This is a genomic window from Achromobacter sp. T5-5 (assembly GCF_055397965.1).
In genome coordinates this window covers 2,882,044-2,939,714 of record NZ_AP027919.1, presented here as the reverse complement: position 1 = coordinate 2,939,714, position 57,671 = coordinate 2,882,044, and the positions used below count along the sequence as shown (strand labels likewise).

The window sequence follows — 57,671 nt, the reverse complement described above, 5'->3', positions numbered from 1 at the left end:
AGGCTTCGTCCTGCGGCCCCAATCCAATGACGGCCCGGCACTGCGCGCCGACCAGGTCGTCCCCGGTAATGCCCACGGTCCAGCCCAGCCGCGCCGCCATGCCGACGATCTGGTCGGTGGTGTGGGTGGCGCTGGGCCGCCGCAGGCCCTTCACGCCCGCCATGTCCGCCTCGTGCTCGTAGAGCTTCATGCCGATGACCGTGGTCTTCAGCCGCAACAGCCGGTTCAGATCGTCGACCAGCGCCGCCCAGTTCAGCGGGGTTTCCTGCCTTGTCTCTTCCATGATCGTCCTTTGGACTGTTGTACGCGGTCGGGCCGGCTCGATCCCGGCGCTGCCGCAAGCGGATAAGACTACAACGAATGGCCGCCGCGTCGCTGGCGAGGCGCAGGCGACGGGCGGCGCCGTCGCGCCTTTCAGGCAGATTCATGCGAAATATCGTGCGGCGCGCGCCCTGAAAGGCGCAACATGACTGTTCCTCTCGCCTCCCCTGCAAAAAGGAACCCGACATGAACCGCTTCGAAGACAAAACCGTGCTGGTCACCGGCGGCACCAGCGGCATCGGCCTGGCCGCCGCCCAGGCCTTCGCCGCCGAGGGCGCCCGCGTCATCGTGACCGGGCGCGACAGCGCCGCGCTGGAGAAGACACGCGCCCTCCTCGGCCCCAAGGCGCTTGCCATCCAGAACGTCGTGGGCGCGCCCGAGGCGCCGGTCGCGCTGGCCGCGGCCCTGGCCTTCGCGGGGGTGCGCCTGGACGCCGCCTTCATGAACGCCGGCACCGCCCGCTTCGCCCCGCTGGCCGATGCCACCGAGGAAATGTGGGACGACATGTTCGGCACCAACGTGAAGGGCGTGTATTTCCAGCTCCAGGCGCTGGATCCGCTGCTCAACGACGGCGCGTCCATCGTGCTCAATGGTTCCATCAACGCCCGCATCGGCATGCCGGCCACGTCGATCTACGCCGCCACCAAGGCCGCGCTCATTTCACTGGCCAAGACCTTGTCCGCCGAACTGCTGCCGCGCGGAATCCGGGTCAACGTCGTCAGCCCCGGCCCTGTCGCCACGCCAATCTATGACAAACTGGGCCTGGACCGCGCCGCGCTGGAGAAGACCGCCGCCGGCATCAAGGCGCAGATCCCGCTGGGCCGCTTCGGCACCCCCCAGGAAATCGCGGCGACCGTATTGCACTTGGCCGCGCGCGAGTCCGCCTTCATCGTCGGCACGGAAATCATCGCGGACGGTGGAATGAGCCAGCTTTGAAACCCCACCCTTCTGATGCGGATTTCCATGCCCCACTCCCCGACCGTCACACTGCGCCGCCTCCAGATCGCCGACATTCCCATGATGCTGTCCATGGAATCCGACCCGGAAGTCATGCGCCACAGCACGGGCGTAAAGGCGGCCGATGAAGCGAGACGCCAGGAGCTGCTGGCATGGCTGGATGAACCGGTGACGGACATAGGCCATTGGGCGGTCGTGGCGGATGGCATGGCCGTCGGGTGGGTCAGTCTGACGCAGCTCGGCACAACGGGCAGGCTCCAACTTGCGTACCGCCTTTGCCAAGCTGCGTGGGGCCGGGGCATCGCCACGCGAGCGGGCGCGCAGCTTTGCGACTATGCGTGGCAAAGGCTGGTCGTCCCGGAGCTTGTCGCCGTGGTCTGGCCAGGCAATGAAGCGTCCATGCGCGTGCTGGAGAAGCTCGGATTTGCGTTCGTTGGGCGCGAGTGCCATTACGGTCGCGAGACCAAGGTGTATGTGCTGTGCAGGCCTGGCTTGGCGTCTGGATGAGGCCGAGGATGTGCAGTGGGTTCTGGCCTTTGGCGGCTCACGAGCGTGAAAACGAGAGATAAAGTCGGTCGCGCTTCGGTCACCGTGCTTGGCCGGCGCCGCAGTTTTAAATCTCGGCCATGTGCCTGCTCGCGCGTCGACGCTCGTTACAGGAAGCCGATAGGCTGAGTTCCGGTCTCTGAGCCGTATGGCAAATGCCCGCTTGTGACCCTGAGCAGCCACTCAGGCCATCGCGACTTCAACGACTGCTTCAGCGGTGCTTCGGACTTCTTGCCGGACTACCTAATCTTGGTACTTCGGCGATTAGTCCAGGACACGGGGGAATCCTGCGTATCATGTTTTACCGGACTTTTGCGACTATGTGAGCCTAATGACCAGGATAGGAACTGTATGATAGATTGCGGGCGCGAATAGGACAGCCATAGGAAGGGCTAAAGATAATGGCACGTGACAGCGTGGTCTCCAAATCAATTTACAAACGGCATATCCGACTTTTCCGTTCTCTGAATGATGCTTGGATTTTCAGCGAATTGCTCCGACCACATCTTCATGCACAAGCCAAATCGCTCCGTGCGTCGAAGAGCCTAGTAAAGAGGTCGTATTCGGTTCCAGTGGAAGACGGTAAGAGTAAGGGCAACGCTAATATTTCCAGCATGCGATTGGATAGTGACGTGGGCGGCATGTTCTTCGCGCAGCATGATCGTGGCGTATTCGAGACGAATATTATCTCGTTGGTATCGCGCACTGAGGCCTTCATTCAAGATTGCATCGCAATCGCTACGGTCGCATTCCCCGGTAAGCTGAGCCTCCTGACCGAAAAAAGCGGGATTCCGCTGGACCTTTTCCTGGAAAACGAAAGCCGCGAGGATGTGATCAACCGCTTCGTGGCATTGAAATGTGAAGCGCTGATGTTCGCGAAGCCGTCCGAATACATCGAAAAGCTCACGAAAGTACTTGCCATACCGCTAGACGTGGGCCTAGTGTCGGACTTCCTCGAGATCAAGGCCTCACGGGACATCATCATTCACAACAACGGCCGGATTAACAAACTGTATGTCGAAAAGGCCGGCGAAAAGGCGAGAGGCACGATCGGACATGAATTAACGGTTGACCACGCGTATTTCAGGCACGTCATCGTCAAGCTGAAGCGGCTATCCGGAACAATCCAGCGGGAAACAGAGAAGGTCTATAAGTAATGGCATTTATCTTTTCCATTGAAAAAGAGAGCCTTAAGCGCAAGTTTGCGGTGTACGTTGTAATTGCAAAAGCGGACATGGACGTGCGGCTTTACGTAGGCAAGACGGGAGACAATCGCGAAGGCTGCAATCCGTTGATCTCCCGATGTGGCAACCACTTTTCGTACAACGAGGTACACAGCCAGATACGCAACAAGCTTGAAGGTCACGAAGAGCGAGACTATACGTATGTTTTCGACCACTTCGACGAGTACACAGCGGACAAGGCTTTGCGCCTAGAGAGCGTCGCTTGTATAAACGAGATGGAGCGCTGGTTAAATGAGGAAATTCAGGCCATGTGCAGTGAGTTCGATAGCGTCCGTCTACTGAATCCATACACCGGTGTCGGCTTTGTCCGGCAAGAGGAGCGAACGAAACGCAGAACCTTTCGGACCGATGAAAATCGAGAGAAGATTAACGGAATCGTTTCTGCGGTCCGCACGACGATTTCTGTAAGGTCAAGCAATGGCATTTATTCAAGCACGGCGCTTCGTAATCCGGACGTTCGCGTCCAAACATAAACCCTCCTCGCCCCTTTGTAGGCACTCCCTCCTCCCTCGTCTCGATGACCGCTCTCAAGGTTAGACCGCCTTTTGTTGTCGGACCGATGACGCCGTTGAAGGACTGCTTCTGGCCGATAGGCGTCTCACAATAGCGCCATCGTGCGCAGCGCCGGCTTCCAATTCCACCCGGCATCCATGAAGGCGCGCTGTGTCACCTGGCACGAACGCTGCATGGGCCAAGCGGCAGGCAGCCCTTTACGTAGCTCAGCCGCCTGTACTTTCCAACACCCCTTCCCTGCGACCGACTTTTGTTCAGTCATCTTTCGTCGAAGGCGGGAAGACCTGGGGCGCGACCGACTTTATTTCTCTTGCATGTGGCTGTCGTTCGGTGTCGCTGTCGACAGCGACACAATGAGCCGCAACTCCCTGAGCGCCCGGCCCCGGCCGCCTCCAAGGCGGCCGGCCCCCCCCATCAACGGTACAGCACCGTCGGTAGCCACATCCCAATCCCCGGGAACACATACAGCAGAAAGATCGCAACGATCTGAATCCCCATGAACGGAAGCATCCCCAGGAAAATCTGGTTCAGCGTCACGTGCGGCGGCGACACGCCCTTCAGGTAGAAGGCCGACATGGCGACCGGCGGCGACAGGAACGCGGTCTGCAGGTTCAGCGCCACGAGCAGCCCGAAGAACAGCGGATCGATGCCGAACGTGTTGAGCAGCGGCACGAAGATCGGCATGAAGATCACGATGATCTCGGTCCATTCCAGCGGCCAGCCCAGCAGGAAGATGATGACCTGCGCCAGCAGCAAAAACTGGATCTGCGTCAGGCCTAGCGACAGCACCCATTCCTCGATGATGCGCTGTCCGCCCAGCAGCGCGAACGCCGCCGAGAAGATGGACGACCCCACGAACAGCCAGCAGACCATCGCGCTGGTCTTGGCCGTCAGGAACACGGATTCGCGCAGCACCGGCAGGTTCAGCCTGCGGTACGCCAACGCCAGCAGCGCCCCGCCCATGGCGCCCATGGCGGCGGCCTCGCTGGGCGTGGCCAGGCCGAAGCCGATCGATCCCAGCACGGCCGCGATCATCACCGCCAGCGGGAAGAACGACCCCATGAGCATCTTGAAGATTTCCAGCCGCGCCCAGGTCAGCGCCGCGTAAAACACCGCCAGCATCACCGCGCAGATACCCGCGAAGATCCAGAAGCCGGTGGGCGTGGGGAGACGGCCGTCAGCCTCGGCGGGCGCCGCCTGCGCGGGCGCGGGCGCGGCTGCCGGCGGTTGCGCGGCTGGCGTTCCCGGGGGTTCGCTCAGGCCGGACGCGGCGGGCGTGCCCGGCGGCTCGGCCAGATCATTGGACGGCGGCTCGGGCAGGTCGTTGGACGGTGGCTCGGCCAGCCCGTCCACGGGCGGCTCGCTCAGGCCGGAATCGAAACCGCTGGAACCCAGCCGCAGTTCCGCGGGAATCTCGTACACCACGGGCGGCTTGGTCAGCGCGTGATGCACCACCCCCAGCATCAAGACCGTGACCGCCAGCGGGGTCAGCGCGATTGCCATGTTGCGCGTCAGATAGCCGAACGGCACCGCGGCGTTGCGCCTGCCCTTGAACATGGCGGCCAGCATGCCCGAGACCGCGCGCGTGTAGCGTCCCGCGGCCATCGCCGCGGAGGGCGGCGGCAAGGGCACGCCGCGCTCTTCCTTGGGCAGAGGCGGCGCCAGATCGGGCCGGATCTTCGCCACGACAATCACGTACAGCATGTACAGGAAGGCAAGCAGCACACCGGGGAACAGCGCGCCGGCATAGAGCTGGACCACTGACACGCCGGTGGTGGCGCCATAGACGATCAGCATGACGGACGGCGGCAGCAGGATCCCCAGGCAGCCGCCCGCGGTGATGGACCCGGCCGTCAGGCGCACGCTGTAGCCCGCTTTCAGCATGGCCGGCATCGCCAACAGGCCCATCAGCGTGACCACCGCGCCGACGATGCCCGTCGCCGTCGCGAAGATCGCGCAGGTGGCCAGCGTGGCGACCGCCAACGCGCCCGGCAGGCGCGCCAGCGCCAGGTGCAAGGACTTGAAGAGCTTTTCGATCAGGTTGGCGCGTTCGACCAGATACCCCATGAACACGAAGAGCGGTATCGAGATCAGCGAATCGTTCGTCATGGTGGCGTACGTGCGCTGCACCATCAGGTCCAGCGTCTGGCCGAGGGACCGTCCGGGGTCCGAGCTCTGCATGTAATACGCCAGGAACGTAAAGAGCACGCCCATGCCCATCAGCGTGAACGCCGTCGGAAAGCCCAGCATGATGGCCACGACGATCAGCGCCAGCATGAGCAGCCCGATGTGGCCCGTGGTGAGGTTGTCCCACGGCGTCAGGAACGCGATCATCAGGAGCACCAGCGCAATACACGACAGGCCGAACCACAAAGCCTTGTGGATTTTCATCGCTGGGACTCCCCGTGGTTGACGTAGCGATCGAGCTTGGCGATATCTTCGTCCTTCACGTGCACCATCTCCTTGAGCTTGTCGACGTCCACTTCCTCGACGTCCTCTTCACGCGATGGCCACGCCCCCTGCTTCAGGCACAGGATGCAGCGCATGACTTCGGCCACGCCCTGCAGCAGCAGGATGGCGCCGGCGGCCGGTATGAAGGCCTTGAAGGGATAGATCGGCGGCCCGTTGGCCATGAGCGACGAATGCTCGCGGATCGCGATGGAATAGCCCGCGTAGTACCAGCCTGCCCAGACCAGGGCGATCACGCCGGGAAAGAAGAAGACGATGAAAAGCAGCAGGTCCAGGCCTGCCTGCACGCGCGGCGCCAGGAACCCGTACAGGATGTCGCCCCGCACATGACCATTCTTGGCCAGCGTGTACGCGCCCGCCATCATGAAGAGGATGCCGTAGTACATCATCTGCAGGTCGAACGCCCACGCGCTGGGCTGGTTCAGGATGTAGCGTGCCGCGACCTCCCAGCACACATGCAGCGTCAGCACCACGATCAACCAGGCGAAGGTCTTGCCGACAAAGGTGGAAAGGCGGTCTATGAAACGTACGATTCGGATCATCGAAGGTCCTGGATTCGGGCCCGCTTACGCCGCGGCAAGCCTGCCGTAGGCGCGCGCGGACCCGGGACGCATGGTGAGGCGCCGCGCGCCGGCCAGGCGGCGCGCGGGAGTGGCGCAGGACTGCGTCAGGCCTGCTTGGTGCTGCGCGAGAAGTAGTGGTTGTAGGCCATGCGGAAATTGACCGTCGTGTCGCCCTGCCAGCGCCCCACCCGCTCCGCAAACGCGCGCTGCGATTCCAGCACCTTCTTGAACAGCGGATTCTCGGCCGACCGCTTGGCGATCATGTCGTCCCAGATCTTGAGCTGTTGCTGCAGGATCGCGTCCGGCGTCTTGTAGAACTTGACGTTGTGATCCTTCTGCAGCTTGATGTAGTCCTGCGAGTAGCGGTTAGCCGCCTTCCAGGACATGTCGGCGCTGGATGCCTGGGCCGCATAGCTCAGGATGTGCTTCAGGTGTTCCGGCAAGGCGTCGTACTTCGCCTTGTTGAACAGGATCTCGAACTGTTCCGCGCTCTGGTGAAAGCTCTGCAGCATGCAGATCTTGGAGACGTCCTGGAAGCCAAGCGCCAGGTCGGACGAGGCGTTGTTGAATTCCGCGCCGTCCAGCAGGCCGCGGTCCAGCGCGGGCACGATCTCGCCGCCGGGCAGCGCGTTCACCGCCGCGCCCATGGCCGTGTACATATCGATGGCCAGGCCCACGGTGCGGAACTTCACGCCCTTGACGTCCTCGACCTTGGTGACCGGCCGCTTGAACCAGCCGAAGGGCTGCGTCGGCATCGGCCCGTACATCAGGGACTGCACGTTCACGCCCATGGCCTTCTGGATCTCGACCAGCAGTTCCTTGCCGCCGCCGTACTCGTGCCAGGCCAGCAGCGTGTTGGCGTCCATCCCGAACGAGGGACCCGAGCCCCACAGCGCCACGGCGGTGTTCTTGCCGTACCAGTAGGCCACCACGCCGTGGCCGCCATCCAGCGTCCCGGCCGACACGGCATCCAGCAGGTCGAAGGCCTTGACCACGGCGCCCGCGGGCAGGACCTCGATCTTCAACTGGCCGCCGGCCATCTCGTTGACCTTGTTGGCGTAGTCGCGCGCGAATTCGTGGAAGATGTCGTTCGCGGGCCAGGTGCTCTGGAACCGGAAGGAGATGGGTGCGTTCTGCGCCTTGACGACGGCGGGAAATCCTAGCGCCGCGGCGCCGGCGGCGGCTGCGCCGGAGATGAATTTGCGGCGGCGGGGCTTTGTAACGTGTTGCATGGCTTGTTGTCTCCTGGGGTGGACTACATGGACCAGCGTGTAGTTACTACTCCTGCATGGGCGCGGGATGGAAACGCCTGCTGCGGGCTTCCCGGTTCCGGACGATGCGTCTGATGCGTCTGATGCGCAACTTTGGAGTGATTAAACCTGCCTGACTAACGGCTGACAATCCGCTTTTGGTCAGGAGTTACCCTAGCAGATGAACTAGCCCAAAAATGCGAAAGGCCAGCGGCCGCATTGCGCGGCGCTGGCCCGATGGCCGACGCGGACGATGTCCGCGATCGCTACACCGCCGACACCTCCCCCACGTCGCCACCGCCCTGCAACAGCGGCGGCGCGGTCACGATGGAGGTCAGCGCCGGCTCGGCCGGACGCAACGTGGCAAGGTCCGGACGCGGACGCCGCAAGGCTTCCATGCCCGCGAACGCCTGCTCCATCGCCTGCGCCGCGGCCAGCACCTCGCGGTCGCCGCGAAAGCGCCCGACGATCTGCAGCCCGAACGGCATGCCCGCCTTATCGCGTCCGCACGGCAGCGTCAGCGCCGGATGCGTGGTCAGCGTGACGACGTAGGTCAGCGCAAGCCAGCGGTAGTAGTTCTCCTGGGCGACGCCGTTGATCTTGTCCGCATACAGCTGCGTCCACGGAAACGGCGAGACCGGCGTGGTGGGCGACAGGATGAGATCGTAGTCGTCGTAGGCGCGCTGGAAGCGCTTGATCAGGCGCGTCTGCTCGGCCTGTGCCCAGGCGCAATCCTTCAGGCTCATCGCCGCGCCCATCTCGAAGTTGGCGCGGGTGTTCGGACCCAGGCTGGACGGGTCTTTTTCGTAGGCGTCGCGCATGCCGGCCACGAAGGCCTCGGCGCGCAGCACGTCGAAACAGCGATGGGCTTCGCCCACGTCCAGTTCGATGGGATCGCAGGCGGCGAACAGATGCCGCATGGCCGCGATCTTTTCCCGGAAGGCGGCGCGTATGCCGTCATCCACGTCGCACGCGCCGAAGTCTTCCGTATACGCCACCCGCAGCGAGCCCAGGTCCGCAACGCCTGGGTTCAGGAATTGCAGCGGGTCCAGCGGATAACTGAGCGGATCGCCCGCGTGCGGCCCCGCGCTGGCGGCCAGTTGCAGGCAGGCGTCGGCGACGGTGCGGCCCATCGGCCCCACCACGGAGATCGGCGTCCAGCCCAGCGGCTTGCGCACGCTGGGCACGATGCCGGGCGACGGCCGGAAGCCGACGACCCCGCACTTGGACGCGGGAATGCGCAGCGAGCCGCCGGTATCCGAGCCCGTGCACACCGGCAGCATGTCGCTGGCCAGCGCGGCCGCGGAACCGCCCGACGAGCCGCCCGCGTTCAGGTTGGGGTTGAAGGGATTGCCGGTCGCGCCCCACACGGTGTTGCGCGAATTGGCGCCCGCGCCCATTTCGGGCACGTTGGTCTTGGCGGCGACGATGGCGCCTGCGCGGCGCAGGCGGGCGACCAGCTCGATGTCCTCGTCGGGCACGTAGCCGCGATAGAGCGGCGAGCCGTAGGTGGTCAGGACGCCCGCGGTGGGTTCCAGGTCCTTGACCCCCATCGGCAGGCCGTGCAGCAGGCCCAGGGGCTCGCCTGCCATCACCGCGCGCTCCGCCTCGCGCGCCTCCGCCCTCGCCCGCTCATAGGCGGTGGCGGTGACGGCGTTCACGTACGGATTGACGGCCTGGATGCGCGCGATGCAGGCCTCCAGCAATTCCACCGGCGAAAGCTGCCGCGCGCCGATCATGCGCCGCAGTTCAACCGCGGTCAGCGATACCAGGGTGTCGTCCAATGCCATCGTCGTGTTCCTTCAATCGACCTTGATGTTGGCCCGCTGCGCGACTTCACGCATGATGGGCAGTTCCTTCTGGATCAGCGCCTCGCCCTCGGCGGCGCTGGAGTAGGCGGCTTCGAAGCCCTGCGCCTCCAGGCTCTTGACCACCTCGGGCGATTCGACCGTGGCCTTGAGCGCCTTTTCCAGGCGGGTCTTCACGTCCGCCGGCAGGCCGCGCGGCGCGGCGAGCATCAGCCACGTATCCATCGCCACCGACGGATAGCCCTGTTCGGCGAACGTGGGCACGTCCGGCAGGAACGACGAGCGCTTGGGGCTGGAGACGGCCAGCACCCGCACCTTGCCCTGCTTGCTTTGCGGCAGGGCCGCGGCCACGGTGTCGACCGAGAACGGAATCTGTCCGCCGATCAGGTCGGTCATGGCGGGCGCGCTGCCCTTGTACGGCACGTGCGTCATCTTCACATTGGCGGCCGCCATGAAGGCTTCGCCCACGAAATGCGACGTGGTGCCGGTGCCGAACGAGCCGTAAGGCGGCTGGTCATGGGCCGGATCCTTCACATACGCCACGAACTCCTTCAGGTCCTTGACCGGGACCTTGGGATTGGCCAGGAGGGCCAGGCCCGTGCGGCCGACGATGCCGATGGGCTCGAAGCTCTTGACGGGGTCGTACGGCAGCTTGCTCTGGATGGCCGGGTTCACCGTGAAGGTCGTGCCCGAGCTGACCAGCAGCGTGTAGCCGTCCGGCGCAGCCTTGGCGACGTACCCGGCGCCGATCACCGTGCCGGCGCCCGCGCGGTTTTCCACCACGATGGTTTGGCCCAATTCCTGGCCCAGCTTCTGCGCCACCACGCGGCCCAGCACATCCGTGGCGCCTCCTGGCGGAAAGGGCACGACCAGCGTGATCGGGCGGCTGGGATAGGCATCCTGGGCCGCGGCGGGGGCAACGGCGCCGAAGGCGCTGGCGACGGCGAGACTGACTGCAAGAAACGAGGTTTTCATGGCGGTGCTCGAAGGGAGGTGGTGGAAAGGCGGCGCGTCTGTCGGCGCCTAGGTACCGGCCGCGAGCGATCGCCCGCGGCTCAGGAAACGGTCATATTCTTCGTCGGGCACGAACAGGCCGCCCGTGGTCCAGGCCAGGTGCGTGGCGCGCGGCAGGTGCGGCAGGAGCCCCTGCGCCTCCAGCCACGCCCGGCCGGCGTCGGTGCCGCACAGGTGACGCGGCCCGCTGAATCCGGCCGCGGCCGACGGTTCGATGCGCAGGCCCTCGCTGTCCTTGAGCCGGGCCAGGTCGGCGTAGAGCGTGTCGTCCTGCACGGTGTAGACCCCGCGCAGGTGGGCGCCCACCGCCGCATACGCCAGCTCCGAGGCGGTCGGCACGGCCAGCCCGTCGGCTTCGGTCACATTGGTGAGCCCCACGTCGTAGACCGACGCGCTGGCCGGCGCGCCGGGCAATTCGCCGTGGCCGGCCATCATGCGCACCATGAAGCACGGCGACTGCACCGGCTCGGCGAAAAAGCAATGGACGTGCGGGCCATAGAGCTGCGTCAGTCCGAAGGCGATGCCGCCCGGCGCGCCGCCCACGCCGCACGGCAGGTAGACAAAAAGGGGATGCTCGGCGTCGACGCGCACGCCGGATTCGCCAAGCTGGATGCGCAGGTGCAGCGCCGCGGCGGCGTAGCCCATGAACAGGGACGCGGAGCGCTCGTCGTCCACGAAATAGCCATACGGATCGGCCTCAACCTGCGCCCGGCCGGCGGCCACGGCCTTTTCGTAGTCGCCCGCGTGCTCGACGACCTCGACCCCGCGTGCGCGCAGCCGCGCCTTCTTCCAGGCCTTGGCGTCGGCCGACATGTGCACGGCCGACCTGAAACCCAGCGCCGATGCGATCACGCCGATGGACAAACCCAGGTTGCCCGTCGAGCCCACGGCCACCTGGTAGCGGCCGAAGCAGGCGCGCGCCAAGGGGCCCGCCAGCTTGCGGTAGTCTTCGCCCGGACGCAGCAGGCCCTCGCGCAGCGCCAGCGATTCGGCAAATTCCAGCACTTCGTGGATGCCGCCCCGGGCCTTGATGGACCCGGCGACGGGCAATGCATGGTCGGCCTTGATCCACAGGCGTCCCGCGCTGTGCGGCAGGCCGATGGCCGCCTGCATGGCGGCGGCGGGCAGCAGCGGCGACTCGATCACGCCGTTCGTCTCGGCCAGTTCGGGAAAAAGCTCGGCCAGCAGCGGCGCGAATCGCGCAAACCGCTCCTGGGCCGACAGCACCTGATCCATCAGGAAATGCGCGCCGGGGCCCCCGGCCGAACCGGAGGCGACAGGCCCGGTCCACAGCACCGGCCTTGCCTGCCGGAGCGATTCCAGAACGGGGGACGGGGAAGAAACGTCGGATTGAAACATTGCGGTGATACCCGGTTGTCGGCACGATCGATGCCCACATCCTAGAGTCGCTCCGCGGTTTGCAGCAATATCAATGGTTAGAATTCTTCTTTGCGCTTTCCGCAAACCTTGGATCCCGCCATGAACCCTCGCGTCCTGCAGGAAATCTCCCTGCGCTATTTTTTGGAAGTGGTGCGCACCGGCTCGGTCAGCGAAGCCGCCGCACGCCTGGATGTCGCGCCCTCGGCCGTCAGCCGCCAGATCGCCCGCGTCGAACGCGAACTGGGCACCCTGCTGTTCGAGCGCCGCGCGCGCGGCATGGTGCCCAACGCCGCCGGCGAACTGCTGGCCGCGCACGCCAAGCGCATGCAACAGGACGTGGAACGGGTGGCGGGCGACATCCTGGCGCTACGCGGCCTGCGGCAGGGCCACGTGCGCATCGTCAGCACGGAAGGCTATGCGTCGGAGTTCGTGCCTGCGGCGATCGCCGCGTTCCGCCAGCACTATGCGGGGATCCGGTTCTCGCTCGACGTCTGCTCGCAGCAGGAGATCCCCCAACGCATCCGGGACGGCTCGGCCGACATCGGCGTCACGCTCAGCCTGACCTCGCAGCGGGACATCCGGGTGGAAATGCGCGTGCCCGCCCCGGTCCGGGCGATCCTGGCCGCCGACCATCCGCTGGCCGGGCGTCGCGAGTTGGCGCTGGCGCAACTGGTCCCCTACCCGCTGGCGCTGCCAACGCCGGATTCCACGCTGCGCCAATTGATCGACATCAGTTGCAGCCGCCAGCAACTGCGTTGCGAGCCGGCGTTCACCAGCCGCAGCATCGACGCGCTGGTCGGCTTTGCCAGCGCGGGCGGCGGCATCGCCTTCTGCGGCGAGCTGGCGATCCGCAATCGCCTGCAGTGGGGCAGGATCGTCGCCCTGCCATTGCGCGACCGCGAAATGAACGAACGCCATTTCGAGGTGCAGACGCTGGCCGGGCGCATCCTGCCCGAAGCCGCCAAGGCCTTCATCGCCAGCATCGCGGACGCGGCGCGGGCGCCGTCCGGCCAGGACGGGCCCGCGTGACGCGCTGAACGGCCAGTTCGGCCAGGGCGGTCGGGACGGTCAGTACTGGTAGCGCATCGTCAGCATCGCGCTGCGGCCCGCGGCCCATGCCCCCTGGCTGTAGAAGCCGATCTGGCTGTAGTACTTGCGGTCGAACACGTTGTTCACGTTGAGCTGCGCCGACAGGCTGCGGTTGAAGCGGTAGCGGGCCATCAGGTTGGTGATTGCGTAGCTGCCCTGCCCCACGCGTTCATCGCCGTTGGGACCGCTGGCGATGGTGTAGACGTGGCTTTGCCAGTTCACGCCGCCGCCCACGGTCAGGCGATGCCAGTCGCCCGGCAGTTGATAGGTCGTGAACACGCGCACCAGGCTGCGCGGCTGGTCGGTCTGGATCGCGTTGCCTTCGCCATCGCTCGCGGTCCAGTGCGACCAGCCGGCCGCCACGTTCCACCCCGGCGTCACTTCACCCGACAGCTCCAGGTCGAAGCCGCGGCTGCGCGTTCCCTGCGCGGCCGTGTAGGCCTGGTTCGTCGTGCCGGGCACGATCTGGCCCGGATCCACCTGCGCCACGTTGTCCTGGTCGATCTGGAAGATCGCCGCGCTGCCGTTCAGGCGGCCGTCCAGCCACTCGCCCTTGATGCCGGCTTCGTAGGACTTGCCCTCCAGCGGGTCGAGCCAGTTGGCGTCGCGGTCCTGATAGGTTTGCGGATTGAAGATGCCCGTGTAGCTGACGTAGGCGGTGTAGGTGTCGTTGATGTCGTAAAGCAGGCCCGCGTAGGGCGTGAAGGCATTCTTGTCGAATTCGGTGCGGCCTTCGCCGCCGAAGCCGACCGAGTTCGTCTTCCAGGTGCTGTAGCGTCCGCCCACGATGAGCTTGAGCGGGTCGGCCAGGTTCAGGCGCAGGGCGCCGTACCAGCCGGTCTGCGTGGTGGTGTAGCGGCTGGCGATGATGGAATCGTTCCAGTCGGGCTCGGGATACGAACCGTTCCAGTTCAGGAAGTTGCCCACGCCGGCCGCGTCGATCGGGGAGCGGTAGTCGAAGTCGCCCTTCTGGCGGCTGAAGCTGGCGCCCACCACCGCCTCGTGGCGTCGGCCGAACAGCGTGAACGGCCCGTTGGCCTTCAGGTCCAGCGAATTCTGCTTGCGGTCGCCCAGGTACCACGCGGGCGACGCACCCATGCCCTCGCCGGTCTCGCGGTCGGGCCAGCCATACAGGTACAGCAGCTTGCCGTCCATTTCATTCTTGGAATAGGACGCCGTGGCCTGCACGCGCCAGTCGTTGTCGAAGCGATGGTCCAGGGTGGCGAAGGCGCCCTGCGTGGTGCTGCCCCACGAGGTCCAACGCGCGCCGGTGTTCAGCGAACGGCGCCAGTCGGTGCGGCCGCCGTCCGCGTACCAGAGCGGGAATCCGCCCCAGCTGCTGCCTTGCGGGTCGTTGTCCTGGTAGTTGTAGCCGACGCTCAGGGTGGTGCGCGAGCTCAGGTCGGCGTCCACCACGCCGTAGAACACCTTCTTCTGGTTCTGGTAGTAGTCCAGGTACGAGTGGTTGTCCTGGTATGCGGAAACGATGCGCCCGCGCACGCTGCCGCTGGCGTTGAGCGGTGAGGACAGGTCGGCCGTCACGCGATAGGTGTCCCAATTGCCCACCCCCGCGCTCAGGTCTGCCTTGAACTCGCGGCTGTCGGCATGCTTGCGCACCAGGTTGATGGAGGCCGACGGATTGCCCGCGCCCGTCATGAGGCCCGTGGCGCCGCGCACGATTTCCACGCGGTCGTAGATGATGGGGTCGACGGACGACTCGCCCGCCGCGTAGCCCACGTCAAAGGCCGTGGGCACGCCGTCGTACATGTAGTTGGTAATGCTGAAGCCGCGCGAATTGAAGGTGTAGCGCTCGCTGTCGAAGTTCTGCACCGAGATGCCCGGCGTGCTGGACATCACGTCCACGAGCGACCGCATATCCTCGTCTTCCATGCGCTGGCGCGTCATGACGGTGACCGATTGCGGCGTCTCGCGCAGCGACAGGGACAGGCCCGTGCTGGCCGCGGTGGCGCGGGGCGTGTAGGAACCCGTTCCTTCCGTGGTCGCGGGATTGGCGTCGTCGCCCACCACCTGCACCGAAGGCAGCGTGGCCACGCCGGCGTCCTGGGCCGTGGCGGCGGCCGAGGCCAGCGCCAGCACGACAAGCGCAGGCGTGCGGCGCAGTGCGAAACGAGGGTGAACGACGGGGCGTCGGCCGACGGGCCTTTCTGCTTGCATAGTGACTTCCTACCAGGTTGGTCTGCGATGACAAATCGGCACGAAGTGTAAATGCAACTCCTTCTCATATCTATGTATTGTTGTTTTTTCCCATTGCTGCGACACCCCCGCCCCTGTATCAGTCCCCGCCCTCGCGGGACAGCGCGTGCGCAAGATGCGCGCGCATCGCCGACCAGGATCGCGCATCGGCCAGGGGGTCATACACCAGCCCGCGTTCCGGAAACCGGGCGCCCGGAAAGGTGAACGCGTGGCGCGCGTGGCCATAGGCGTGAAGCTGCCAGTCCGCGCCGGCTTCGGTCAGTTCACGGGCGATCGCCAGCACATCGGCGGGCGGCGCCACCGGATCTTCCCAGCCGTGCAGCAGCAGGACGCGGGCATCGATCCGCCCCGCCGGGAGGCCCGCTGGCGGATGCAGCACGCCGTGAAAGCTGACGGCGGCGGCCAGATCGGCAGGCGCCGCGCGGGCCAGATCCAGGGCGCACAGTCCGCCGAAGCAATATCCCGCCACGGCCATCCGCGCCGGGTCCACGCCGGGCAGGCGGCGCGCCGCCGCGTACCCGGTCAGCAGGCGGCGCCGCAGCAGCATCCGGTCCGCCAGCAGCGGGCTCATCAGCGAGGTGTTGTCGCCCAGCGGGTCGCCGCGAACGCCCTTGCCATAGACATCCAGTGCGAAGCAGACGTAGCCCAATCCCGCATAGCGCTCAGCCAGCCGCCGCGTCGGATCGTTCAGGCCGCTCCATTCGTGCGCCAATACGACGCAGGCACGCAAGCGCGCGGATGGGCCGGGATCGACCGCATACCCTTCAAAGGTGAGGTCGCCGTCGGTGTAGTCGATGGCCTGCGCGCGCAGGACGGGCGGGGGTTCAGGCAGCATGGCCGGCTCTCCAGAAAAAAAGGAAGGCCGATCGTAGGCGGCCGCCGCGGCGCCGTATTGAACGAATGGGACAGGGGGAGCGCGACGCTTGCCTAGAGGTAGAACGCGGGCCCCGGCGTTCCCGCATCCGGGCGGAACTGCGCTGCCAGCGCCGAGCCGCCGCCGCGCGCATAGCTGCCGGGCGTCACGCCCAGCCTGCGCCGCCAGTTCCTGATCTGGTGCGCCTGGTCGCTAAAGCCGGCCAGCGGATCGCCGCGTCCGGACTGCACGTCGCGCAGACTGCGATGCAGGCGCTCCAGATCGGCCATTTCCTTGGGCCCGACGCCCAGATGGCGGTGGAACCACCGTTGCAGCTGGCGCCGGTCGGTCTGCGCAGCCTGGGCGGCCTGTTCGACCCGGCCTCCGGCGCGCAGCACCGCGTGCGCCGCCGCGACGCGCATGCCTTCCGGCACGCACCGGGCGCGGTCCAGCCGGGCCAGGAGCCATCGGTCGATCTGGGCGGCGATGCGCACGGGTCCGGCCTGCGCGTCCACGCAGTCGGCCAGCGATGCCGCGGCTGCGTCGCCGGCAAGCGCGCCCAGGTCGGCGAGGCAGTCCGCGCCGCCGGCCTGCACATGCGGAAACAGGCGCAGGACGCCCGGGACGGTCAGCATCGCCATCATGAAGCAGGTCTCGGACCAGGAACGCCATTCCCGCACGCGGGACTGCAGCCCCAGCATCGAGACGCGCGGCACCAGCGCGCCGTCGCGCGTGGCGTTCGGCCGCCCCATATTGACGGACAGCACCGCCAGCGGAATCGGACTGGTGCGGATAGCCTGCCCCGCGAAGACTCCCGGCAGGTCCTGGACGAACCAATAGGCCTGCACAAGGCCGGCAAGCGGCGGGGCGGGAGGCAGGGACAGGAACATGCGCGGCAATCTATCACAGGGCCGGGCGCGGCGGGCAGGTCTGGAACGCGGTTGAACCCGCCGCCCGGCCCTTCGCCTCGGCCTTCGTCATGGGGCAGCTTCGCCGCGGCCTCAACCCGGATCCGGCCTTCTCAACCCTCCCTGCCCGGACGCTGGACGGCGCGCACCTTGCCGCTTTCTCCGCCGCCGCAGTAGAACCGGGCGCCGCCGTCGGATTCCAGCCCCGACACGCCGATGCCCGCCGGCAGCTCCACCGCCTCCAGCACTTCGCCGGTGCGCGGCTCCACGCGCCGCAACTCGCTTTCATCCGCTTCCCAGGTGCCGTGCCACAGTTCGCCATCCACCCAGGTCACGCCGGTGACGTAGCGGTTGGACTCGATGGTGCGCAGCACCTGGCCGGTGGCCGGATCGACCTGGTGGATCTTGCGGTCGCGATAGGCGCCTACCCACAGGCTGCCTTCCGCCCAGGCCATGCCCGACACGCCCTCGCCGCCGGGCGCGGGGATGGTGGACAGGACCTTGCCGGTCTGCGGATCGACCTTCTGGATGCGGCCGTCGGCAATCTGGTAGAGATGCGTGCCGTCAAAGGCCGTGCCCGCGTTGGCGGTCAAGTCGAGCGTGCGCGAGGTCTGGCCCGTGGCGGGGTCAAGGGCGACCAGGCTGGCGCCGGTGGCGAACCACACCTGTGCGCCGTCGTACGTCAGTCCATGCACGGCATCGACGCCCGGGAACGGGCCATATTCGCGCAGGATTCGGGCTTGCGATCGTTTCATGGTGGCTTCCTTTTGTAGGGGTCCGTCCATGCTACTGGCCCGGCAGGATGGCCGGGAGTAACAAGCTTGTCGTGAATCCGGGCACGGGCGGCAGCATCCAGCGCCGGGCGCGCCCCTGGCCGTAGGCCTGCACCCGGCCGGCCGCGGCCAGCGCGTCCAGCGCCCGCTGCACGGTGCGCTGGCTGGTTCCCATGACGAGCGCCAGCGCCGAACTCGACCACCCCTCGCCATCGGCCAGGAAGGCGAGCAGCGCGCCCTGCTCCGGGTCCACGTCCCCGGCGGCGGGCGCCAGCACCGCCACGTCGCGCCCGCCGCCGGGCGTGAGCAGGTAGCCATGACGGGTGGCGCTGACGCTGGCGAGTCCGCGGACCGCCGCGCGCAGGCGGCCCATTTCCACGCGCAGGCGCGCGCGGTGCGTGTCGTCGAAATAGCGGGTGCGAAACGCCTGCACGATGAGCGTCTCGCGGTCCACGTCGTGCGGCCAGCCCTGCGCCAGCGCCCGGACCAGCGCAAACAGCACCGGCCGGCCGGCGAGCGCGACGCACGCGTCCGCGCGGCGCAAGGCATGCCGGCAGCCGTCCACGACCAGCGCGCCGGACGCCAGCAGCGCCTCGACCTCGTCCAGCAGCAAGGGCCGCTCGCCGTCGCGTCCCATGCGCCGCGCGACCGGCGTTTCCATGGCCTGCGCCGCGCTGCGCACTTCCGTCACCAGCGCCGCAATGCCCGCCTCGCCCGCCGCGCGCTCGGCACGCGACAGCGCGGCCCTCGCCAACCCGGCCTCCTGGCGGCGCATGGCAATGCCGGCCACGATCAGGTCGTGGATGGCGCGCGAAGCCCAGGGCAAGGAGGCAGCCTCGATGCCTGCGAGCGTGCGGTCCGCGTCGTCCAGCCGCCCCAGCAGCAATTGCCGGCGCGCCGCCAGATGCAGCGCGTGCGCCGCGTTGACGAGGTCGCCGTGCGCCTGCAGGGTGGCTCGGGCGGCATCCAGACTCTTGTCGGGGCTGCCCAGATCGCGTGCGGCTAGCGCGATCTCCGCTTCCGCGACGACGCAGCGGGCCCGGGGAACGGCCGCCTGCGGGCCGAAGGCGCGGGCGGCGCCGCGCAGCAGCGTGCGGGCGCGCGCCAGATCGCCCAGTTGCGCCATGGCGATGCCGCGCAGAGCCAGCGCAGGGGCATCGTCCCGCAAGGCCACGTGGTTCAGCGCGGCCAGGGGATCGCCGGCCGCCAGCGCGCGCGCCGCGGATGCGATCAGAAAGTCCATGAGGAATCCGCCAATGCCCACCCCGTTGCCCGGTCCGGCATCCAATCTACACCAAGCGCCCGCGGGCGCGGCGGCGCGCCCGGCCGCCCCCCGCCGCGCGCTTCAGGCCGGCGGGAACGCCACCGTCAGTCCGACGCCGGCGCCGTCCAGCCCTTCGCTCACCGTCACGGACGCGCCGTGCTGGCGCGCGATCTGCGCCACCAGCGACAGGCCGATGCCGCTGCCCCCGGCCGGCGCGCCGGCGGCGCGATAGAACCGATCGAACACCCTGCGGCGCTCCGCGGGCGCGATGCCCGGGCCGTCGTCCGCCACGCGCAGGAAAGCCCCGCCGTCCGGCACGGGACCGCAGGACACCGTGATCCGGCCACCGCCCGGCGTATAGCGGACCGCGTTATCCAGCAGGTTGCCCAGCAGCACGCCCAGCGCGTCCAGATTGCCCATGACCGCGCAAGGCCGCACGTCCAGGGTCAGCCGCTGCCCCGCCCGGCCGGCGCAGGCTTCCCAATCGCGCGCCAGCAAGGCGACCAGCCCGTCCAGTCCGACCTTTTCCGGCGCCTGCGCGCTATCGACCAGGGCGTCCATGCGGGCCTGGTCCAGCAACTGCTCTGCGATGCGCGTGGTCCGCTGCGCGACCAGGCGCAGTTTTTCGGCCGCCTGCGTGGATTCGGCCGAGCCCGCGCTGCGCGCGACCAGTTCGGCGTGCGCGCTCAGCGCCGCCAGCGGCGTGCGCAGTTCATGCGCGGCGTTTTCGAGGAAGCGCCGTTCGCGGTCCAGCGCCCCCTTCACGCGCAGGAGCAACTGGTTGATCGACCGGATGAACGGACGCAGTTCGCCCGGCATGCCCGCCAGCGGCAGCGCGGCCAGGTCGAACGGACCGCGCCGCTCGATGGCCGCGCCCGCGCGGTCGACCTTTCGGAACGCCCGCCCGATCACCACGCAGGTCACCGCGGCCAACAGCAGGAACAGGATGGAAACGATGACCAGGCCGCGCGTCGCATTGGCCAGCATCTTGGCGCGCAGCTCGCTCTGCGAATACGCCAGTTGCACCTGCACCTTGCCGCTCGCGTCGGTGACCGAATACACGCGCCAATTCACGCCGCCCGCGGCGCTGTCCGTGTAGCCGTCTTGAAACGACGGATTCAAGGGCTGCGCGGGCGACTCCCTGGATTGCAGCAACGGCCGCCTTTCGGGCAGGGACCAGACCTGGAAGCTCGCCCGGTCGCCGTTGAACTGGACGGTCGGCGGCAACGCGAAGCGCTCGGCCGGGGCCACGTTGCCCAGCAGGCTGACGGGCATGGCCGTCAGGAGCTGGTTCGCCCCGTCGTAAAGCCCCTGATCTTGCAGGCCTGTTTGCGCGCGCCGCGTCTCGAACTGCTGGAACGCGAACACGAAGATCCAGGCCAGCAACAGCGTCAGCAGCAGCGTGACGGTCAATTGCCGTTGCAGGTTTTTCATTGGTCCGACTCGATGCGGTAGCCCATGCCATGCACGGTCGTGATCAGCTTGTCGCCCAGCTTGCGGCGCAGTTGATGGATGTACACGGCCACCGTGTTGCTTTCCAGCGCGGCGCTGTGACCGTAGACGGCGGTTTCGAGCTGCTCGCGGTTGACGGTGTGGCCGATGCGCTCCATCAGCGCCAGCAGCGTCCGGTACTCATGCGCGCTCAGGCTGACCTCGACCCCGTCGCGCGTCACGCAGCGCCGGGCCGGGTCGAGCGCAATGTCGCGGCAGCGCAGCGCGGAAACGACGGCATTGCTGCTGCGCCTGACCACCGCGCGCAGCCGCGCGTGCAGCTCATCGAGCTGAAAGGGCTTGACGATGTAGTCGTCGGCGCCCGCATCCAGTCCCTGCACCCGTTCGCTCAGGCGGTCGCGCGCGGTAATGATGAGAACCGGGGTGGCGTCATAGCGCGACCGCAGGTGCTTGAGCACCGCCAGGCCGCTCCCGTCGGGCAGGCCCAGGTCCAGCAGCACGGCGTGAAATCCATGCTCCACCAGCGCCAGGCGCGCCTCGGACACGCTGCGGACCCAATGCGCGTCGGCGCCCGATTGATTCAGGCTGGTGTGCAAGGCGTCGCCCAGCATGGCGTCGTCTTCAACTAGCAGGACACGCAAGACAGCTCCAGAAAAGCATAACGGCGCAAGCATGCCCGCGCCGCTTTAAAAACTTTTTAAAACCCGGCGCCCACAATGCGCACCGTTCGCGGCGGGCATGACGCCCCTCGCGCATCCCTGTAGAAAGGAATGGAATGAAGCTGGGTATCTTAACAAGCGCTCCCCTGGCTGCCGCCGCCGTGCTGGCCGCGGCCGCCGGCAGCGCGCGCGCCGACGAAGGCGGCAACAACTTCATCGGACTGGGGGTAGCCGCCCTGCCCGTCTACGAAGGCTCGCGCGAGTACCGCGCGCTGCCGGTGCCCCTGATCAACTACCAATCGGGCAGCTTCTTCATCTCGCCCCGCGCCGGCCTGCCCGCGATGGGCTTGAAAGCCGATCTGGCGCCAGATTGGAACGCCGGTGTCTTTGTCGGCATGGAGCTTGGCCGCGACGCGTCCGACGCCGACCGCACGCGCGGCCTGGACGATATCGATTTCCACGGCGCCTACGGGGCATTCGTCGAATGGTCGCCGGGCCCTTATTCCTTGATGGCCGCCTACCGCCAGGCCGCGCACAGCGGCTACGGCGGAACGCTGGAGTTGCGGGCCACCTACGCCGCCTGGCACGACGCGAACAACCGGCTCTCGGTGGGCGCCAGCACGCAATGGGCCAACGGCGACGCGATGCAGACCTGGTTCGGCGTCACGCCGTCACAGGCCGCGCGTAGCCGCGAAGGCCTGGACGCGTACTCGCCGTCGGCGGGCTTCAAGTCCGTCGCGCTCTTCGGCACGTGGGCCCACCGCTTCGACGCGAAGTGGAGCGCGATCACCACGCTGGGCGTCAACACGCTCGTGGGCGACGCCCGCGACAGTCCCCTGACCGAAAAGAAGACAAACGTCTTTGCCAACGTGGGCGTGGTCTACGCCTTCTGATGCCCGGCTGCTGCCCGCCAAGACGCGCCGGTTCATCGACGTCCCGGCGGACTATCTGGACGGCGCCGCATCCTGCGCCCGGCCGGAGACCGCGGTCGCCAACGCCGGCGCGGGCGCACGCAGTAACGGATAGGGGTTGAGCGCCCCGCCGGCCGCATAGATGCCGTAGTGCAGATGCGGCGGCGTCCCCTTGGCGTTCCCGGTATTGCCGACGAAGCCCAACACGTCGCCCGGCGCGACGAGCTGGCCGCGGCGGATGTCCGCGTAGCCGTCCAGGTGCGCGTAGTAATGCATCTGCCGGCCCGGCCCCATCACCCAGACCACCTGGCCGCCCAGGGTGTTCTCGCCGATGCGCGTGACCACGCCCTGCGTGGCGGACAGCACGGGCGTGCCGCGCTTGGCGAAGATGTCGATGCCTTCATGGCTGCGGCCGCCCGAGCGCGCCGCGCCCCACGTATCGGTCAGTTGGCGCGGGGCGATGCCCTGGACCGGCACGGGCAGCGAGCTGGGCGCGTCCAGCCAGGACAGCCGCGCCATGTGCCACGGCGCGCGCGCCGCGTCGGGCAGGCGCGGCCAGGCCCAGACCGCAAGCCCGGCCAGCGCGGCAAGCAGGAGGAGGCGTCGGGCAAGTCGCAAGGGCGTACGGGCGTCCATGAAAGGTTCGACGACGGCACCCGCGAGGGGTTCCCCGGGGTCCGCGCGCGTCACAGTGTTACACACGGCCGCAATCCGGCCCCAATTTGCGCCCTGGACTTGCCCTGGCGCGTCCCGGAGCGGCCCTCCCGCCCCGCCCCAGCGTGTAAACTCCCCCCTTTTTGACTCTGGTGGTATGTTGCAAGCCCCCCAGCGCACAGGTTTAAGCGGCCCGACGCTCATTCGCTTGCTGACTCGCCTGACGGACGCGGATGTCCAGCAGTCCAGGCAGTCGCTATCCGACCATCTGAGCCAATGGCTTGGCTGGACGGACGCGATCGCCCTGTCGGCGGCGCTGAACACGAGTCCGCCCGTGATTGCGCCCGGCGCCCGCCTGTTCAGCAGTGCCGAAGAGCGCGAGTGCGTGCGCGTGCGCACCACCTTGGCGGACGCCATTGCCAGCGACACGGCGGCCACGGCCGCCAGGCGCGTCACGCCCGGGACCGCCCCCGCGCGGGCGCCGTCAAAGAAGCTGGCTGCCGTCCTGGCCGAGGACGAGTTCGATTATTCAAGTTTCCGCCAGCGATATCTGTCGCTGCAGCACACGATGGAAACCAGCATCGGCAACCTGCGCAGCCGCCTGCGCGGGATGGTGGCGGCGCGCAACGGGGAATGGACGCGGCTGGCGGTGGTCGACGCGATCATGGACCGCGCGCTGCTGCCCAAGGAGCGGGCCCTGCTGGGCGCGATTCCGAAGCTGCTGCAAACGCATTTCGACAGGCTGCGCAAGGCCGACGAAGCCGCGCGGGCCGGGGCCACGGCCCAGGCCGAGGCGGCGGAACTGGCGGATCCGGCGGACGCCGCCGCGCAGGCCGATGCCGACCCGGGCGCGCCCGCCAGCGATGCCGCGCCGGCCAGCCCGGAACCGGCGGCCCCGCCGCCGCCCCCAGGGGCGTGGCTGGACACGTTTCGCGCCGACATGCGCGCCGTCCTGCTTGCCGAGCTGGATGTTCGTTTACAACCGGTCGAAGGGCTGCTCGCCGCCCTTCGCACCAGCTAATTAGGACACCATGTCCAAGACTCTGATCAATATCGTGGTTTTCCTGGCCGGACTGGCCGTTGTGGGCTGGATCGGCGCAGGCTATGCGGGAACGAACCCGCTGGCCCTGGCCGTGACGCTGCTGATCGCCGTCTGCTACCTGGCCGGCGCGCTGGAGCTGCTGCGTTACCAGCAGGCAACGTCATCCCTCGCGCGCGCCGTGTCGGACCTGGACGAGGCGCCCGGCAGCCTGGGCGCCTGGCTCGACAAGGTGCCCGCCGGCCTGCGCAACGCGGTGCGCCTGCGCATCGAAGGCGAACGCGTGGGCCTGCCCGGACCGTCGCTGACCCCCTATCTGGTCGGTCTGCTGGTGCTGCTGGGCATGCTGGGCACGTTCCTCGGGATGGTCGTGACGCTGCGCGGCACCGGCCTCGCGCTGGAAAGCTCGACCGACCTGGCCGCGATCCGCGCGTCGCTGGCCGCCCCCGTCAAGGGCCTGGGCTTTGCCTTCGGCACGTCGATCGCCGGCGTCGCCGCCTCCGCCATGCTGGGCCTGCTGGCCGCGCTGTGCCGGCGCGATCGCGTCCAAGCGGCGCAGCATCTGGACACCAAGGCCGCGACCACGCTGCGCGTGTACTCGCAGAGCTACCAGCGCGAGGAATCCTTCAAGCTGCTCCAGCGCCAGGCCGAGGTCATGCAACGACAGGCCGAAGCCATGCCCGCCATCGTCGGCCAGCTCGAAGCCATGATGAAGGGCATGGAACAGCAGAACCAGGCGCTCAATGAGCGCCAGCTCGCCAGCCAGACCGCCTTCCAGGGCAAGGCCGAAGCGGCATACGCCCGCCTCGCGTCCATCATGGAACAGTCCATGAAGGACAGCGTGGCGCAGAGCGCCCGCTCGGCGGGCGAAGCGCTGCAGCCCGTGGTGCAAGCCACCATGGACAGCCTGTCGCGCGAAACGGCGACGCTGCAGGAAACGGTCGCCCAGGCGGTCCACCAGCAGTTGCAAGGCATGACGGCGGGCCTGCAGGCCGCGACCACGGACGTGGCCGGCATCTGGAGCCAGGCGGTGGCTGGCCAGCAGCGCGCCAGCGAAGCCATGGCGCAGGACTTGCGCGCCTCGCTGGACCGCTTTGCCCAGACCTTCGAACAACGCTCGGCCGACCTCCTGGACAGCGTATCGGCGCGCCTGGAGGCGTCGTCGGGCCATATGTCGCTGGCCTGGACCGAGGCGCTGTCGCGCCAGCAGCAGGCCGGCGAAAAGCTGGCCGGCGACAATCTGCAGGCCCTCACAGCCGCGGCGGCCAGCTTTGAACAGCATTCCGCCTCGCTCCTGCGCACGCTGAACGCGTCGCACACCGCCCTGCAATCGGAACTTGCCTCGCGCGACCAGCAGCGCCTGTCCGCCTGGACCGAGACGCTGGGCGCGATGGGCGCCACGCTGCGCCAGGAATGGGAACAATCGGGCGCGCAGGCGGCCGCCCGCCAACAGGAAATCAACGACTCGCTCGCGCAGACTGTGCGCGACGTCGCCGCGCAGGCAACGGCGCAGGCCGCCCTGCTCGATGGCGTGTCGGCCCGCCTGGAAGCCGCCGCCAACGGCGTGTCGGACCAATGGACCCGCGCCCTCGCCCGCCAGGAAGAAACCAGCGGCAAGCTTGCCGCCGGCAACCAGGCCGCGCTGGAGGCCGCCACGGCGGCCTTCGAACGCCATGCCACCTCGCTGCTGCACACGCTGGACCAGTCGCACGCCGAACTGCAGACGGCCCTGGCCGAACGCGACGAAGCCCGCCTGGCCGCCTGGAGCGGCACGCTGGCCGCGATGACCGCCAAGCTCGGCCAGCAATGGGAACAGGCCGGCGCCAGCACCGTGGCCCGCCAGCAGGAAATCAACGACGCGCTGGCCCAGACCGCGCGCGGCATCGCCAGCCAGACCGAGGCGCAGGCCGAACGGCTGCAGAACATGTCCGCCCGCCTGGAAGCCGCCGCGGGCAGCGTCACGCAAGCCTGGACCGATGCGCAGGCCCGCCAGGAAGACGTCGGCAGGCAGCTTGCCGCCGACAACCAGCGCGCCCTGGAAACGGCCGCGGCCGCCTTCGGCCAGCACGCCGACGCGCTCCTGCGCACGCTGGACCAGTCGCACGCCGACCTGCAGGCCGCGCTGGCCTCGCGCGACCAGGAGCGCCTTGCCGCCTGGACCGGGTCGCTGACCGCGATGGCCGCCAAGCTGGGCGAGGAATGGGAACAGGCCGGCACTCAGGCCGCCCTGCGCCAGCTCGAAATCAGCGACGCGCTCACCCAGACCGCGCGCGACATCTCCGCCCAGACGCAACAGCAGGCCGCCCTGCTGGACGGCGTGTCGGCGCGACTGGAAACCGCGGCCGGCCACGTCACGCAGGCCTGGACCGACACACAGACCCGCCAGGAAGAAGTTGGCAGGCAGCTCGCCGCCGACAACCGCCAGGCGCTGGAAGCGGCATCGGCCGCGTTCGGCGCGCACTCGGCCGAATTGCTGGAGACGCTGGCGCAATCGCACACCGCCCTGCAGACGGCGCTGGCTGCCAACGACGAGGACCGGCTGGCCGCCTGGACCGGTAAGCTGGCCGCCATGGCCGACGCGCTGCGTTCGGAATGGGAACAGGCGGGCGCGCGGGCCGCCCGCCTGCAGCAGGATATCTGCGACACCCTGGGCCTGACCGCGCAGGACATCACGGCGCAGACGCAGGCCCATGCCAGCGAAACCATCGCCGAGATCGGCCGCCTGGTGCAGGCGGCGTCCGAAGCGCCGCGCGCCGCCGCCGACGTCATCGGCGAACTGCGCCAGAAGCTCTCGGACAGCATGGTCCGCGACAACGACATGCTGCAGGAGCGCAACCGCCTGCTGGAAACGCTGGGCACCCTGCTGGACGCCGTCAACCACACCGCCGCGGAGCAACGCACGGCCGTGGACGCGCTGGTCGCCTCGTCGGCCGACATGCTCGAGCGCGTGGGCGCGCAATTCACCGACAAGGTCGACGCCGAGACCGGCAAGCTGACCGAGGTAGCGTCGCTGGTCACCAGCAGCGCCGTCGAAGTGGCCAGCCTGGGCGAAGCCTTTGGCGTTGCGGTGCAGGCCTTCGGCGAATCGAACGACAAGCTGACGGCGCACCTGCAACGCATCGAGGCGGCGCTGGACAAGTCCATCGCGCGCGGCGACGAGCAGCTCTCGTACTACGTCGCGCAGGCCCGTGAGGTCGTGGACCTGAGCCTGATGTCGCAGAAGCAGATCATCGAAAACCTGCAGCAGCTGGCCGCCCAGCGCGCCACGGCGGGAGCGGAAAGCGCATGAGCGACGATATCGACGGCGGCGTGGAGCCCACGGCGCCCGCCTGGGCCGTCTTCGGCGACCTGATGTCGGTGCTGCTGGGCGCCTTCGTCCTGATCCTGGTGAGCGTCGTCGCGGTGCAGCTGCAACTGTCGACGCGGCTGGAAGAAGCGGTCAAGCAGCGCCAGGAAGAGACGCAGCGCCGCGAAACCCTGGAGCAGGCGCTGGCCGGCCCGCTGGCCGCCGGCCGCGTGACGTTGATCAACGGGCGCATCGGCATCAGCGGCAGCGTGCTGTTCGCGCTGAACTCCGACCAGCTCCAGCCCGAAGGCCGCGAGATCCTCAAGAGCCTGATCGAACCGCTGTCCGCCTACCTGACGACCCACAACGAGATCCTCATGGTCAGCGGTTTCACCGACGACCAGCAGGTGCGCGAAGGCAACCGGCGCTTTGCCGACAACTGGGACCTTTCCGCCCAGCGCGCGCTCACCGTCACCCGCGCCCTGATCGACGAGGGCGTGCCGTCCTCGATGGTGTTCGCGGCCGCCTTCGGCGCCGAGCAGCCCGTGGCGTCCAACGCCGACGAGGAAGGCCGCGCGAAGAACCGCCGCGTCGAAATCACGCCTATCCCCAAACCGTCCAACGAAGCGGGTAAGCCCGGTGAGCAGTGACGGCAGCCGCCCGGGCCTCGTGGACGCGCGCGCGGCGCTGGACGCCTGGCGCGCAAGCGGCGCGGACCGCGTCAATCCCCTGCGCTTTCACCTGATCGACGCGCTGGACCGCCGCGCGGCGGCCTACGGCGGGCAGGCTCGCCAGCGGCTGGACGAACGGCTGGCCGGTTTGATCCAGGCCTATGAGGCGGAACTGACCGGCGCGGCCGGGCCGGATGCCTTGCCGGCGCCCGCCCAGCCCGGACCGCTCGCCAGCCTGGTCTCCTACATCGACCGGCCCGCGCCTGCGGATCGCCCGGACACCGCCCCCGGCGCCGCCCCGGCCGAGGCCGAGCTGCCCGGTCCCGCCGACCACCTCGCGCGCGACGCGCTCGGGTTACGCGCCGCCTACCCGGAGTTGCCGCTGCTCGACGAATTCCGGGCGCTCTGGTCCCGCTTCAGCGCCGACCGCCAGGTCCGCCAGTCGCAGGAGCAGGTGCACAAGAACGCCGGGCCGCTCAATTCCAACCAACTGGTGCACCGCGCGCTGTCCCTGATGCGCGAACTGTCGCCCGGCTACCTGCAGCAGTTCCTGTCGTACACCGACGCGCTGATGTGGATGGAACAGATGACGGCCGCCTCCGCCCCCGCCGCCAAGGAAGCGCCCCGCGCCAGCGCCGCCCGCAAATCCCCGCGCGGCAAGTCCCGCAAGGAAAGCAAGCCAGCCAAGGAAAGCAAGGACGGCGCCTGAAGGCGATTTGCGCGCGCCCCCCGCGCCGCAGTACCATACGTTCCATATACAAACCATATACGGAACATCCACTATGGGCATCGTCAAGATTTCCGAGCAAATGCACGAGAACCTGCGCGTGGCCAGCGGCGCTCTCAGCCGCTCCATCAATTCCCAGGCCGAACACTGGATGCGCATCGGCATGCTGTCCGAGCTCTATCCCGAACTGCGCCACGCCGACATCTGCCAATTGCTGATCCGCATCGAACAGGCCGACGGCTTCACCATCGCCGCGCTCTCGCAAGGGCGGCCGCAACCCGCGCAGCAGGAGGCCGCGTAAATGGCCAAGAAGGTTTCCATCAAATCGGCCGCCGACATCGAAATGGCCCGCAAGGCGGGCGCCATGGCGGCCGAAGTGCTGCACATGATCGGCGAACACGTCCGCCCCGGCGTCACCACCGATGAACTCGACAAGGTCTGTCACGACTACATCGTCAACGTGCTCAAGGCCACGCCCGCCAACGTCGGCTACCACGGCTTTCCCAAGACCATCTGCGCCTCGGTCAACCACGTCATCTGCCACGGCATCCCGTCGGCCAAGGTGCTCAAGAACGGCGACATCCTGAACATCGACGTGGCCGTCATCAAGGACGGCTGGTTCGGCGACACCAGCCGCATGTACTACGTCGGGCAGCCCAGCCCGCTGGCGCGCCGGCTGGTCAACACCACCTATGAAGCCATGCGCGCCGGCATCATGGCCGTCAAGCCGGGCGCCACGCTGGGCGACATCGGCCACGCCATCCAGACGGTCGCGCACCGCGAGCACTTCAGCATCGTCCGGGAATACTGCGGCCACGGCATCGGCCAGATCTACCACGACGACCCGCAGGTGCTGCACTACGGCCGCCCGGGCGAAGGCATGGTGCTGCAGCCCGGCATGATGTTCACCATCGAACCCATGATCAACGCAGGCAAGCCCCAGACCAAGCAGTTGCCCGACGGTTGGACCGTCGTCACCAAGGACCGGTCCCTGTCGGCGCAATGGGAACACATGGTCGTCGTCACCGAGACCGGCTACGATGTGCTGACCACCTGGCCGGACGGCTTCGGCGACTACCCGCCGATACCCTGACCGGGCCGGTCCCTGCCGCAGCGCAAGGATCGGAGTGCAAGACAGCAAGGGCGCGATCAAGATCGTGCCCTTGTCGTTTGCGCGACGCTTGCCCCCTTTCCCTCGCTACGCTCACCTGGCTGCGTTCATCATGCCCGCCTATTCCCCGTCCGCCCCGTCCGCCCCGGCTGGCGCCTTCCGGCGCCTGGCCGCCTCGAACCTGGCCGCGCAGTTCTCCGAGCAGATCGCCCTTGCCGCCGCGCCGCTGTACGCCGTGCTGGCCCTGGGCGCCGATGCCGCGCAGACCGGCTATCTGCAGACGGCGCAGACGCTGCCGTTCCTGCTGCTGTCCCTGCCCGCGGGCGTGCTGGCCGACCGCATGTCGCGCCGCGCGCTGATGACCGCCGCCGAAGCGGCCCGCGCGCTCAGCCTGATCGGCCTGCTGGCGCTGCTGTGGATGGGCGGTCTCAGCCTTGCGTGGCTGGCGGCGCTGGGCTTCGTGGGCGCGGTGGGCACGGTGGCCTACAACGTCGCCGCGCCCGCCCTGGTGCCCAGGCTGGTCCCGCCGACCGAGCTGGCCAGCGCCAACCGCTGGCTGGAACTGGCCCGCAGCGCCGCCTTCTCTGCCGGCCCCGCGGCCGGCGGCGCGCTGGTGGGCTGGATGGGCGCTTCCACGGCTTATGTGCTGGCCACCACCCTGTCGCTGCTGGCCGCCGTGCTTCTTGCCGGCCTGCCGCATGACACGCCCAAGCCCGCCCAGCGCCGCCATCCGCTGGCCGAATTGCGCGAAGGCGCGGCCTTCGTCGCCACGCATCCGCTCCTGCGCCCGGTGCTGCTGACCGCGCTCTTTTTCAACGCCGCCTGGTTCATCCTGCTGGCGATCTACGTCGCCTACGCCGTCGATCGCCTGGGCCTGACTGCCGCCGGCGTCGGCATCACCCTGGGCGTGTACGGCGCGGGCATGCTGGCCGGCGCCCTGGCCGCCCCGTGGCTCGCCCGCCGCCTGCCATTCGGCGCCATGATCGGCGCCGGACCGCTGTCGGCGCTGCTGGCCAGCCTCATTCTGCTGTCGACGCTGGCGTTTCCGTCGGGGCCGTGGGCCGCGGTGGGATTCTTCCTGTTCGGCGCGGGGCCGATCCTCTGGACCATCACCACCACCACGCTGCGCCAGTCGGTCACGCCCAACGCCTTGCTGGGCCGGGTGTCGTCCGTGATCGTGACGGCGAACTTCGGCGCGCGGCCCGTGGGCGCCTTGATCGGCGCGACGCTGGCGGCCCGGTTCGGCGTGGACGCCTGCCTTTGGGTGTCGACGGCGGGTTTCTTCATCCAGTTCGCCGTGCTGTTCACGTCGCCCGTGCTGCGGCTGCGCAGCCAACCGCAGGCCGTGGCGTCCGGATAGACGCCCATGCGGGTCAAGACGATTGCACAGGCAAGCATTCAAGACCCGGATCGCCCCCAATGATCTACCCGCAATCCTGAAGAAGTCTCCTGCAAAAACCGCAGCACCGGCGCATCGCCAATGTCCATGCCCACGTCCGTGATTGCGTCGGTTCGCGCAGTTCTGATCTGCGGTTTCAGCTATAGCCAATCCGGGCGCGCTACCTAGAATTTGAAGATTCCAATAATTCAAAAATTCTGGAGACGCAGACATGACCCACCCTCTTCCCACCCGCCGCGCCCTGCTGCTCGGCGCCCTGCTGATGAGCCTGGGCGCCAACGCCTTTGGCGCGCCAGGCGATTGGCCCGAACGCCCCATCCGGCTGGTTGTCGCCGGCTCGCCCGGCGCGGGCGGCGACATCTTCGCGCGCCTGATCGCCGCGCCGCTGTCCAAGGCGCTGAACCAGCCGGTGGTGGTCGAAACAAAGCCCGGGGCCAACGGCATGATCGCCTGCGACACCGTGGCCAAGGCCGCGCCCGACGGCTACACCTTGCTGTTCGCGCCGTCCTCCGCCATTCTCCTGAATCCCGTCGTGCTTCCCTCGCTGCCCTACGATCCGGAAAAGGACCTGCTTCCGATCGCTCAGGTCGGCGCGGCGGGCATATTGCTCGTCGCCAATCCCAGCACCGGCTTCAAGAACCTGGCGGACATGGTCGCGTATGCCAAGGCCAACCCCGGCAAGCTCGCCTACGGCTCCTGGGGCACCGGCTCGTCCGGCAACCTTGCCATGGAAGGCATCAAGGCCCACTACGGGCTGGACATGCCCCACGTGCCCTACAAACTGCTGGTCACCGAAAGCACCGACCTGATCGCCAACAACATCAGCGTCGGGTTCATGGACATCGCCTCGCCCATTCCCCACATGCGCAGCGGCAAACTGGTCGCCCTGGGCCAGACGGGTTCGCGGCGCTGGCCCGCCTCGATGGACGTTCCCACGCTGGCCGAGCAAGGCTACAAATTCGAAGCCGACGGCTGGTACGGCGTCTTTGCCCCCGCGGGAACGCCGCCCGGGATCATCGACCGCCTCAACGCGGAAATCTACCGCGCCCAGCACACGCCGGACGTGCGGGAAAAAATCGAAGGACAGAACATGATCGTTCCCGCAGACATGTCCGCCAGCGACTTCGCGGCATCGATCAAGCGCGACGCCGACATCTGGCAGGGCCTGGCGAAAGTCGCCGACCTGAAGAACAAATAGGCCGCGCACATGGACATGTCTTCCAAACCCGCTTACGCGCCCGACGCCCTGCAAGGGCGCGTGGCCGTGGTGACCGGCGCGACCGGCGGCATAGGCCTGGCCATTTGCCAGCACCTGCGTTCGATGGGCGCCGCGGTGGCCCAGGTGGATATCAACATGGCTGACGCGGGCGCTGAGACCGACGGCCTGCTTAGCGTGCGCTGCGACATCGCCGATCCGGACTCGGTCGCCGACATGGCCGACCAGGTGCGCAGGCGCTTCGGACGGTGCGACGTGCTGGTCAACAATGCGGCGGTCAGCGCGGCGCCCGTGGGCCTGGAGCAATTCCCGCTCGAACTCTGGGACCGCATCTTCCGCATCAACCTGCGCGGCGCCCTGCTCTGCGCGCAGGCCGTGTTTCCCCTGATGCAGGCGCAACAGGCGGGCAGCATCGTCAATGTGGCGTCGATCTCGGCGCGAACCCCGACCCGGGTCGGCGCCTACGGCACGACCAAGGCCGCCCTGCAGGCCCTCACGCGCCAGATGGCCGTCGAATGGGGACCGCTCGGCATCCGCGCGAACGCCATCAGCCCGGGGATGATCCGCACCCCCTTGTCCGAGCCGCACTATCGCGACGAATCCGTGCTGCAACAGCGCATTGCCCATATCCCCGCCAGGCGGATCGGCTTGCCGTCGGACATCGCGGACGCCGTGGCGTTTCTTGCCAGCGATGCCTCCCGCTACGTCAATGGGCAGGACATCGTGGTCGATGGCGGGTTTGTCAACGCGTCGCTGGCCAATCTCCAATCGCTTCCCTCGCGCCGCCAAGGCCCGCCACCGTGACCGCAAGCACCGTATAGCCCTGCCCGTGCTGCAGCCGGCTTTCTTCGAGTACAGTGCCGTGTCCCCATCAATCGACCAAGGATTGGGCATGTCCGAAGAAAGCACGATTCTCGATGACAACGCGGTGTACCGGACCCTGCTGGAGTCCACCAAGGCGATCCCCTGGAAGCTCGATTGGGCCACCATGAAGTTCGCCTATATCGGCCCCCAGATCGAAGCGTTGCTGGGCTGGAGCGCCGATAGCTGGGTAAGCGTGGAAGACTGGGCCATGCGGATGCATCCGGAAGACCGGGAATACGTCGTGAATTTCTGCGTGTCCCAGTCCCAGGCCGGCGTCGACCATGAGGCGGACTATCGGGCGCTGACCAAGGACAACGGGTATGTGTGGATACGCGACGTGGTGCACGTCGTGCGCAATGACAGCGGCGAGGTCGAGGCGTTGATCGGCTTCATGTTCGACATCACCGAACGCAAGAAGAACGAAGAACAACTGCTCCGCCTGCAAAAAGAGCTGGAGGTCCTGTCCTTCAAGGATGGCCTGACGAACATCGCCAACCGGCGACGCTTTGACAGCAGCTTCGAACTGGAATGGGAACGTGCGCGCGGCGAGTGCCGGCCGCTGTCGATTCTGTTGTTCGACGTGGACTATTTCAAGCAATACAACGACCTGTACGGACACACGCAGGGCGACAAATGCCTGGTTGAAATCGCCCAGACACTGAGCCTGGCGCTGGACGGCCCTCGCGATCTGGTCGCGCGCTTCGGCGGAGAAGAGTTCGTCGTGCTGCTGCCCGAAGCCGATGCCGACGCGGCCCGCAAGGTCGCCGAGCGCTGCCAGCGATTGCTGCACAAGAAGGCCATCGTGCATGCGCTGTCGCCCCATGGCAGGCGCGTGACGGTCAGCATCGGCGCGGGCACCATCGTGCCGGATGGCAAGGCGGAGCGCGCCGGCTTCATCAAGGCCGTGGATCAGCAGCTCTATGCGGCCAAGAAGAACGGCCGGGACCGCACGGAGCATGTGCAGTTGTAGCCGCGCACGCGCGGCTACGCGTTGAGCGACATGGGCTTTGCGCCGCCCAGCGGCAGACCGAACAGATGCCTGACGCCGTTCAGGAAGGCGCCGTAGGGCCGTCCCAATAGCAGCATCATCGCCGCCGCACCCAGCACCCCGCGCACCAGCCCGCTTCCCGACGCCCCGCTCACGGCGATGATCGCGGCATAGATCGGCACCTGGAAACTCATCAGGGCCAGGCTATCCCAGAGCAGCCTGGACCACCGGGTCGCGGAGGCGTGCCGCATCATCCAGTCCCGCCACATGCCATAAGGCCGTCCGACCGGGATCATCAGCGCGCCGCCGATCAGGCGCGCCTGGGCCACCTGTTCCCAGCTCATCCCGGCAATCCAGCGTTCGTTGATGATGCCGGTCGTCGTGAAGAACAGGATCAGTGCCAACGTGTCGGCAAGGTACGCCTTGGTGGAAAGCTGCAATCGAGTCCCCTGGATTCTGTTATGCGCCGGCGCGCCGGATCTGTATCTGGCGGGGCGCCCGCGGCCCCGCTAGACTGCGCCGGAACCTGTCCCGTAACGTGTCAACGCGAAGCGCCATGCTGAAAATCCTGGGCAAAGCCTCATCCATCAACGTGCGCAAGGTGCTGTGGACCTGCGCCGAACTCAACCTGCCGTTCGACCGGGAAGACTGGGGCAGCGGCTTTCGCGCCACAACCGACCCGGCCTTTCTGCGGCTCAATCCCAACGCGATGGTGCCCGTGCTGCGGGACGGCGATTTCGTGCTGTGGGAGTCCAACAGCATCATCCGCTATCTGGCGGGCGAGCATGGTGGCAGCCACCTCTATCCCGCCGCGCCCAAATCGCGGGCCCGGGTGGATCAATGGATGGATTGGCAGGCGACCGACCTGAACCGTTCGTGGAGCTATGCCTTCATGGCCCTGGCCCGGCAGTCGCCCGCGCACCAGGACGCCTGCGCCATCGAGGCGTCCTGCCAGGACTGGACGCGCTGCATGCGCATCCTGGACCAGCGGCTGGCCGAAACGGGCGCGCATGTCGCGGGCGAAGCCTTCACGCTGGCGGACATTCCCGTGGGGCTGTCCGTGAACCGTTGGTTCGAGACGCCGTTCGACAAGCCGGCGCTGCCGGCCGTGGCGGCCTATTACGACCGCCTGGCCAAGCGCGAAGGCTATCGGCAATACGGCCGCAACGGCTCCGCCTGAGCGCCCCCCCGCTACTTGACGACCCCGCAGACCAGGCGCCCGCCTCCGCCGCCCAGCGGTTCCGGCTTGTCGCTGTAGTTGTCGCCGCCCGCGTGGATCATGAGCGCGCGGCCCTTCACGTCGGCCAGCTTCAGATGCGGGGCGACCACGGCCTTCGTCGCGCTGCCGTCGGCGGCCACGGTGAGGAACGGCAAATCGCCCTGATGCCCGTCCGTGGCCATCGGTCCCTTGTGGGCCTTCGTGCCCTTGGGATCCAGGTGACCGCCCGCGCCGCCGCCCGGCGCCGTCTTGCCGCCCACCATGCCCGGCTCGCAAGACCCTTTCTCGTGGACGTGAAAGCCGCGCTCGCCGGGCGGCAGGCCTTTGAGATGCGGGGTCAGCTCCAGCCCCGCCTTGGTGTCTTTCAGGGTGATGGTGCCGGCGCTCTTGCCGACGCCTTCGGGCGTCAGGAACGACATCGAGACCTCCTCGGCCAGCGCCGCACCTGATGCGCCCGCCAATGCCAGAGCCGTCACAAGCATCGAGAATTTCTTCATGAATTGCCTCCTGGAAAGATGCCCGCGGGTTGCGGGCGGCCAACGGCGCAAGCCGCCTCGCACGTCGGGCGGCGCCAATCAAGATAGCACCCGCGCCGGGCGCTTCGCCAGCAAACTTCATTCCTGATACAAGGTTGCGACGCGGCGCGGGCCGGCCGCAATGCCGCGCCGCCTACCCGTTCACCAGCAGCACCATCGCGTGCAGCAGCACGCCGATCAGGCCGCCGACCAGGGTGCCGTTGAAGCGGATGTACTGGAGGTCGCGCCCCACGCTCAGTTCCAGCTCATCCACCAGATGGCGCTCGTCCCAGTTCTTGACCGTGCGCGAGATGTGCTCGGTGACGCCCACGCGCAGGCGCCCGGTCAGCCGGCGCGCCCCGCCCAGCACGTGGTTGTTGATGGCTTCGCGCAGCCCCGGGTCATCGCCCAGCTTGCGGGCCAGCGCGAGCAGCGCGCGTTCCAGGTGCGCGGCCAGGGCGGAGGAGTGTTCGTCCGACAGGTCGCGCCGCAGCGCGGCGTGGATGTCGTCCCACAGGCCCTGGACATATTCCTGGACCTTGGGATGGTCGATGGCGCGCTGCTTCAGGGCTTCGACCTGACCGGCCAAGGCCGGATCGATCTTCAGGCGTTCGATGTAGTTCATCACCCACGCCTCGTAGTCGCGGCGCACCGGATGATCGGGTTCGGACAGCACGTCGCGCAACTCTTCCACCAGCGCGCGCGCCAGCCGGTCGGCCAGGTTGTCGGCGATGTTGTCCACGGACTTGACCACGTCGACCGCCGCGATGATGCGCGGCCATTCCTTGCGGGCAAATTTCACCAGCAGGGTCGAGGCGCGTTCCTTGACGTCTTCTTGCGCCAGATAACCGCCCAGCCGCTCCATCGCGGCATCCAGCAATTCCTGGTGGCGCCCGTCGCGGGTCAGCAGGCCCAGCACGTCGCCGGCGGTGGCCGCTGCGTCCCAGCGCCGCAGGTTGCTCACGACGAACTCCTGGATCACGCCGCGCACCGCCCGGTCGTCCAGCAGGTCCAGCGTCTGCAGCGCCACCCTGCGCGCGCCATCGCTCAAGGCGCGCGCCTGCGCGGGCCGCGCCAGCCAGCGGCTGAGCCGCGCGGCCGGATCGAAGACGCGCAGTTTCTCGATGAGGGTGTCCGGGTCCAGGAAGTGGTCGCGCACGAACACCGCAAGGCTGTCGCCGATGCGATCCTTGTTGCTGGGGATGATGGCGGTATGCGGGATGGGCAGGCCCATCGGGCGGCGGAACAGCGCGACGACGGCGAACCAGTCCGCCAGCGCGCCCACGGTGGCCGCTTCGCAGAAGGCCCGCACCCAGGCCCACGCGCCCTGCCCGCCCATGACATGGCTGGTGATGAAACCGCTGACCATGGCCACCAGCAGCGCCAGCGCGCCGATCTTCATGCGGCGCAGTTGCGCGCGCCGGGCGTCGGAGGCCAGCGCGGAGCGGGTGGCGGAAAATCGGTCGGCGTGGTGGCTGTCGGTAGTCATGGGGAGTCCAACGTATCGAGCCTGCAGCATACCAATCCGAAACGGCGGGACCGTTGCATCATGGCGCGGCGTCGCCCCCTATTCGCTCAGGAACTCCGACAATGCCTCCAGCCCTTCGATATGATCGGCCACCACCTTCGCGATGAACGCGATGGGCACGGACAGCAGCGTCCCCCAGATCCCCCACAGCCACGTGAAAAGCAGCAGCAGGATGAATACCGCCACGGCGTTCATCCGCGCGATGCGGCCCGACATCCAGGTCGTGACCACCACGCCCATCAGCAGCGCGATGGCGACCGAACTCAGGGACACCGCCAGCGCGGGGCCGAGTTCGCCGAACTGCACCAGGCCCGCGATGCCCGTGCCCACCGCCGTCAGCAACGGGCCAAAATACGGAATGATGTGCAGCGCGCCCGCCACCACGGCCCAGGTCGCGGCGTTCTCCAGGCCCAGCAGCCGGAACGCCACCCATGACAGCAATGCAAGCGCCACGTTGGTCACCAGCATCATCGCCATGTACATGTGGATCGAGTTGTTGATCTGGTCCAGCATGTGCACGCTGATCTTCTTCTGCGACAGGGTGTTGCCGGCCATTTTCACGAACTTGCGCTTGAAGGCGTTGCCCGAGAGCAATAGGAAGAAGACCAGGAACACGCACATGGTGGCCTGCCCCACGAAGGTGGCCAGGCCCTTGGATCCCCACAGCAGGATGTCGCTCAATCCCCCATCGGACTTCGCCACGACCACCCGCCCGCCCGTCTGGGGGGTGCCGGACTCCTGCAGGATGCTGGCCGCGCGACGCAGCTTGTCCAGGAACGATCCGTCCCCGCTCAGCAGGCCGCCGAGCGTGCGCGACAGCTTGCTGGATATTTCGGGCAGCGCGTTGATGATGTCGCTGACCTGGTCCTGCGTGACGTAGAACATGCCGAAGATCAACACGGCAATGGCCGTCATCACGAGGATGGTGCCCGCCGCCCGCGGCACGCGGGCGCGCTCGAGCAGCGCCACGACGGGGTCCAGCGTGTAGGCCACCACGATCGCCATGACGACCGGGACGATGAACTCCTGGGCCGCCTTCAGGGCAAACAACACGGCCAGCACCGTAAGCGTCACCAGGCAAAAGCCGCTGACGCGCACGAGCGGCGTGGGCCCGGGCGGCTTGATGAGGCCGGCGTCCTGGGCGGTGACTTTCTCTTCGGCGGGCTCGTCCACGGCCGGTTCCGGACCGTCCCTCTGCGGCGAGGTGTCCACGGGTGTCGCGCTGTCCATCATTCCCCTCGCATCCAATTTAGCGAAGGCCATCAGCAAGTAGCGTGCCCGGGGTTCGGCCGGGGGTTCAACCAGAGGTTCAGCCAGGGCTGACGGCCAGCAGGCCGGGCTCGCCGTCGTGCCGTCGCTGCGCGCGTTCCAGGATGAATTCGATCATCATCGCCAGCGCCCGCGGATGATGGCGGTTGGGCATGTACAGCATATACATGCCGCGCCCGAAGATGCTGAGGCGCCAGTCCGTCAGCGCCGGCACCAGCTCGCCGCGCGCGATGTCCTCATGCACCACGTAGTCCGGCACCACGCCCACGCCCAGCCCCGCCCGGATCGCATCGCGCAGAAAGGCATAGTTGCGCGAAATGACGGTAGGCTCGAGCACGACGTGCTGACGGGGCTGGCCGCCGTAGTAGGCCGACAGGCGCAGCGGCCGGCCGATCACGGCGGCGCTGATGACGGGCATGCCCGCCAGGTCTTCCGGCCGCTGGGGCAGGCCCCGGCTTTCGGCAAAATCCCGCGAGGCGCATGCCACGTAGCGGACCTGACCCAGCTCGCGGGCGACCAGGTGCTGGGGCGGCTCGGACATGATGCGCACGGCAATGTCCACCTCGTCGCGCAGCAGGTCTTCGACACTGTTTTCAAACAGCACATCCAGCACGATATCGGGGTACGCTTTCTTGAACTCCAGCAGCCATGGCGTCATCACGAATCCCCCGTAGCCGCTGGGCACGCTCAACCGCACCTTGCCCTGCGGCGTCTTGCCCAGCGTCTCGACGGATTCGCGCGCGGCCGCCAGTTCGTCCTGGATGCTGCGCCCGTGCTTGTACAGCTTCAGGCCGATTTCGGTGGGTTCCACGCGCCGCGTCGTGCGGCGCACGAGCTGCATGCCGACGGAACGCTCTAGCTGGCTCAGGTGATAGCTGACGTTGGCGCGCGTCATCTTCAGGCGACGCGCCGCCTCGCTCAGATTGCCCGCGTCCAGGATTTCGACCAGCAGGGTCAGGGATTTGGTGTCCATATCGACGCTCCTTGCCGTGCATTGTCAAATTTTCTTGTCCGTAGTGTCAATTATCGATGTCATTGTCAAGACATCTTTACTAGGAAAGAATAAAGCCATAAGAGACGGGCCGCCCCTGGTCCGCCATGCTCCGCCCGCGCAGCCTGCGGCGCACCGGTACGCCGGCGCGGCGCGCGAGCAGGAAGCCACATCGGAGACACTGTCCATGACAGACAGCGCAAGCACCGGCGCCGCCCAGACGCGCCGCTACGAGGACATCCTGGTCGTCGTCATCGACCATCCCCCCGTGAACGCCCTGAGCGCCGCCGTGCGCCGCGACCTGTCGGACGCGATTGCGCAGGCGCAGGCGGACACGCGCGTGCGCGCCATCCTGCTCATGGGCGCAGGCAAGAACTTCATCGCCGGCGCCGATATCCGGGAATTCGGCAAGCCCCCGCAACCGCCGCTCCTGCCAGACCTGTGCAACCAGATCGAAGCCAGCGCCAAGCCCGTCGTGGCGGCCTTGCATGGCGCAACGCTGGGCGGCGGCCTGGAGATCGCCCTGGCGGCGCATTATCGCGTGGCGCTCGCCAGCGCCCGGCTGGGCCTGCCGGAAGTGAACCTGGGGCTCCTGCCGGGCGCCGGCGGCACCCAGCGCGCGCCCCGGCTGATGGGCGCACAGGCCGCGCTGGACCTCATGCTGACGGGCAAGCACCTGTCGGCCCAATCCGCGCTCGACGCCCGCCTCGTGGACGCGCTGTCCGCCGACGAGGATCCGCTGGACGCGGGCCTGACCTACACACGCCAGTTGCTGGCGCTGAAAGCGGGACCTCGCCGCACGCGCGACGCCACCGAGGCGCTGGCGGACACGCAGGCCCAGCTTGCCGCCGTGGACGAGGCCGCCAAGCGCGTGGCCGCTACCGCGCGCGGGCTGTATTCGCCGGCCAAGATCGTTCAGGCCGTGCGCGCCGCCATCGAACAGCCCTTCGATGAAGGCCTGCGCACCGAACGGTCGCTCTTCCTGCAGTGCCTGGACAGCCCGCAGCGGGCCGCGCTGGTGCACGCGTTTTTCGCCGAGCGCGAAACGGCCAAGATTCCCGAACTGAAAGAAGCCCGGTCCCGTCGCCTGGAGCGCGTGGGCATCGTGGGCGGCGGCACCATGGGCGCCGGCATTGCCGTGGCGGTGCTGGACGCGGGCCTGCCCGTGGTCATGGTCGAGCAGGACGACGCCGCCCTTGCCCGCGGCCGCACCCGCGTCGAACAGGTGTACGACCTGCTCGTCAAGAAAGGCCGGATCACCGCCGACGAGCGGGCGGCGCGCCTGGCGCGCTTTACCGGCGCCACGGACTACGACGCCCTGGGCGAGGCCGACCTCATCATCGAGGCCGTGTTCGAAGACATGGCCGTCAAGCAGGCGGTATTCGCGCAGCTTGACCGCGTGGCCAAGCCCGGCGCCGTGCTGGCCACCAATACCTCGTACCTGGACGTGGACCGCATCGCCGAAGCGACGCGCGGACCGGCCGACGTGCTGGGCCTGCACTTCTTCTCGCCCGCCAACATCATGAAGCTGCTGGAAATCGTGGTGGGCCGGCACACCGCCCCGGACACGGTGGCCACCGGCTTTGAACTGGCGCGCCGGTTGCGCAAGGTTCCGGTGCGCGCCGGCGTGTGCGACGGCTTTATCGGCAACCGCGTCCTGGCCGTGTACCGGCAGGCCGCCGACATGATGATGGAAGACGGCGCCTCGCCCTATGACATCGATGCCGCCGTGCGCGAATTCGGCTTCCCGATGGGTCCCTACCAGATGGCCGACCTGGCCGGCGGCGACATCGGCTGGGCCACGCGCAAGCGCCGCGCCGCCACCCGCGACCCCGCGCTGCGCTATGTGCAGATCCCCGACCGCCTCTGCGAGCGCGGCTGGTTCGGCCAGAAGACCGGCCGCGGTTTCTATCTGTACCCGGATGGCGCGCGGCAAGGCACGCCGGACCCCGAGGTCCTGGCGATCATCGACCAGGAACGCGCCCGCGCCGGCGTCACGGCCCGCACGTTCACGCACGAAGACATCCTGCGCCGCTACCTGGCCGCGATGGTCAATGAAGCGGCCAACGTGCTGCACCAGGGCATCGCGCTGCGCCCGTCCGACATCGACGTGGTGTTCCTGTCGGGCTATGGCTTTCCGCGCCACCACGGCGGGCCGATGCACTATGCCGACAGCGTGGGCCTGCCCCGCATCCTTGCCGATATCCGCAGCTATGCGGCAGAAGACCCGGCGTTCTGGAAGCCGTCGCCGCTGCTCGTGCAGCTGGCCGAGTCCGGCCGCTCCTTCGGCAGCCTGAACGCCGCCTGATCCGATCACTACACAGGAATCCCCATGCGCGAAGCCGTCATCGTCTCAACCGCCCGCACCCCCATCACCAAGGCGGGGCGCGGCGAATTCAACCTGATCGCGGGCCCCACGCTGGCCGCGCACGCCGTGCGCGCCGCGGTGGATCGGGCCGGCATCGACCCGGCGCTCATCGAAGACGCCTTCATCGGCTGCGGCTATCCGGAGGGCGCCACCGGCCGCAACGTCGGCCGCCAGGCCGTCATCCGCGCCGGCCTGCCCGTCAGCGTCGGCGGCGCCACGATCAACCGTTATTGCGCGTCAGGCCTGCAAGCCATCGCGTCGGCCGCGGGCCGCATCGTGATGGACGGCGCCCCCGCCGTGATCGCCGGCGGCGTGGAGCTGGTGTCCCAGATCCGCACGCGCGACGACGGCGTCAGCGGCATGGACCCGTGGATCCTCGCCAACAAGCCCCAGCTCTATCTACCCATGATCGAAACCGCCGACATCGTGGCCGCGCGCTACGGCATCAGCCGCGAGGCGCAGGACCGCTTTGCCGCGCAAAGCCAGGCGCGCACCGAGGCCGCGCAGGCGGCAGGCCGTTACCGCGAAGAAATCGTGCCGGTCACCACCACCATGTCCGTCACGGACCGCGCGACGGGCGCCGTCACCGAACGCGAGGTGACGGTGGACAAGGACACCTGCAACCGTCCCGGCACCACCTACGAGGCGCTGGCAAGCCTGGCGCCCGTGCGCGGCGAAGGCCAGTTCGTCACGGCGGGCAACGCCTCGCAATTGTCGGACGGCGCGGCCGCCTGCGTGCTGATGGAAGCGGCCGAGGCCCAGCGCGCCGGCATCCGCCCGCTGGGCGCGTTCCGCGGCCTTGCCATCGCCGGCTGCGAGCCGGACGAAATGGGCATCGGCCCGGTCTACGCCGTGCCCAAGCTGCTGGCGCGCCACGGCCTGAAGGTGCAGGACATCGACCTGTGGGAACTGAACGAGGCGTTTGCGTCCCAGGCGCTGTACTGCCAGGAAAAGCTGGGCATCCCCATGGACCGCCTGAACGTGGACGGCGGCTCGATCGCGCTGGGCCATCCGTTCGGCGTCACCGGCGCGCGGCTGGCCGGCCACGTGCTGATCGAAGGCCGCCGCCGCGGCGCCCGCTATGCCGTCGTCACGATGTGCATCGGCGGCGGCATGGGCGCGGCCGGCCTGTTTGAAATCTACTGAGAGACCCCGCATGGATCTGGAATTCACCCCTGAAGAACTAGCCTTTCGCGACGAGGTGCGCGCCTTCCTGGACGCAAAGCTGCCCCGGCGCCTCGCCGACAAGGTCGCCGACGGCAAGCTGCTGACGCGCGACGACATGACCGAGTGGCACGCCATCCTGAACGCCCAAAGCTGGCTGGCCACGCACTGGCCCGTGGAATACGGCGGCACCGGCTGGAGCGCCACGCAGAAATACATCTTCGACAACGAATGCGCGCTCGCCAGCGCGCCGCGCATCGTGCCCTTCGGCCTGAGCATGCTCGGACCCGTGCTGATCAAGTACGGGTCCGAGGCGCAGCGCCGCCACTGGCTGCCGCGCATCCTGGACGGGTCGGACTGGTGGTGCCAGGGCTACTCGGAACCGGGCGCGGGATCGGACCTGGCGTCCGTCAAGACCACCGCCGTGCGCGACGGCGACAGCTACATCGTCAACGGCCAGAAGACCTGGACCACGCTGGGCCAGTACGCCAACATGATCTTCTGCCTGGTGCGCACGTCGCAGGAAGGCCGGCGCCAGGAAGGCATCAGCTTTCTGCTGATCGACATGAACAGCCCCGGCGTCGAAGTGCGCCCCATCATCACCCTGGATGGCGAGCACGAAGTCAACGAAGTCTTCTTCTCCGACGTGCGCGTGCCCGCGGAGAACCTGGTGGGCGAGGAAAATCGCGGCTGGACCTGCGCCAAGTACCTGCTGACCTACGAACGCACCAACATCGCGGGCGTGGGCCAGTCCACGGCCGCGCTGGAACGCCTGAAGGCCGTGGCCGCCCGCCAGAAAAAGCATGGCCGCCCGCTGGCCGAAGACCCCGACTTCGCCGCGCGCCTGGCGCGCGTGGAGATCGAACTGGCCAACATGCGCACCACCAATCTGCGCGTGGTGGCGGCAGTGGCGGGCGGCGGCGCGCCGGGCGCGGAAAGCTCGATGCTCAAGATACGCGGCACCCAGATCCGCCAGGAAATCACCGCGCTGAACCGCCGCGCCATGGGGCCCTATGCCCGCCCCTTCATCCCCGAGGCCCTCCACGATGGCTACGACGCCCCGACCGTCGGCCCCGAGGGCGCCGCCAGCGCCGCCGCGCAGTACTTCAACAACCGCAAGCTGTCGATCTTCGGCGGCTCCAATGAAATCCAGAAGAACATCATCTCCAAGATGATCCTCGGACTGTAAGGGCAGGCCATGAATTTCGAACACACCGAAGACCGCCGCATGCTTTCCGACATGCTGCGCCGCTTTGTCGCCGAGCAATACGGCTTCACCACCCGCATGCGCAACGTGGAATCGCCCCAGGGCTACAGCCCGGATTTCTGGCGGCGCTATGCCGAGCTGGGCGCGATCGGGGCGCTGTTCGCCGAGGACGACGGCGGGCTGGGCGGCGCGGGCTTTGACATTTCCGTCGTCTTTGAAGCGCTGGGGCGCGGCCTGGTCGTCGAACCCTTCCTGGACGCCCTGATGGTGGGCAGCGCGATCGCCGCGGCCGGCACGCCCGCGCAGCGCGAGGCCCTGGAAGGCCTGATCTCGGGCAGCCTTACCGCGGCGCTGGCGCAGGCCGAACCGGAATCCGGCTACGACCTGAACCGCGTGGCCACGCGCGCCCAGCGCATCGCGGACGGCTGGGTGCTCGACGGCGCCAAGGCGGTGGTCTACGCGGGCGAACATGCCGACCTCTTCCTGGTGTCCGCGCGCACGTCCGGCGACCAGGACGACGAAGCAGGCATCAGCCTGTTCCTGGTCGGCCGGGGCACGCCCGGCCTGGCGCTGCGCGGATACGGACTGATCGACGGCGGACGCGCCGCCGAACTGGTTCTGGACAAGGTGCAGCTCGCCCCCGGCGCCCTCCTCGGACAGGAAGGCGCCGGCCATGCATTGCTAGAGCGCGCCGTCGGCCGCGGCATCCTGGCGCTGTGCGCCGAGGCCGTGGGCGCCATGGACTGCGCCCGCGACGCGACACTGGAATACCTGCGCACTCGGCGCCAGTTCGGCACGCCCATCGGCAGCTTCCAGGCCCTGCAGCACCGCATGGCCGACGTGCTGTTGGAGATCGAACAGGCGCGCTCGGCGGTCATCAACGCGGCCGCGGCCGTCGACCATCCCGACCGGGCCACGCGCGAACGCGCGCTATCCGCCGCCAAAACCACCATCGGCCGCATCGGCACGCTGGTGGCCGAGGAATGCATCCAGCTCCATGGCGGCATCGGCATGACCTGGGAGCTGCCGCTGGCGCACTATGCCAAGCGCCTGGTCATGATCGACCACCAGCTGGGCGACGAAGACCACCACCTGCGCCGCTACATTGCGCTGGGCCAGGCATGAGCGCGGAAGCACGGCCATGATCGACTCCCCTACCGCGACGCTCTCGCGCCCCTTAGCCGCCCCCTTCGCCGCCCCCTTCGCGGTGCGCACCGCGCAGGACGTCCAGCGGCTGCAGGCCCGGCCGCTGGCGGAAACACTGACGGTGCAGAGCACCTACGAGATCTTCTGCAATTCCGCGGCCGCCTTCGGCGACCGGCGCGCCCTGACCTTCCTGCGCAGCGCGGACCCCGCCGACGACGCCATCAGCTGGACCTATCGCGAACTGCTGGCCGGCATCCACCAGACGGCCAACCTGCTGCACAGCCTGGGCCTCCGCGAAGGCGACGCCGTCGGCGTGCTGCTGCCCGGCTGCCTGGAGTACCACCTGGCCCTGTGGGGCGGCGAAGCGGCGGGCATCGTCCAGCCGCTCAACCCGCTCCTGACCGACGACAAGCTCGCGTCGCTGATGACGACGGCGCGCGCCAAGGTGCTGATCGCCTACGGCTCGGACGTCGAATGCGGCTCCTGGTCCAAGGCCTTGCGGCTGATGGATCGGGTGCCGACGCTGCAAACGCTGCTGCGCGTGGCGCCGTGGCACGAGACGGCCGCCGACCGCCCCGCGCTGCCCGACGGCGCCCTCGACTTCGACGCCAGCCGCGCCGCGCAGCCGTCCGACCGGCTGGTGAGCGGGCGCGTCATCCGCGCGAGCGACGTGGCCGCGTACTTCCACACCGGCGGCACCACCGGCGCGCCCAAACTGGCCATCCATACGCACGCCAACCAGGTGTTCTCGGCCTGGGCGGCCGTGCAATTGCAGAATGCCGGCCCGGGCGACGTGGTCATCAACGGCTACCCGCTTTTTCACGTGGCGGGCGTGCTGCCCGCGTCGCTGGCGGCCCTGTCGTCGGGCGTTGAAACCGTCATCCCGACCACGCTGCTGCTGCGCAACCGCGACGTGTTGCGCAACTATTGGCGCCTGGTGGAAAAGCACCGCGCGACCTCGCTGCAGGGCGTGCCGACCATCCTGGCCGCGCTGGCCGAGGTGCCGCTGGACGGCGCGGACATCTCCTCGCTGCGCTACTGCCGCACCGGCGCGGCGCCCCTGCCAGCGGAACTGGCGGCGCGGTTCAAGCGCCTGTTCGGCCTGCACGTCAGCGAGAGCCTGGGCATGACCGAGATGGCCGGCATCACCTCGATTTCCCCGCCCGGCTGCGAATTCCCGGTCAATTGCGTCGGCTTTCCGCTGCCCTACGTGCAGGTGCGCATCGTCGGCCTGGACCTGCCCGCAGGCCAGCCCGCGCGCGACCTGCCCCCCGGCACGCCGGGCATGGTGCTGATCAAGGCGCCCAACGTCATCCCCGGCTTCCTGGACCCCGAAGACACCGCCCGCGCCTTCACCGAAGACGGCTGGCTCATCAGCGGCGACGTCGGATACATGGATGCCGAAGGCCGCCTGCACCTGCAAGGGCGCGCCAAGGACCTGATCATCCGCGGCGGCCACAACATCGATCCCAAGACCATCGAGGACGCGCTCGCCACGCACCCCGCGGTGCAGTTGTGCGCCGCGGTCGGCGCCCCGGACGCCTACGCCGGCGAGCTGCCGATCGCCTTCGTCACGCTGGCCGAAGGCAGCGCCGCGACCGAAGCCGAACTTGTCGCCCACGCCGCCGCCCGTGTGGACGAAGGCCCGGCGCGGCCCAAGCGTGTCATCGTGCTGGACAGCATGCCGATGACCAACGTGGGCAAGATCTACAAACCCGATTTGCGCCGCCTGGCGACCGCCGTGTCGGTCCAGGCCGTGGTGGCGCGCACCCTGCAAGAAGCCGGCCTCGCGCAAGACGACCCCGTCTTTCGCGTGCTGGCCGATGCGCAACCGGATGTCGCCGTAGAAGCCGGCGCCGGTGCGCCCGCGCCGCTGAAGGAACGGCTGCGCGAGGCGCTGTCCCGGCTGCCCGTCAAAGTCGACGTGCGCGACTGACTGGCATCCCATAACAACACACCAGGAGACAACCCACATGCCCCAACTGCCCCTGCGACGCGCCTGCCTCGCCGCCCTGACGCTCACTCTGGCAAGCGCCGCCTTGCCTTTTTCAGCCAGTGCCCAGACCGACTTTCCCACCAAGCCCATCACCCTGATCGTGCCTTTCCCGGCCGGCGGCTCCACCGACCGCCACCTGCGGATCGTCGCGCAGGACGCCTCCAAGTACCTGGGCCAGCCCGTCATCGTGGAGAACCGCCCGGGCGCCGGCGGCACGCTGGGCACGGCCACCATGGCCAAGACGGCCAAGCCGGACGGCTACACGATCGCCCTGTACACGCTGGCGATGCTGCGCATGCCCTACATGCAGAAAAGCAGCTGGGATCCCATCAACGACTTCACCTTCATCGTGGGCCTGTCCGGCTACACCTTCGGCTTTACCGTGCGCTCGGACTCGCCGTTCAAGACCTTCAACGAATACATCGAGGCGGCGCGCAAATCGCCCGGCCGGATCGACTACGGCTCCACCGGCATCGGCTCGTCGCCGCACCTGATCATCGAAGAAATCGCCATCAACGCGAACGTCAAGCTCAACCACGTGCCGTTCAAGGGCAACGCCGACATGCAGCAGGCCCTGCTGGGCGGCCACGTCATGGCGCAGAGCGACGCCACCGGCTGGGATCAGTTCGTGGATTCGGGCAAGATGCGCCTGCTGGTCACCTTCGGCGACAAGCGCACCACCCGCTGGCCTGACGTGCCCACCGCGCAGGAGCTGGGCTACAAGGTCGTGTCCACCTCGCCCTACGGCCTGGCCGGTCCGAAGGGCATGGACCCGGCGGTGGTGAAAATCCTGCACGACGCCTTCAAGAAGGCGCTGTTCGACCAGGCCAGCATGGATGTCATGAAGCAGCTCAACCAGTCGCCCGCCTATCGCAGCAGCGAAGAGTACAAGGCGTGGGCACAGGCCACCTTCGTCAAGGAAAAGGACCTGATCGAACACCTGGGCCTGATGGCGAAGTAGTCCGCCGCGGGCACCCGGGCGCGGGCCCGGCACGGGCGGGGCGCGGACAGATTTTGTATGCAAAAAATGTCTGCCGCCCCGCCCGGCTTTTGTTAGACTGGCTGCCCGATGGTTTCTCCCACCCGGCAGCCCCTGCCGCGCCCCATGATCCAGGAAGTCCAGCCCGACCCCAGCGCCGACGACATCGCCAAGGAAGTGGCCGCCGCCATCGTCGCGCACAAGCTCCCGCCCGGCACCCGGCTGCGCGAAGAGGCCCTGGCCCGGGTCTACAAGGTCAGCCGCACCAAGATCCGCGCGGCGCTCCTGATGCTGTCCAAGGACAAGCTGATCAACATCATTCCGGACAAAGGCGCGTTCGTCAGCAAACCCGATGCCAACGAGGCCCGCGAGGTCTACGCCGTGCGCCGCATCCTGGAGGCCGCGCTGGCCCGGGAATTCGTCGCGTGCGCCCAGGACGCCGACTACCGCCGCATCGACGCCCACTTGGCCGAGGAACGCCGCGCCGTCGAAAGCGGCGACGTACAGGCGCGCAACCACCTGCTCAGCCATTTCCACATCCTGCTGGCCGAAGCCGTCGGCAATTCAGTGCTGACGGGCATGCTGCGCGAGCTGTCCGCGCGCAGCGCCGTCATCACCGTGCTGTTCCAGAGCTCGCACGACGCCAGTTGCTCCTCGCGCGAGCACCACGCCTTCATCGAAGCGGCCCGCGCGGGCGACGTCGAACGCGCCTGCGCCCTGATGGACGAACACCTGGAACACGTGCTGGCCGCGCTGGACTTTGCCGGCGACCGGCAGCCGGGCAGCGACCTGGTGGCTGCGCTGCTGAGCTGATTAGCCGCCCCTCCACGCGCGCCGGCCTGACTGCATAGACGTCTTAAGTCTAGGTAAACGGCGGCCGCCGCAATCTCCAGCTCCAAGTCTGCAAACATCCGTTTGAGGTTTGCCGCATGCTCATACGGGCACGCCGGCTTCCATTTCCTTCGGCGCCACCACGGTCTGGCGCTCTGTATACCCATGCGTCAATAACGCCTTCCGCTCAGGGAGGCGCCAGAATCCTGCCCATCGCACTTTCGAATAATTCCTAAATCTGGTGGATCGATTGAAGCAGATAATCACGGCCGATCAATCGCCAGCCCCGGCCGCTTTGAGATTCCCAGGCAGCCGCAGCGCTTGCCACACGCCCCAGCCACTCAGAATCTCGACATGCCCCGCCTATCCGATGTGCGTTTTACGTTTACCGCGGCCGTTGCCGGTCTGGATTTCGAGGTAGTCGAGTTCACGCTCGACGAAGCGCTGTCCGAGACTTTCCAACTGCGTCTCGAATTGTCGAGCTTTGACGACGCAATCGATTTTGGCGCGGTGCTGGATCAACCTGCATTATTTACGATCTGGCGCGCCGAAACTCCCATGCGACATGTCCACGGGATTATCACGAGCTTCGAGCAGGGAGATACGGGCTTCAGACGGACGCGCTATCGGGCAGTGGTGGAACCGGCCCTTGCGCGTACGGGCCTGTGTTCGGACTGGCGCATCTTCCAGCAGCAGTCAGTGCCAGAGATCCTTGCACAAATCATCACGTCGCACGGCATCACCGATTACGAGCAAGTCACGACCAAGCAACACCTGCCGCGCGAATACTGCGTCCAGGCCGGCGACACGGATCTTCAGTTCCTCGCTCGCCTGGCCGCCGAAGAGGGTTTCTTCTATCGCTTCGCGCATACCGAACGGGGTCATCGCCTTATCCACGGCGACAGGATCTACGTGCATGGCGAAATCGAGGGCGGACCCGTCATCTACAACCCCTTGCCTGGCGGCGACCAGCCCGAACCGGCTTTGCGCAGATTCTCCTACGCCGAACAGGTGCGGACTGCCCGGGTCACCCAGAGGGAATATACCTACTCTAATCCGCAATATGACCAGCAGCAGTCGGCGCTCGGCGCGGACCTGGATCATCAGGACGACCGCTACGAGCGTTATGGCTATCCCGGACGCTACAAGGTTGATGAAGCGGGAAAGCCGTTCACGCAAAGCCGCCTTCTGGGCTTACGCCGCGATGCCCGCATGGCGCGTGTTGAAGGCGATGACGCGCGCCTCGTGCCAGGCGTGGCTTTCGATCTGATCGGGCACCCCCGGCAAGACAGGAACCACGGCTGGCGTCCGGTCCGCATGCAGCATCACGGCGTGCAGCACGTAAGCCAGCAAGAGGAAAACGCCGACGCATCGCAAGGCACCCAGTACCGCTATACCGCCGACATCGTGCCTGACCGGGTGGACTGGAAACCCGAACCGGCCGCCAAACCACGCATCGATGGCCCGCAGATCGCGACAGTGGTGGGCCCCGCCAACGAAGAAATCTATTGCGACGCATTCGGCCGCGTCAAGGTGCAGTTCCCCTGGGATCGACTGGGCAGGAATGACGAGCACAGTTCCTGCTGGATACGCGTGTCGCAGAACTGGGCGGGCGAGGCATGGGGCCATATGGCCATTCCGCGCATCGGGCAGGAAGTGATCGTGCACTATCTGGACGGCGATTGTGACCAGCCGGTGATCATCGGCCGCACGTACCGGGCGACCAATCTGCCGCCCTATCCCCTGCCGCAGCACAAGACGCGGATGACGATCAAGAGCAAATCGCATAAGGGCGATGGATTCAACGAGCTGCGTTTCGAGGACGAGCTCGATCAGGAAGAGATCTACGTCCACGCCCAAAAAGACCAGAACATTCACGTCAACCACGACGAAACCACGTTCGTCGGCCGTGACCGCAAGGAAAACGTCGAACGCGACGAGGCGCTGAGCGTTGGCCGTGATCGGCACGACACCATCGGCAACGACGACCTTCAGGATATCGGCCATGACCAGGCCCTGACCATCGGACGCGATCAGGTGATCGCCGTTGAGCGTACGCAACAGGTCAGTATCGGCAAGGATCGCCTGGAAACCGTCGGCAACCACCGCCGCGACAAGACCGCCGCCAACCACATGGTGGAGATCGGTGGCAATGCCGAACATACCGTGCAGGGCCATCATCGCCTTGAAGCAGGCGAGGCGATCCTGCACAAGACGAGGCGGCATCAGGTCGATGCGGAATCCATCACTTTCACTACACCTGGCGGCGTTCTCACGCTGGACGCCAGGGGGCTGACATTCCGCGGTGCGGCTGTGCAACTTCGGGCCGGCAGCATCGATTTTGCGGGCGGCAACGCTGGCAGGACGGTCAGCCTGCCCAGCCTTATCAATCCCGGAGAACAGGCCGATTGCGTGGAGCGCGCCAAATGAGCGCGCAGCGCCTGCATCGGTACATTGAAGAGGCACGCCGCCCCGCCGACTACCTGCACCTGCTCATCGATCCGTTGGCCGGATGTTTTGACGACCATCCGCTCAGTGCGCTTCGACTTCAGGAGGCCCTGGGCGAAGAAGCCCTCTCCATCGTGCCGCGTGCCGATCTTGTCCATGCGCCGCACGAATGCCCGCTGGTCGTGACCTTGGCCCGACCGGATCACCCCTTCAACGCAGACCTCTTCGCGGCGTCCCACGCCTATGCCGCCGAAGCAGCACCAGGGGGCAAGCGCTATGTCTGCGGCTGGATTGTCACCGCGGAGGATGCCACTTCGGTTGCCGAACACCTGGCGAATCGCTGTCTGGTGAACCACGCAGGGCAAGCCCGGACCTGGCCCATGTTTGAGCCGCTGCGGATGGAACTGCTGGCCGTGTCCCTGAAGCAGGACACAGGCCGCTGGCTCTGGCCCATCAAGGAATGGGTCCTTCCCTCCAGCAGTGGCGGGGTCTTTCGCTTGCGCGGCGCGCATGGCGACGGCCCGCCCGGCTTGAACACGGAAGCCCTGGGCGCGCAGCACGACGTCTCCGCAGTAGCCGCGGTACTCGCGGCCTGGCAGCGGCTATCCAGCCAAACCATGAGCCCTGGACTGTTGCAGCAGGCGCCGAGGCATTGGGCCGGCCCCGGCTTACCCGAAGGCGCGGCCGCCAAGGCCCTGCATCATCTGCGGGAAGCCCGCCGGCTCTGCCTGCCTCCCGGTGAAGATCGCATCGTTTTCGCCTTGCACAGCCTCACGGTCCATCCCCATTGGGACACTCACCCGCAACTGCACCCACACATCGTCCAGGCCCTCGCGAGCAAAACACCGCTGGCCGACGCGTTGGCGCGGATCGAAGACTGGATATGGCAACGCGCGATACACGAACTGACTGCGGAACCCAGAGGCTGATTCAATGGTTGCCTATTCAAAAAAAGTGGCGCAAGTCGTGCGCGAAACCTCGCCCGTGCCTTATGGCGCCTGCAAGACCTGCGAACGCGTGGGGATGCCCATTCTGCCGTTGCGCTGGGCGGTGGTGCCCAAAAACAATGCCGTGCGCGCGCTGGGCAAGCTCAGCAACGCTGATACCCAGTTGTCCCTGCGCACACTGCGGGCCGGCTACCTGTACGTCCTGCTCGACCGCAGCGTGTGGCAGGCCTATCAGGTCAGCCCGGAGGGCTGCCTTCGCCAGTTCAATCCGTACCAGGCGCCGCACGGAACGCCCACGCCCCTGGCGAAACAATGTGTGACCCAGGGGCACGATATCCGTTCCTCGTTCATCCACGTCGACTCCAGCGCCTATAAACAAGCGCAGATTGCGTTCGCCAATGACCCCTGGCCTGTCAGCGTGCTGGACGCCTACAAGACCGGAAACGATGCGGATGGCAAGAAGCTCGACCCCAGCCATCTCCAGCGGTTCACGACCTATACGCTCGCCAAGCTAAAGTCCGAGCCGCTGCCGGCCGAACACGCGCTGGCGCTGGAACACGGCCATGCGTTGGAAGACATGGTCGCCGAATACGCACACGGCTACCAGGATTTCGGTAGCGTGCATGAGTTCCATTCCCGCGCAGGCCGTCTCGAGGCCATGCGCATGTACCTGCGCCAGGCGGAAAAGCTCAACGGTCTGACCAACGGCGTCGCGGGGCTTATGCTGCCCGATCCCATCGGCCTTGCCCAGGAGCTCAATGGACTGGTGCGCGCAGTGCAGACCCAACGCCAGCTATGGGCACAGGACGAAGCCGGCACCATCGTCGGCGCCGGCTTGAACCGCCAGCCTGTCAAGCATCTGCGGCCCTACCAATACCTGACCTCGCAATGCCTGCTCGGCATCAAGGCGCTCTATGCCAGGCAGGCCGATGCGCAGACTCCCGACAGTTCCACGCCCGTGCTCGACTACATGCCTAGCGAGTCCGGCTCGCCGCCGGTGTTTGGCGACCCCGCCAAGGAACGCGCCGATGTCGTCAAGCACAGGACCGACCAGCAGGTCGATCGCCTGCAAAAACGGTACAACGAACCCGCACGCAAGGCGTTCCAGGATGCCTACGACAAACAGATGCAGGAATTCCAGCGCGCCATCGACGCGCATGGCAAGGACTGGGCCGCCCAGATCACGGGCGTGGCGTGGAAATGCGCCGTGCGGTACGACTATGCAGGCACCGACAAGTACTCCGCCGTCGCCTGCCTCAAGGCCGTTGCGGCGTCCCTGGCGGGCGGCCCCTGCGAAGCGCTTCCACCGCCCCCAGCGCCAGGATCGCCCCCCCGGCCGCAAGTGCTTAGCCCCACCAGCGCGGCATGGAAATCCCTGCTCGAGGATGGCGCAAGCCCGCTCTATGCAGCGCTGCTCGCGCGCAACGCCGCATTGCGCAATGCATTCACACCCATCCTGAGCGCGGGCGCCATGCCCAATGACGCGGGCAAGAAATACTACGACACCATCAAAGCCATCATGGGCTCCAGCGAAATCAAGTCCTTTCGCGAGCACCATGTGCACGAAGCCGTGGATGCGCTGCTCGGTGCGATGCAGAACGCAGCCTCTCGCCTGGACAAGCAGCTCAGTGAGGGCGCCAAGGCCGCGGTAAGCCATATCCATAGCGGATCCGCACTGCTTTATGCGAACCTGCAGCTCACCCAGGTGAAAGTGCAGTTGACCGTGGGTGAGTATTACAACCTGCTTTCCGAGCAACTACACGGCAGCGCCAACCGCGCCGCCCACGCGCTGGGCAAGCAAGCGCGCGCCATGCTGTTTGCCGGACTGATCAGCATCCCCAGCCCTGCCGTGCGCAACACGCTGATCGACGTGACCCTTTGGGTCAGAGGAACCGCCGATCAGGTCAAGGCCGAAATGACCAACCTGCGCGCCGCCGCCCACACGGGCGCCGATAACACCTGGCGCAAGCTCGTTGCCGGTGTCAAGAACCTGGAACCCCTGGCGGCACAGGCGTTGCAAGACATACAGATCTCGGCCGCGAGCGCGCGGCTGTTCGCAGGCAGGAGCTTTGCCGGCCTGCGCAGCCTGGCGGGGGGCAGCACGGACGGCGGGCTGGCGATACTTTCGCTGTACTTCCAGGCGGATACGCTAAAGAAGAATCTGGCGGCGATCGATAAGGCCGTGGGCGCCACCCACCCTGAAGCCGTGACGGCGATGTATGGAGCGTCGGTCGGCGTGATGGGTGCGGGATTGGAGGTGGCCGCTTTGGGATTGAAGGTGCCGGCTGAGGCGGCCAGGGCGTTTTTGCAGCGTGGGGGGATGGCTGAACCGCTTGTGCTGGGGAGGGTTATTGGCGTTGGGCGAGAGCTGGTTAAGACTGCCGGTGTAATTGGGGCGCTGGTGGGGATTGCGGATGGGGTCGGGAGCGCATTATCTTCGGCGCGAGCAACCGCTGCAGGTGACAAAAGTTCCATGATTGCATATCGAGGAGCCAGCGCCTTTTCCTTCTTGGGAGCTGGGTTTGGCGTTGCTGGTGCAGTTGGGTCTGGTCAGATATTGGGCGGCCTGCTTGGTTTGGGCTCTCTGGGCTGGGCGCTCATCCTGGGCTTGGCTGCATATGGCCTCGCGCAATACGCCAAGAGTCTGGAATCCACCCCTCTGGAACGCTGGGCACGTCGCTGCTATTTCGGCGATCACGCGGAAACACCGCCAGTGGCGTGGCTTTTGCCAACCGATATGGATACCGCCATCGCCGAACTCAACGCCGCCGTATTGGGCATGGATATAGCGCTGGGCTTCGACAGCGAACTGCGGGCCAAAGACGATGCGGCTCTGGCGCAGACGCCGGTCGAAGACCTGAAAAACGGTGGGGCCCTTGAATCAGGCACCGTCCTGAAATATCGCATCGTGTTGCCTGCCTACGATCCAGCCGTCTCGCGTTACCGCTTTGAACTGGTCGTCCAACGCTTCGGCCTACGCAGCGGCAGCAACATGCTGCGCGATAAAAGCACCGAGGTCGCGCCGCAAACCTTGGCGTCCGGAGAGCACAACTCCGGCAACAGTGCATCTCCGATTTCACCATCACCGCACCGCATCCCCGATTACGTTGCGCTGACTTCAAATACTCCCACCAAGAAGCAGCCGGTCATCAGCGGCGGCTTTTCCTTGGATGCATTCCACAGCATCAAGTCGGCCACCCTGGTGATCAGTTACTGGCCCGACAAGAACGATATCGAGGGATTCGCCCGAGTTGAATTAAAGGAGATGGCGCCGTGACGAAGCCATTGCTCGATCCGCCCTGTCAAGGCTGGCAACGCGATTTGCCCGGTCCGAATGATTCGCCAACTGACGTTCCCGACATCGTGTCCGGGGCGCCCAATCACCTGGACGGGACCTATCTGGAATTGTCCCGGCGGTCGTTTAGCATAAGAGGGCTCTTTATTGGATTCGGGCTAATTTCTACTGTCTGGTGCCTAGTCTCGATGTTCGGATCAATACCTTTCCTCCTGGAGGATTTGTCACGAAAAGGACGACTTGACGAAGAGCTAGTGATCAGCATTTTGCTGGTTTTCAGCACGACCATTATTACCTTCTTGTCGGCATGTATTTTCTTCCGACTTGACATTTCTCCTCCCCGGAGCGAACCGGTTCGCTTCAATCGCCTTCGCCGGAAAGCCTACGTCTACGGATACCAGTTCGTATGGTGGAACCCCTTTACACGCTGGACCGTCACTACCACATCCTACGATTGGGACGACCTTCGTGCCGAAGCCTGGAAGCAACGCGGCGCGACAGCCAATGGCGGTTTGGTGATCAATGAAGGCGTATCACTGGCTGTCGTCAAACCAGGCACCAACCAGGTAATCGACCGGTTCCATCTATCCGGCTCGGTGCAAACCGCACTGTGGGCCTACATCTGCACCTACATGCAAAAGGGCCCAGAAGCGCTCAAGCCCTGCGACGCTCCCATGCGCGACGCCAACGACACCTACAACCCGATCACCCGACTGGCCCCGAAGGTGCAATGGCCCGAGGCGATGGATATCGAATCGCGGACGGCGCCATGAACTTTGCGCTAACTCCGCTGCGGATGCGCTGCATCCCCAACAAAATGACGCGGCGCTTGGCCGTACCCACCGGCAACCTGCGGCTCATCGGCAGCGGCTCTTCCTTGGATGCATTCCCTAGCATCAAGTCGGCTGCCCTGGTTCTCAGTTACTGGCCCGACAAAAACGATATCGAGGGATTCGCCCGAGTTGAGTTAAAGGAGATGGCGCCGTGACGAAGCCATTGCTCGAGCCACCCTGCAAGGGCTGGCAGCGCGATCTGCCAGGTCCGAATGATCCTCCTGCCGAGGAGCCTTGTATCGTGTTCGGCGCACCCAATCATCTCAATGACGTGTACTTAGAGATATCCCGCCGCACAATTGCCATTCGCGGGTTTCTACTGTTGATGGCGATACCCTGCTGGAGTCTAGTTCTTTGGACTCTTGTTGCCAGTGGCTTTGTTAGTGATCTGGCAAACTTCGAGTCAACGCAACTCATTGTGTTTTTTGCATTCGCTGTTTTCCTGTTGATATCGCTATCAATGGTGCGCATTGATCTTTCAGTTCCTCGCAGTGAGCCTGTCCGCTTTAACCGCATTCGTCGCAAAGTCTACGTTTATGGATTTCAGCTCGTATGGTGGAACCCCTTTGCTCACTGGTACGTCACCACCAAATCCTACGACTGGGACGACCTGCGCGCCGAAGCCTGGAAGCAACGCGGCGCGACGGCCAACGGCGGTTTGGTGATCAACGAAGGCGTATCCCTGGCTGTCGTCAAACCAGGCACCAACCAAGTCATCGACCGCTTCCATCTATCCGGCTCGGTGCAGACCGCACTGTGGGCCTACATCTGCACCTACATGCAAAAAGGCCC

At 67.0% G+C, this 57,671-nt stretch carries 50 protein-coding genes (2 of these 50 only partly in view); 30 read left to right on the top strand and 20 right to left on the bottom strand.

What is annotated here, in order from left to right; translation table 11 throughout:
• Positions 1–283 carry the 5' portion of a DUF169 domain-containing protein gene (locus ACZ50Q_RS13295; RefSeq protein ID WP_464081817.1) on the bottom strand. 518 nt of this gene lie to the left of the window's left edge, so 283 of the gene's 801 nt are visible here — the first part of the coding sequence; it begins with the start codon at positions 281–283; the stop codon falls past the left edge of the window.
• A gap of 224 nt (positions 284–507) precedes the next feature.
• Between ACZ50Q_RS13295 and ACZ50Q_RS13290 the strand changes: the two genes are divergently transcribed.
• The 4 genes from ACZ50Q_RS13290 to ACZ50Q_RS13275 all read left to right on the top strand — a co-directional run bounded on the left by ACZ50Q_RS13290 (position 508) and on the right by ACZ50Q_RS13275 (position 3,541).
• Positions 508–1,257, top strand: coding sequence for an SDR family oxidoreductase (locus ACZ50Q_RS13290; RefSeq protein WP_464081816.1), 750 nt, complete (start codon positions 508–510; stop codon positions 1,255–1,257).
• Between the two features lie 27 nt (positions 1,258–1,284).
• Positions 1,285–1,785 (top strand): GNAT family N-acetyltransferase, encoded by a 501-nt coding sequence (locus ACZ50Q_RS13285; RefSeq protein WP_464081815.1) that lies wholly within the window; start codon positions 1,285–1,287, stop codon positions 1,783–1,785.
• A 671-nt stretch (positions 1,786–2,456) separates the two neighbouring features.
• Positions 2,457–2,981 (top strand): hypothetical protein, encoded by a 525-nt coding sequence (locus ACZ50Q_RS13280; RefSeq protein WP_464081814.1) that lies wholly within the window; start codon positions 2,457–2,459, stop codon positions 2,979–2,981.
• Positions 2,981–3,541, top strand: coding sequence for a hypothetical protein (locus ACZ50Q_RS13275; protein WP_464081813.1), 561 nt, complete (start codon positions 2,981–2,983; stop codon positions 3,539–3,541). The genes ACZ50Q_RS13280 and ACZ50Q_RS13275 overlap by 1 nt, the downstream gene beginning before the upstream one ends.
• 454 nt (positions 3,542–3,995) lie before the next feature.
• Here the strand turns inward: ACZ50Q_RS13275 and ACZ50Q_RS13270 are convergent, their stop codons facing one another.
• The 6 genes from ACZ50Q_RS13270 to ACZ50Q_RS13245 all read right to left on the bottom strand — a co-directional run bounded on the left by ACZ50Q_RS13270 (position 3,996) and on the right by ACZ50Q_RS13245 (position 12,044).
• The gene (locus ACZ50Q_RS13270; protein ID WP_464081812.1) at positions 3,996–5,972 is read right to left on the bottom strand and encodes a TRAP transporter large permease; all 1,977 of its coding nucleotides are present in this window, start codon (positions 5,970–5,972) and stop codon (positions 3,996–3,998) included.
• Positions 5,969–6,592 (bottom strand): TRAP transporter small permease subunit, encoded by a 624-nt coding sequence (locus ACZ50Q_RS13265; RefSeq protein ID WP_076520598.1) that lies wholly within the window; start codon positions 6,590–6,592, stop codon positions 5,969–5,971. Before ACZ50Q_RS13265 ends, ACZ50Q_RS13270 begins: the two co-directional genes overlap by 4 nt.
• 125 nt (positions 6,593–6,717) lie before the next feature.
• Positions 6,718–7,845, bottom strand: coding sequence for a TRAP transporter substrate-binding protein (locus ACZ50Q_RS13260; RefSeq protein WP_464081811.1), 1,128 nt, complete (start codon positions 7,843–7,845; stop codon positions 6,718–6,720).
• A 284-nt stretch (positions 7,846–8,129) separates the two neighbouring features.
• Entirely contained in the window at positions 8,130–9,653 is a 1,524-nt protein-coding gene (locus ACZ50Q_RS13255; RefSeq protein ID WP_464081810.1) for an amidase, read from the bottom strand.
• A 12-nt stretch (positions 9,654–9,665) separates the two neighbouring features.
• The gene (locus ACZ50Q_RS13250; protein WP_464081809.1) at positions 9,666–10,646 is read right to left on the bottom strand and encodes a Bug family tripartite tricarboxylate transporter substrate binding protein; all 981 of its coding nucleotides are present in this window, start codon (positions 10,644–10,646) and stop codon (positions 9,666–9,668) included.
• A 48-nt stretch (positions 10,647–10,694) separates the two neighbouring features.
• Positions 10,695–12,044: a D-serine ammonia-lyase gene (locus tag ACZ50Q_RS13245; protein ID WP_092578363.1), complete on the bottom strand. Its 1,350-nt coding sequence runs from the start codon at positions 12,042–12,044 to the stop codon at positions 10,695–10,697.
• A 120-nt stretch (positions 12,045–12,164) separates the two neighbouring features.
• Here ACZ50Q_RS13245 and ACZ50Q_RS13240 point away from each other — a divergent pair, with 120 nt between their 5' ends.
• On the top strand, positions 12,165–13,094 hold the full coding sequence (locus ACZ50Q_RS13240) for a LysR family transcriptional regulator (RefSeq protein WP_464081808.1): 930 nt from the start codon (positions 12,165–12,167) through the stop codon (positions 13,092–13,094).
• A 39-nt stretch (positions 13,095–13,133) separates the two neighbouring features.
• Here the strand turns inward: ACZ50Q_RS13240 and fhuE are convergent, their stop codons facing one another.
• The 7 genes from fhuE to ACZ50Q_RS13205 all read right to left on the bottom strand — a co-directional run bounded on the left by fhuE (position 13,134) and on the right by ACZ50Q_RS13205 (position 21,259).
• Positions 13,134–15,329, bottom strand: a complete 2,196-nt coding sequence (fhuE, locus tag ACZ50Q_RS13235) for a ferric-rhodotorulic acid/ferric-coprogen receptor FhuE (RefSeq protein ID WP_464081807.1) — start codon at positions 15,327–15,329, stop codon at positions 13,134–13,136.
• Positions 15,330–15,447: 118 nt separating this feature from the next.
• A complete protein-coding gene (locus ACZ50Q_RS13230; protein WP_092578367.1) occupies positions 15,448–16,203 on the bottom strand; it encodes a dienelactone hydrolase family protein in 756 nt (251 codons plus the stop codon).
• 92 nt (positions 16,204–16,295) lie between these two features.
• Positions 16,296–17,111: an AraC family transcriptional regulator gene (locus ACZ50Q_RS13225; protein WP_092578369.1), complete on the bottom strand. Its 816-nt coding sequence runs from the start codon at positions 17,109–17,111 to the stop codon at positions 16,296–16,298.
• Between the two features lie 131 nt (positions 17,112–17,242).
• Complete coding sequence (locus ACZ50Q_RS13220) at positions 17,243–17,884, bottom strand: Vgb family protein (protein WP_092578371.1); 642 nt, start codon at positions 17,882–17,884, stop codon at positions 17,243–17,245.
• Positions 17,885–17,915: 31 nt separating this feature from the next.
• Positions 17,916–19,145 (bottom strand): helix-turn-helix domain-containing protein, encoded by a 1,230-nt coding sequence (locus ACZ50Q_RS13215; protein ID WP_464081806.1) that lies wholly within the window; start codon positions 19,143–19,145, stop codon positions 17,916–17,918.
• Positions 19,146–19,247: 102 nt separating this feature from the next.
• A complete protein-coding gene (locus tag ACZ50Q_RS13210) occupies positions 19,248–20,600 on the bottom strand; it encodes an ATP-binding protein (protein WP_464081805.1) in 1,353 nt (450 codons plus the stop codon).
• Positions 20,597–21,259, bottom strand: coding sequence for a response regulator transcription factor (locus ACZ50Q_RS13205; RefSeq protein ID WP_092578375.1), 663 nt, complete (start codon positions 21,257–21,259; stop codon positions 20,597–20,599). The genes ACZ50Q_RS13210 and ACZ50Q_RS13205 overlap by 4 nt, the downstream gene beginning before the upstream one ends.
• A gap of 134 nt (positions 21,260–21,393) precedes the next feature.
• Here ACZ50Q_RS13205 and ACZ50Q_RS13200 point away from each other — a divergent pair, with 134 nt between their 5' ends.
• Positions 21,394–22,170 (top strand): MipA/OmpV family protein, encoded by a 777-nt coding sequence (locus ACZ50Q_RS13200; protein ID WP_464081804.1) that lies wholly within the window; start codon positions 21,394–21,396, stop codon positions 22,168–22,170.
• A 51-nt stretch (positions 22,171–22,221) separates the two neighbouring features.
• Here the strand turns inward: ACZ50Q_RS13200 and ACZ50Q_RS13195 are convergent, their stop codons facing one another.
• Positions 22,222–22,824, bottom strand: a complete 603-nt coding sequence (locus ACZ50Q_RS13195) for a M23 family metallopeptidase (RefSeq protein WP_464081803.1) — start codon at positions 22,822–22,824, stop codon at positions 22,222–22,224.
• 175 nt (positions 22,825–22,999) lie between these two features.
• Between ACZ50Q_RS13195 and ACZ50Q_RS13190 the strand changes: the two genes are divergently transcribed.
• The 10 genes from ACZ50Q_RS13190 (at position 23,000) to ACZ50Q_RS13145 (ending at position 34,125) form a co-directional block, all read left to right on the top strand.
• Positions 23,000–23,863 (top strand): DUF3348 domain-containing protein, encoded by an 864-nt coding sequence (locus ACZ50Q_RS13190; protein WP_464081802.1) that lies wholly within the window; start codon positions 23,000–23,002, stop codon positions 23,861–23,863.
• Positions 23,864–23,873: 10 nt separating this feature from the next.
• Positions 23,874–27,170, top strand: a complete 3,297-nt coding sequence (locus tag ACZ50Q_RS13185) for a DUF802 domain-containing protein (protein ID WP_464081801.1) — start codon at positions 23,874–23,876, stop codon at positions 27,168–27,170.
• Positions 27,167–27,817: an OmpA family protein gene (locus tag ACZ50Q_RS13180; RefSeq protein ID WP_076520581.1), complete on the top strand. Its 651-nt coding sequence runs from the start codon at positions 27,167–27,169 to the stop codon at positions 27,815–27,817. The genes ACZ50Q_RS13185 and ACZ50Q_RS13180 overlap by 4 nt, the downstream gene beginning before the upstream one ends.
• A complete protein-coding gene (locus ACZ50Q_RS13175; RefSeq protein WP_464081800.1) occupies positions 27,807–28,547 on the top strand; it encodes a DUF2894 domain-containing protein in 741 nt (246 codons plus the stop codon). Before ACZ50Q_RS13180 ends, ACZ50Q_RS13175 begins: the two co-directional genes overlap by 11 nt.
• A 73-nt stretch (positions 28,548–28,620) precedes the next feature.
• Positions 28,621–28,866 (top strand): ParD-like family protein, encoded by a 246-nt coding sequence (locus ACZ50Q_RS13170; protein WP_076520579.1) that lies wholly within the window; start codon positions 28,621–28,623, stop codon positions 28,864–28,866.
• A complete protein-coding gene (gene map / locus ACZ50Q_RS13165) occupies positions 28,867–29,658 on the top strand; it encodes a type I methionyl aminopeptidase (RefSeq protein ID WP_464081799.1) in 792 nt (263 codons plus the stop codon).
• A gap of 130 nt (positions 29,659–29,788) precedes the next feature.
• Entirely contained in the window at positions 29,789–31,036 is a 1,248-nt protein-coding gene (locus ACZ50Q_RS13160; RefSeq protein ID WP_464081993.1) for an MFS transporter, read from the top strand.
• A gap of 250 nt (positions 31,037–31,286) precedes the next feature.
• Positions 31,287–32,273, top strand: coding sequence for a Bug family tripartite tricarboxylate transporter substrate binding protein (locus ACZ50Q_RS13155; protein ID WP_464081798.1), 987 nt, complete (start codon positions 31,287–31,289; stop codon positions 32,271–32,273).
• A 9-nt stretch (positions 32,274–32,282) separates the two neighbouring features.
• Complete coding sequence (locus ACZ50Q_RS13150; protein WP_464081797.1) at positions 32,283–33,095, top strand: SDR family NAD(P)-dependent oxidoreductase; 813 nt, start codon at positions 32,283–32,285, stop codon at positions 33,093–33,095.
• 88 nt (positions 33,096–33,183) lie between these two features.
• Positions 33,184–34,125 (top strand): diguanylate cyclase domain-containing protein, encoded by a 942-nt coding sequence (locus ACZ50Q_RS13145; protein ID WP_464081796.1) that lies wholly within the window; start codon positions 33,184–33,186, stop codon positions 34,123–34,125.
• A 14-nt stretch (positions 34,126–34,139) separates the two neighbouring features.
• Here ACZ50Q_RS13145 and alaE read toward each other — a convergent pair whose 3' ends face one another.
• Complete coding sequence (gene alaE / locus ACZ50Q_RS13140; RefSeq protein ID WP_464081795.1) at positions 34,140–34,583, bottom strand: L-alanine exporter AlaE; 444 nt, start codon at positions 34,581–34,583, stop codon at positions 34,140–34,142.
• Between the two features lie 116 nt (positions 34,584–34,699).
• On the opposite strand from alaE, the gene ACZ50Q_RS13135 reads away from it, so the two are divergent.
• A complete protein-coding gene (locus ACZ50Q_RS13135) occupies positions 34,700–35,323 on the top strand; it encodes a glutathione S-transferase family protein (RefSeq protein WP_464081794.1) in 624 nt (207 codons plus the stop codon).
• Positions 35,324–35,334: 11 nt separating this feature from the next.
• Here ACZ50Q_RS13135 and sodC read toward each other — a convergent pair whose 3' ends face one another.
• From sodC to ACZ50Q_RS13115, 4 genes are all read right to left on the bottom strand, one after another.
• Positions 35,335–35,859 (bottom strand): superoxide dismutase family protein, encoded by a 525-nt coding sequence (gene sodC / locus ACZ50Q_RS13130; protein WP_076520573.1) that lies wholly within the window; start codon positions 35,857–35,859, stop codon positions 35,335–35,337.
• 172 nt (positions 35,860–36,031) lie between these two features.
• Positions 36,032–37,366 (bottom strand): DUF445 domain-containing protein, encoded by a 1,335-nt coding sequence (locus ACZ50Q_RS13125; protein WP_464081793.1) that lies wholly within the window; start codon positions 37,364–37,366, stop codon positions 36,032–36,034.
• 78 nt (positions 37,367–37,444) lie between these two features.
• Positions 37,445–38,638, bottom strand: coding sequence for an AI-2E family transporter (locus ACZ50Q_RS13120; protein WP_464081792.1), 1,194 nt, complete (start codon positions 38,636–38,638; stop codon positions 37,445–37,447).
• A gap of 76 nt (positions 38,639–38,714) precedes the next feature.
• The gene (locus tag ACZ50Q_RS13115; RefSeq protein WP_076520570.1) at positions 38,715–39,647 is read right to left on the bottom strand and encodes a LysR family transcriptional regulator; all 933 of its coding nucleotides are present in this window, start codon (positions 39,645–39,647) and stop codon (positions 38,715–38,717) included.
• 205 nt (positions 39,648–39,852) lie between these two features.
• Between ACZ50Q_RS13115 and ACZ50Q_RS13110 the strand changes: the two genes are divergently transcribed.
• The 13 genes from ACZ50Q_RS13110 to ACZ50Q_RS13050 all read left to right on the top strand — a co-directional run.
• Positions 39,853–41,973 carry a 3-hydroxyacyl-CoA dehydrogenase NAD-binding domain-containing protein gene (locus ACZ50Q_RS13110; RefSeq protein WP_464081791.1) on the top strand — a complete coding sequence of 707 codons (2,121 nt, stop codon included), beginning with the start codon at positions 39,853–39,855 and terminating at the stop codon, positions 41,971–41,973.
• Between the two features lie 24 nt (positions 41,974–41,997).
• Positions 41,998–43,179 (top strand): acetyl-CoA C-acyltransferase, encoded by a 1,182-nt coding sequence (locus tag ACZ50Q_RS13105; protein WP_464081790.1) that lies wholly within the window; start codon positions 41,998–42,000, stop codon positions 43,177–43,179.
• A 10-nt stretch (positions 43,180–43,189) separates the two neighbouring features.
• Positions 43,190–44,386, top strand: coding sequence for an acyl-CoA dehydrogenase family protein (locus ACZ50Q_RS13100; RefSeq protein ID WP_464081789.1), 1,197 nt, complete (start codon positions 43,190–43,192; stop codon positions 44,384–44,386).
• A gap of 9 nt (positions 44,387–44,395) precedes the next feature.
• Positions 44,396–45,529 (top strand): acyl-CoA dehydrogenase family protein, encoded by a 1,134-nt coding sequence (locus ACZ50Q_RS13095; protein ID WP_464081788.1) that lies wholly within the window; start codon positions 44,396–44,398, stop codon positions 45,527–45,529.
• A 16-nt stretch (positions 45,530–45,545) separates the two neighbouring features.
• Positions 45,546–47,486, top strand: coding sequence for an acyl-CoA synthetase (locus ACZ50Q_RS13090; RefSeq protein ID WP_464081787.1), 1,941 nt, complete (start codon positions 45,546–45,548; stop codon positions 47,484–47,486).
• Positions 47,487–47,523: 37 nt separating this feature from the next.
• Entirely contained in the window at positions 47,524–48,507 is a 984-nt protein-coding gene (locus ACZ50Q_RS13085) for a tripartite tricarboxylate transporter substrate binding protein (RefSeq protein ID WP_464081786.1), read from the top strand.
• Between the two features lie 144 nt (positions 48,508–48,651).
• On the top strand, positions 48,652–49,338 hold the full coding sequence (locus ACZ50Q_RS13080; protein ID WP_092578415.1) for a GntR family transcriptional regulator: 687 nt from the start codon (positions 48,652–48,654) through the stop codon (positions 49,336–49,338).
• Positions 49,339–49,710: 372 nt separating this feature from the next.
• Positions 49,711–51,786 (top strand): type VI secretion system Vgr family protein, encoded by a 2,076-nt coding sequence (locus ACZ50Q_RS13075; protein WP_464081785.1) that lies wholly within the window; start codon positions 49,711–49,713, stop codon positions 51,784–51,786.
• The gene (locus tag ACZ50Q_RS13070) at positions 51,783–52,733 is read left to right on the top strand and encodes a hypothetical protein (protein ID WP_464081784.1); all 951 of its coding nucleotides are present in this window, start codon (positions 51,783–51,785) and stop codon (positions 52,731–52,733) included. Before ACZ50Q_RS13075 ends, ACZ50Q_RS13070 begins: the two co-directional genes overlap by 4 nt.
• Positions 52,734–52,737: 4 nt before the next feature.
• On the top strand, positions 52,738–56,028 hold the full coding sequence (locus tag ACZ50Q_RS13065) for a T6SS effector BTH_I2691 family protein (protein WP_464081783.1): 3,291 nt from the start codon (positions 52,738–52,740) through the stop codon (positions 56,026–56,028).
• On the top strand, positions 56,025–56,819 hold the full coding sequence (locus ACZ50Q_RS13060) for a DUF6708 domain-containing protein (RefSeq protein ID WP_464081782.1): 795 nt from the start codon (positions 56,025–56,027) through the stop codon (positions 56,817–56,819). The genes ACZ50Q_RS13065 and ACZ50Q_RS13060 overlap by 4 nt, the downstream gene beginning before the upstream one ends.
• The gene (locus tag ACZ50Q_RS13055; RefSeq protein WP_464081781.1) at positions 56,816–57,034 is read left to right on the top strand and encodes a hypothetical protein; all 219 of its coding nucleotides are present in this window, start codon (positions 56,816–56,818) and stop codon (positions 57,032–57,034) included. Before ACZ50Q_RS13060 ends, ACZ50Q_RS13055 begins: the two co-directional genes overlap by 4 nt.
• Positions 57,031–57,671 carry the 5' portion of a DUF6708 domain-containing protein gene (locus ACZ50Q_RS13050; protein ID WP_464081780.1) on the top strand. 190 nt of this gene lie beyond the right edge of the window, so only the first 641 of its 831 coding nucleotides appear in the window; its start codon is at positions 57,031–57,033; the stop codon falls past the right edge of the window. The genes ACZ50Q_RS13055 and ACZ50Q_RS13050 overlap by 4 nt, the downstream gene beginning before the upstream one ends.

Coding starts and splice junctions, on each gene's coding strand:
- ACZ50Q_RS13225 (WP_092578369.1), bottom strand. CDS start 17,111: ATGTTCCTGTCCCTGCCTCCCGCCCCGCCGCTTGCCGGCCTTGTGCAG.
- ACZ50Q_RS13115 (WP_076520570.1), bottom strand. CDS start 39,647: ATGGACACCAAATCCCTGACCCTGCTGGTCGAAATCCTGGACGCGGGC.
- ACZ50Q_RS13210 (WP_464081805.1), bottom strand. CDS start 20,600: ATGAAAAACCTGCAACGGCAATTGACCGTCACGCTGCTGCTGACGCTG.
- ACZ50Q_RS13185 (WP_464081801.1), top strand. CDS start 23,874: ATGTCCAAGACTCTGATCAATATCGTGGTTTTCCTGGCCGGACTGGCC.
- ACZ50Q_RS13260 (WP_464081811.1), bottom strand. CDS start 7,845: ATGCAACACGTTACAAAGCCCCGCCGCCGCAAATTCATCTCCGGCGCA.
- ACZ50Q_RS13270 (WP_464081812.1), bottom strand. CDS start 5,972: ATGAAAATCCACAAGGCTTTGTGGTTCGGCCTGTCGTGTATTGCGCTG.
- ACZ50Q_RS13105 (WP_464081790.1), top strand. CDS start 41,998: ATGCGCGAAGCCGTCATCGTCTCAACCGCCCGCACCCCCATCACCAAG.
- ACZ50Q_RS13240 (WP_464081808.1), top strand. CDS start 12,165: ATGAACCCTCGCGTCCTGCAGGAAATCTCCCTGCGCTATTTTTTGGAA.
- ACZ50Q_RS13055 (WP_464081781.1), top strand. CDS start 56,816: ATGAACTTTGCGCTAACTCCGCTGCGGATGCGCTGCATCCCCAACAAA.
- ACZ50Q_RS13255 (WP_464081810.1), bottom strand. CDS start 9,653: ATGGCATTGGACGACACCCTGGTATCGCTGACCGCGGTTGAACTGCGG.
- ACZ50Q_RS13220 (WP_092578371.1), bottom strand. CDS start 17,884: ATGAAACGATCGCAAGCCCGAATCCTGCGCGAATATGGCCCGTTCCCG.
- ACZ50Q_RS13230 (WP_092578367.1), bottom strand. CDS start 16,203: ATGCTGCCTGAACCCCCGCCCGTCCTGCGCGCGCAGGCCATCGACTAC.
- ACZ50Q_RS13265 (WP_076520598.1), bottom strand. CDS start 6,592: ATGATCCGAATCGTACGTTTCATAGACCGCCTTTCCACCTTTGTCGGC.
- ACZ50Q_RS13290 (WP_464081816.1), top strand. CDS start 508: ATGAACCGCTTCGAAGACAAAACCGTGCTGGTCACCGGCGGCACCAGC.
- ACZ50Q_RS13085 (WP_464081786.1), top strand. CDS start 47,524: ATGCCCCAACTGCCCCTGCGACGCGCCTGCCTCGCCGCCCTGACGCTC.
- ACZ50Q_RS13190 (WP_464081802.1), top strand. CDS start 23,000: ATGTTGCAAGCCCCCCAGCGCACAGGTTTAAGCGGCCCGACGCTCATT.
- ACZ50Q_RS13160 (WP_464081993.1), top strand. CDS start 29,789: ATGCCCGCCTATTCCCCGTCCGCCCCGTCCGCCCCGGCTGGCGCCTTC.
- ACZ50Q_RS13285 (WP_464081815.1), top strand. CDS start 1,285: ATGCCCCACTCCCCGACCGTCACACTGCGCCGCCTCCAGATCGCCGAC.
- ACZ50Q_RS13180 (WP_076520581.1), top strand. CDS start 27,167: ATGAGCGACGATATCGACGGCGGCGTGGAGCCCACGGCGCCCGCCTGG.
- ACZ50Q_RS13125 (WP_464081793.1), bottom strand. CDS start 37,366: ATGACTACCGACAGCCACCACGCCGACCGATTTTCCGCCACCCGCTCC.
- ACZ50Q_RS13065 (WP_464081783.1), top strand. CDS start 52,738: ATGGTTGCCTATTCAAAAAAAGTGGCGCAAGTCGTGCGCGAAACCTCG.
- ACZ50Q_RS13100 (WP_464081789.1), top strand. CDS start 43,190: ATGGATCTGGAATTCACCCCTGAAGAACTAGCCTTTCGCGACGAGGTG.
- ACZ50Q_RS13200 (WP_464081804.1), top strand. CDS start 21,394: ATGAAGCTGGGTATCTTAACAAGCGCTCCCCTGGCTGCCGCCGCCGTG.
- ACZ50Q_RS13150 (WP_464081797.1), top strand. CDS start 32,283: ATGGACATGTCTTCCAAACCCGCTTACGCGCCCGACGCCCTGCAAGGG.
- ACZ50Q_RS13170 (WP_076520579.1), top strand. CDS start 28,621: ATGGGCATCGTCAAGATTTCCGAGCAAATGCACGAGAACCTGCGCGTG.
- ACZ50Q_RS13120 (WP_464081792.1), bottom strand. CDS start 38,638: ATGATGGACAGCGCGACACCCGTGGACACCTCGCCGCAGAGGGACGGT.
- ACZ50Q_RS13080 (WP_092578415.1), top strand. CDS start 48,652: ATGATCCAGGAAGTCCAGCCCGACCCCAGCGCCGACGACATCGCCAAG.
- ACZ50Q_RS13145 (WP_464081796.1), top strand. CDS start 33,184: ATGTCCGAAGAAAGCACGATTCTCGATGACAACGCGGTGTACCGGACC.
- ACZ50Q_RS13090 (WP_464081787.1), top strand. CDS start 45,546: ATGATCGACTCCCCTACCGCGACGCTCTCGCGCCCCTTAGCCGCCCCC.
- ACZ50Q_RS13195 (WP_464081803.1), bottom strand. CDS start 22,824: ATGGACGCCCGTACGCCCTTGCGACTTGCCCGACGCCTCCTCCTGCTT.
- ACZ50Q_RS13215 (WP_464081806.1), bottom strand. CDS start 19,145: ATGGACTTTCTGATCGCATCCGCGGCGCGCGCGCTGGCGGCCGGCGAT.
- ACZ50Q_RS13095 (WP_464081788.1), top strand. CDS start 44,396: ATGAATTTCGAACACACCGAAGACCGCCGCATGCTTTCCGACATGCTG.
- ACZ50Q_RS13245 (WP_092578363.1), bottom strand. CDS start 12,044: ATGTTTCAATCCGACGTTTCTTCCCCGTCCCCCGTTCTGGAATCGCTC.
- fhuE (WP_464081807.1), bottom strand. CDS start 15,329: ATGCAAGCAGAAAGGCCCGTCGGCCGACGCCCCGTCGTTCACCCTCGT.
- ACZ50Q_RS13275 (WP_464081813.1), top strand. CDS start 2,981: ATGGCATTTATCTTTTCCATTGAAAAAGAGAGCCTTAAGCGCAAGTTT.
- sodC (WP_076520573.1), bottom strand. CDS start 35,859: ATGAAGAAATTCTCGATGCTTGTGACGGCTCTGGCATTGGCGGGCGCA.
- ACZ50Q_RS13070 (WP_464081784.1), top strand. CDS start 51,783: ATGAGCGCGCAGCGCCTGCATCGGTACATTGAAGAGGCACGCCGCCCC.
- ACZ50Q_RS13075 (WP_464081785.1), top strand. CDS start 49,711: ATGCCCCGCCTATCCGATGTGCGTTTTACGTTTACCGCGGCCGTTGCC.
- ACZ50Q_RS13250 (WP_464081809.1), bottom strand. CDS start 10,646: ATGAAAACCTCGTTTCTTGCAGTCAGTCTCGCCGTCGCCAGCGCCTTC.
- ACZ50Q_RS13110 (WP_464081791.1), top strand. CDS start 39,853: ATGACAGACAGCGCAAGCACCGGCGCCGCCCAGACGCGCCGCTACGAG.
- map (WP_464081799.1), top strand. CDS start 28,867: ATGGCCAAGAAGGTTTCCATCAAATCGGCCGCCGACATCGAAATGGCC.
- ACZ50Q_RS13155 (WP_464081798.1), top strand. CDS start 31,287: ATGACCCACCCTCTTCCCACCCGCCGCGCCCTGCTGCTCGGCGCCCTG.
- ACZ50Q_RS13135 (WP_464081794.1), top strand. CDS start 34,700: ATGCTGAAAATCCTGGGCAAAGCCTCATCCATCAACGTGCGCAAGGTG.